This window comes from Citrobacter sp. Cm046 (assembly GCF_030333065.1).
GTDB classification, from domain to species: Bacteria; Pseudomonadota; Gammaproteobacteria; order Enterobacterales; family Enterobacteriaceae; genus Citrobacter; species Citrobacter murliniae.
This window is the reverse complement of the sequence record NZ_JAOWGP010000032.1, coordinates 57,672-114,403: the sequence shown is the minus strand read 5'-3', so window position 1 is coordinate 114,403 and position 56,732 is coordinate 57,672. Positions and strand designations below refer to the sequence as shown.

60 protein-coding genes, 1 pseudogene, 1 riboswitch and 1 other annotated feature (2 of these 63 cut by a window edge) are annotated in these 56,732 nt (G+C 49.8%); of the genes and pseudogenes, 32 read left to right on the top strand and 29 right to left on the bottom strand.

Annotated features, from left to right (window positions below; translation table 11 throughout):
• From OGX98_RS04350 to pduF, 11 genes are all read right to left on the bottom strand, one after another.
• A protein-coding gene (locus OGX98_RS04350) for a precorrin-3B C(17)-methyltransferase (protein WP_045444439.1) crosses the window boundary here: on the bottom strand, positions 1-186 show its 5' end (the start). It extends 540 nt beyond the left edge of the window; 186 of the gene's 726 nt are visible here — the first part of the coding sequence; it begins with the start codon at positions 184-186; the stop codon falls past the left edge of the window.
• Positions 186-1,241: a cobalt-precorrin 5A hydrolase gene (cbiG, locus tag OGX98_RS04345; RefSeq protein WP_045444441.1), complete on the bottom strand. Its 1,056-nt coding sequence runs from the start codon at positions 1,239-1,241 to the stop codon at positions 186-188. The genes OGX98_RS04350 and cbiG overlap by 1 nt, the downstream gene beginning before the upstream one ends.
• Positions 1,222-1,995, bottom strand: coding sequence for a cobalt-precorrin-4 methyltransferase (locus OGX98_RS04340; protein WP_045444449.1), 774 nt, complete (start codon positions 1,993-1,995; stop codon positions 1,222-1,224). The genes cbiG and OGX98_RS04340 overlap by 20 nt, the downstream gene beginning before the upstream one ends.
• Complete coding sequence (locus OGX98_RS04335) at positions 1,988-2,557, bottom strand: decarboxylating cobalt-precorrin-6B (C(15))-methyltransferase (protein ID WP_045444452.1); 570 nt, start codon at positions 2,555-2,557, stop codon at positions 1,988-1,990. Before OGX98_RS04335 ends, OGX98_RS04340 begins: the two co-directional genes overlap by 8 nt.
• Positions 2,547-3,152, bottom strand: coding sequence for a cobalt-precorrin-7 (C(5))-methyltransferase (locus tag OGX98_RS04330; RefSeq protein ID WP_048221155.1), 606 nt, complete (start codon positions 3,150-3,152; stop codon positions 2,547-2,549). The genes OGX98_RS04335 and OGX98_RS04330 overlap by 11 nt, the downstream gene beginning before the upstream one ends.
• Entirely contained in the window at positions 3,146-4,285 is a 1,140-nt protein-coding gene (gene cbiD / locus OGX98_RS04325; RefSeq protein WP_286594881.1) for a cobalt-precorrin-5B (C(1))-methyltransferase CbiD, read from the bottom strand. The genes OGX98_RS04330 and cbiD overlap by 7 nt, the downstream gene beginning before the upstream one ends.
• Positions 4,282-4,914 carry a cobalt-precorrin-8 methylmutase gene (locus OGX98_RS04320; protein WP_045444470.1) on the bottom strand — a complete coding sequence of 211 codons (633 nt, stop codon included), beginning with the start codon at positions 4,912-4,914 and terminating at the stop codon, positions 4,282-4,284. The genes cbiD and OGX98_RS04320 overlap by 4 nt, the downstream gene beginning before the upstream one ends.
• Positions 4,915-4,924: 10 nt before the next feature.
• Entirely contained in the window at positions 4,925-5,884 is a 960-nt protein-coding gene (gene cbiB / locus OGX98_RS04315) for an adenosylcobinamide-phosphate synthase CbiB (protein WP_284096981.1), read from the bottom strand.
• Positions 5,881-7,260: a cobyrinic acid a,c-diamide synthase CobB gene (locus OGX98_RS04310; RefSeq protein WP_286594879.1), complete on the bottom strand. Its 1,380-nt coding sequence runs from the start codon at positions 7,258-7,260 to the stop codon at positions 5,881-5,883. Before OGX98_RS04310 ends, cbiB begins: the two co-directional genes overlap by 4 nt.
• Positions 7,261-7,348: 88 nt before the next feature.
• Positions 7,349-7,523, bottom strand: a riboswitch (cobalamin riboswitch).
• 335 nt (positions 7,524-7,858) lie between these two features.
• On the bottom strand, positions 7,859-8,770 hold the full coding sequence (gene pocR / locus OGX98_RS04305) for a transcriptional regulator PocR (protein ID WP_045444480.1): 912 nt from the start codon (positions 8,768-8,770) through the stop codon (positions 7,859-7,861).
• Positions 8,771-8,974: 204 nt separating this feature from the next.
• A complete protein-coding gene (gene pduF, locus OGX98_RS04300; protein WP_045444483.1) occupies positions 8,975-9,784 on the bottom strand; it encodes a propanediol diffusion facilitator PduF in 810 nt (269 codons plus the stop codon).
• A gap of 524 nt (positions 9,785-10,308) precedes the next feature.
• Here pduF and pduA point away from each other — a divergent pair.
• The 21 genes from pduA to OGX98_RS04195 all read left to right on the top strand — a co-directional run bounded on the left by pduA (position 10,309) and on the right by OGX98_RS04195 (position 27,064).
• Positions 10,309-10,590 carry a propanediol utilization microcompartment protein PduA gene (pduA, locus tag OGX98_RS04295; protein ID WP_003030255.1) on the top strand — a complete coding sequence of 94 codons (282 nt, stop codon included), beginning with the start codon at positions 10,309-10,311 and terminating at the stop codon, positions 10,588-10,590.
• Positions 10,590-11,402 (top strand): propanediol utilization microcompartment protein PduB, encoded by an 813-nt coding sequence (gene pduB / locus OGX98_RS04290; protein WP_045444488.1) that lies wholly within the window; start codon positions 10,590-10,592, stop codon positions 11,400-11,402. Before pduA ends, pduB begins: the two co-directional genes overlap by 1 nt.
• An 18-nt stretch (positions 11,403-11,420) precedes the next feature.
• The gene (gene pduC / locus OGX98_RS04285) at positions 11,421-13,085 is read left to right on the top strand and encodes a propanediol dehydratase large subunit PduC (RefSeq protein ID WP_048221149.1); all 1,665 of its coding nucleotides are present in this window, start codon (positions 11,421-11,423) and stop codon (positions 13,083-13,085) included.
• A gap of 10 nt (positions 13,086-13,095) precedes the next feature.
• Positions 13,096-13,767: a propanediol dehydratase medium subunit PduD gene (gene pduD / locus OGX98_RS04280; RefSeq protein ID WP_045444495.1), complete on the top strand. Its 672-nt coding sequence runs from the start codon at positions 13,096-13,098 to the stop codon at positions 13,765-13,767.
• 14 nt (positions 13,768-13,781) lie between these two features.
• Positions 13,782-14,300: a propanediol dehydratase small subunit PduE gene (gene pduE / locus OGX98_RS04275; RefSeq protein ID WP_045444498.1), complete on the top strand. Its 519-nt coding sequence runs from the start codon at positions 13,782-13,784 to the stop codon at positions 14,298-14,300.
• Positions 14,301-14,315: 15 nt separating this feature from the next.
• Positions 14,316-16,148, top strand: coding sequence for a diol dehydratase reactivase subunit alpha (locus OGX98_RS04270; protein ID WP_045444501.1), 1,833 nt, complete (start codon positions 14,316-14,318; stop codon positions 16,146-16,148).
• Positions 16,138-16,488, top strand: a complete 351-nt coding sequence (locus tag OGX98_RS04265) for a glycerol dehydratase reactivase beta/small subunit family protein (RefSeq protein WP_200013251.1) — start codon at positions 16,138-16,140, stop codon at positions 16,486-16,488. Before OGX98_RS04270 ends, OGX98_RS04265 begins: the two co-directional genes overlap by 11 nt.
• Before the next feature lie 19 nt (positions 16,489-16,507).
• Positions 16,508-16,783 carry a propanediol utilization microcompartment protein PduJ gene (pduJ, locus tag OGX98_RS04260; protein ID WP_001057752.1) on the top strand — a complete coding sequence of 92 codons (276 nt, stop codon included), beginning with the start codon at positions 16,508-16,510 and terminating at the stop codon, positions 16,781-16,783.
• Between the two features lie 22 nt (positions 16,784-16,805).
• Complete coding sequence (locus OGX98_RS04255) at positions 16,806-17,270, top strand: BMC domain-containing protein (protein ID WP_045444509.1); 465 nt, start codon at positions 16,806-16,808, stop codon at positions 17,268-17,270.
• Positions 17,270-17,902 (top strand): phosphate propanoyltransferase, encoded by a 633-nt coding sequence (locus tag OGX98_RS04250; RefSeq protein ID WP_045444512.1) that lies wholly within the window; start codon positions 17,270-17,272, stop codon positions 17,900-17,902. Before OGX98_RS04255 ends, OGX98_RS04250 begins: the two co-directional genes overlap by 1 nt.
• Complete coding sequence (gene pduM / locus OGX98_RS04245; protein ID WP_284096987.1) at positions 17,899-18,390, top strand: microcompartment protein PduM; 492 nt, start codon at positions 17,899-17,901, stop codon at positions 18,388-18,390. Before OGX98_RS04250 ends, pduM begins: the two co-directional genes overlap by 4 nt.
• Before the next feature lie 3 nt (positions 18,391-18,393).
• On the top strand, positions 18,394-18,669 hold the full coding sequence (locus tag OGX98_RS04240) for a EutN/CcmL family microcompartment protein (protein WP_045444518.1): 276 nt from the start codon (positions 18,394-18,396) through the stop codon (positions 18,667-18,669).
• Positions 18,670-18,677: 8 nt separating this feature from the next.
• Positions 18,678-19,685 (top strand): two-domain cob(I)yrinic acid a,c-diamide adenosyltransferase PduO, encoded by a 1,008-nt coding sequence (gene pduO, locus OGX98_RS04235; RefSeq protein ID WP_045444522.1) that lies wholly within the window; start codon positions 18,678-18,680, stop codon positions 19,683-19,685.
• Positions 19,682-21,067: a CoA-acylating propionaldehyde dehydrogenase PduP gene (gene pduP / locus OGX98_RS04230; RefSeq protein ID WP_200013253.1), complete on the top strand. Its 1,386-nt coding sequence runs from the start codon at positions 19,682-19,684 to the stop codon at positions 21,065-21,067. The genes pduO and pduP overlap by 4 nt, the downstream gene beginning before the upstream one ends.
• A 10-nt stretch (positions 21,068-21,077) precedes the next feature.
• Complete coding sequence (locus OGX98_RS04225; protein ID WP_045444536.1) at positions 21,078-22,190, top strand: 1-propanol dehydrogenase PduQ; 1,113 nt, start codon at positions 21,078-21,080, stop codon at positions 22,188-22,190.
• On the top strand, positions 22,187-23,542 hold the full coding sequence (pduS, locus tag OGX98_RS04220) for a cobalamin reductase PduS (RefSeq protein WP_286594875.1): 1,356 nt from the start codon (positions 22,187-22,189) through the stop codon (positions 23,540-23,542). Before OGX98_RS04225 ends, pduS begins: the two co-directional genes overlap by 4 nt.
• A 2-nt stretch (positions 23,543-23,544) precedes the next feature.
• Positions 23,545-24,099, top strand: a complete 555-nt coding sequence (gene pduT, locus OGX98_RS04215) for a propanediol utilization microcompartment protein PduT (RefSeq protein WP_003030201.1) — start codon at positions 23,545-23,547, stop codon at positions 24,097-24,099.
• Entirely contained in the window at positions 24,099-24,449 is a 351-nt protein-coding gene (gene pduU / locus OGX98_RS04210) for a propanediol utilization microcompartment protein PduU (protein ID WP_032939586.1), read from the top strand. The genes pduT and pduU overlap by 1 nt, the downstream gene beginning before the upstream one ends.
• 4 nt (positions 24,450-24,453) lie before the next feature.
• Complete coding sequence (pduV, locus tag OGX98_RS04205; protein ID WP_045444543.1) at positions 24,454-24,906, top strand: propanediol utilization protein PduV; 453 nt, start codon at positions 24,454-24,456, stop codon at positions 24,904-24,906.
• Positions 24,891-26,105, top strand: coding sequence for an acetate/propionate family kinase (locus OGX98_RS04200; RefSeq protein WP_045444545.1), 1,215 nt, complete (start codon positions 24,891-24,893; stop codon positions 26,103-26,105). Before pduV ends, OGX98_RS04200 begins: the two co-directional genes overlap by 16 nt.
• Before the next feature lie 92 nt (positions 26,106-26,197).
• Entirely contained in the window at positions 26,198-27,064 is an 867-nt protein-coding gene (locus OGX98_RS04195) for a GHMP family kinase ATP-binding protein (RefSeq protein ID WP_200013255.1), read from the top strand.
• Positions 27,065-27,145: 81 nt separating this feature from the next.
• Here OGX98_RS04195 and OGX98_RS04190 read toward each other — a convergent pair whose 3' ends face one another.
• From OGX98_RS04190 to phsA, 7 genes are all read right to left on the bottom strand, one after another.
• Positions 27,146-27,481 carry a DUF496 family protein gene (locus OGX98_RS04190; RefSeq protein ID WP_003834176.1) on the bottom strand — a complete coding sequence of 112 codons (336 nt, stop codon included), beginning with the start codon at positions 27,479-27,481 and terminating at the stop codon, positions 27,146-27,148.
• Positions 27,482-27,719: 238 nt separating this feature from the next.
• Entirely contained in the window at positions 27,720-28,778 is a 1,059-nt protein-coding gene (locus OGX98_RS04185) for an FUSC family protein (RefSeq protein ID WP_045444553.1), read from the bottom strand.
• A gap of 108 nt (positions 28,779-28,886) precedes the next feature.
• Positions 28,887-29,354 (bottom strand): DNA gyrase inhibitor SbmC, encoded by a 468-nt coding sequence (gene sbmC / locus OGX98_RS04180; protein WP_048221134.1) that lies wholly within the window; start codon positions 29,352-29,354, stop codon positions 28,887-28,889.
• A gap of 124 nt (positions 29,355-29,478) precedes the next feature.
• Positions 29,479-30,651: a serine-type D-Ala-D-Ala carboxypeptidase DacD gene (dacD, locus tag OGX98_RS04175; RefSeq protein WP_045444560.1), complete on the bottom strand. Its 1,173-nt coding sequence runs from the start codon at positions 30,649-30,651 to the stop codon at positions 29,479-29,481.
• A 154-nt stretch (positions 30,652-30,805) separates the two neighbouring features.
• Complete coding sequence (gene phsC / locus OGX98_RS04170) at positions 30,806-31,573, bottom strand: thiosulfate reductase cytochrome B subunit (protein ID WP_045444563.1); 768 nt, start codon at positions 31,571-31,573, stop codon at positions 30,806-30,808.
• Positions 31,570-32,148: a thiosulfate reductase electron transport protein PhsB gene (gene phsB, locus OGX98_RS04165; RefSeq protein ID WP_045444566.1), complete on the bottom strand. Its 579-nt coding sequence runs from the start codon at positions 32,146-32,148 to the stop codon at positions 31,570-31,572. Before phsB ends, phsC begins: the two co-directional genes overlap by 4 nt.
• Before the next feature lie 14 nt (positions 32,149-32,162).
• Positions 32,163-34,436: a thiosulfate reductase PhsA gene (gene phsA / locus OGX98_RS04160; RefSeq protein WP_045444569.1), complete on the bottom strand. Its 2,274-nt coding sequence runs from the start codon at positions 34,434-34,436 to the stop codon at positions 32,163-32,165.
• A 398-nt stretch (positions 34,437-34,834) separates the two neighbouring features.
• Here phsA and sbcB point away from each other — a divergent pair, with 398 nt between their 5' ends.
• The gene (gene sbcB / locus OGX98_RS04155; RefSeq protein WP_200013259.1) at positions 34,835-36,259 is read left to right on the top strand and encodes an exodeoxyribonuclease I; all 1,425 of its coding nucleotides are present in this window, start codon (positions 34,835-34,837) and stop codon (positions 36,257-36,259) included.
• 79 nt (positions 36,260-36,338) lie between these two features.
• Here the strand turns inward: sbcB and plaP are convergent, their stop codons facing one another.
• From plaP to OGX98_RS04135, 4 genes and pseudogenes are all read right to left on the bottom strand, one after another.
• A complete protein-coding gene (gene plaP / locus OGX98_RS04150) occupies positions 36,339-37,697 on the bottom strand; it encodes a putrescine/proton symporter PlaP (protein WP_045444576.1) in 1,359 nt (452 codons plus the stop codon).
• Positions 37,687-37,749 carry a membrane protein YoeI gene (gene yoeI, locus OGX98_RS04145; RefSeq protein ID WP_101706264.1) on the bottom strand — a complete coding sequence of 21 codons (63 nt, stop codon included), beginning with the start codon at positions 37,747-37,749 and terminating at the stop codon, positions 37,687-37,689. Before yoeI ends, plaP begins: the two co-directional genes overlap by 11 nt.
• Positions 37,750-37,910: 161 nt before the next feature.
• Positions 37,911-38,901: pseudogene (locus OGX98_RS04140) on the bottom strand (LysR substrate-binding domain-containing protein).
• Between the two features lie 41 nt (positions 38,902-38,942).
• The gene (locus OGX98_RS04135; protein WP_045444581.1) at positions 38,943-39,767 is read right to left on the bottom strand and encodes an SDR family oxidoreductase; all 825 of its coding nucleotides are present in this window, start codon (positions 39,765-39,767) and stop codon (positions 38,943-38,945) included.
• A gap of 174 nt (positions 39,768-39,941) precedes the next feature.
• Here OGX98_RS04135 and hisL point away from each other — a divergent pair, with 174 nt between their 5' ends.
• The 9 genes from hisL (at position 39,942) to hisIE (ending at position 47,174) form a co-directional block, all read left to right on the top strand.
• Positions 39,942-39,989, top strand: a complete 48-nt coding sequence (hisL, locus tag OGX98_RS04130) for a his operon leader peptide (RefSeq protein WP_100250077.1) — start codon at positions 39,942-39,944, stop codon at positions 39,987-39,989.
• Positions 39,965-40,087 (top strand) — a sequence feature (His leader region). (Overlaps the previous gene by 25 nt.)
• A gap of 47 nt (positions 40,088-40,134) precedes the next feature.
• Entirely contained in the window at positions 40,135-41,034 is a 900-nt protein-coding gene (hisG, locus tag OGX98_RS04125) for an ATP phosphoribosyltransferase (RefSeq protein ID WP_045444584.1), read from the top strand.
• Between the two features lie 5 nt (positions 41,035-41,039).
• Positions 41,040-42,344: a histidinol dehydrogenase gene (hisD, locus tag OGX98_RS04120; RefSeq protein ID WP_286594872.1), complete on the top strand. Its 1,305-nt coding sequence runs from the start codon at positions 41,040-41,042 to the stop codon at positions 42,342-42,344.
• Positions 42,341-43,420: a histidinol-phosphate transaminase gene (gene hisC, locus OGX98_RS04115; RefSeq protein WP_286594871.1), complete on the top strand. Its 1,080-nt coding sequence runs from the start codon at positions 42,341-42,343 to the stop codon at positions 43,418-43,420. The genes hisD and hisC overlap by 4 nt, the downstream gene beginning before the upstream one ends.
• On the top strand, positions 43,417-44,484 hold the full coding sequence (gene hisB / locus OGX98_RS04110; RefSeq protein WP_286594870.1) for a bifunctional histidinol-phosphatase/imidazoleglycerol-phosphate dehydratase HisB: 1,068 nt from the start codon (positions 43,417-43,419) through the stop codon (positions 44,482-44,484). Before hisC ends, hisB begins: the two co-directional genes overlap by 4 nt.
• On the top strand, positions 44,484-45,074 hold the full coding sequence (gene hisH / locus OGX98_RS04105; RefSeq protein WP_048221125.1) for an imidazole glycerol phosphate synthase subunit HisH: 591 nt from the start codon (positions 44,484-44,486) through the stop codon (positions 45,072-45,074). Before hisB ends, hisH begins: the two co-directional genes overlap by 1 nt.
• The gene (hisA, locus tag OGX98_RS04100; protein ID WP_286594869.1) at positions 45,074-45,811 is read left to right on the top strand and encodes a 1-(5-phosphoribosyl)-5-[(5-phosphoribosylamino)methylideneamino]imidazole-4-carboxamide isomerase; all 738 of its coding nucleotides are present in this window, start codon (positions 45,074-45,076) and stop codon (positions 45,809-45,811) included. The genes hisH and hisA overlap by 1 nt, the downstream gene beginning before the upstream one ends.
• A complete protein-coding gene (gene hisF, locus OGX98_RS04095; RefSeq protein ID WP_045444599.1) occupies positions 45,793-46,569 on the top strand; it encodes an imidazole glycerol phosphate synthase subunit HisF in 777 nt (258 codons plus the stop codon). Before hisA ends, hisF begins: the two co-directional genes overlap by 19 nt.
• Complete coding sequence (gene hisIE, locus OGX98_RS04090) at positions 46,563-47,174, top strand: bifunctional phosphoribosyl-AMP cyclohydrolase/phosphoribosyl-ATP diphosphatase HisIE (protein WP_048221123.1); 612 nt, start codon at positions 46,563-46,565, stop codon at positions 47,172-47,174. The genes hisF and hisIE overlap by 7 nt, the downstream gene beginning before the upstream one ends.
• A gap of 62 nt (positions 47,175-47,236) precedes the next feature.
• Here hisIE and wzzB read toward each other — a convergent pair whose 3' ends face one another.
• Positions 47,237-48,220, bottom strand: coding sequence for an LPS O-antigen chain length determinant protein WzzB (gene wzzB, locus OGX98_RS04085; protein ID WP_045444604.1), 984 nt, complete (start codon positions 48,218-48,220; stop codon positions 47,237-47,239).
• Positions 48,221-48,574: 354 nt separating this feature from the next.
• Here wzzB and OGX98_RS04080 point away from each other — a divergent pair, with 354 nt between their 5' ends.
• Complete coding sequence (locus OGX98_RS04080; RefSeq protein ID WP_045444607.1) at positions 48,575-49,579, top strand: NAD-dependent epimerase; 1,005 nt, start codon at positions 48,575-48,577, stop codon at positions 49,577-49,579.
• A 61-nt stretch (positions 49,580-49,640) separates the two neighbouring features.
• Here the strand turns inward: OGX98_RS04080 and ugd are convergent, their stop codons facing one another.
• The 6 genes from ugd to rfbB form a co-directional block, all read right to left on the bottom strand.
• Positions 49,641-50,807 carry a UDP-glucose 6-dehydrogenase gene (gene ugd / locus OGX98_RS04075; RefSeq protein ID WP_045444610.1) on the bottom strand — a complete coding sequence of 389 codons (1,167 nt, stop codon included), beginning with the start codon at positions 50,805-50,807 and terminating at the stop codon, positions 49,641-49,643.
• A gap of 208 nt (positions 50,808-51,015) precedes the next feature.
• Positions 51,016-52,422, bottom strand: coding sequence for an NADP-dependent phosphogluconate dehydrogenase (gene gnd / locus OGX98_RS04070; RefSeq protein WP_045444613.1), 1,407 nt, complete (start codon positions 52,420-52,422; stop codon positions 51,016-51,018).
• 240 nt (positions 52,423-52,662) lie between these two features.
• On the bottom strand, positions 52,663-53,820 hold the full coding sequence (locus OGX98_RS04065) for a hypothetical protein (protein WP_286594867.1): 1,158 nt from the start codon (positions 53,818-53,820) through the stop codon (positions 52,663-52,665).
• A gap of 186 nt (positions 53,821-54,006) precedes the next feature.
• Positions 54,007-54,879: a glucose-1-phosphate thymidylyltransferase RfbA gene (rfbA, locus tag OGX98_RS04060; RefSeq protein ID WP_286594866.1), complete on the bottom strand. Its 873-nt coding sequence runs from the start codon at positions 54,877-54,879 to the stop codon at positions 54,007-54,009.
• A 39-nt stretch (positions 54,880-54,918) separates the two neighbouring features.
• Entirely contained in the window at positions 54,919-55,818 is a 900-nt protein-coding gene (gene rfbD / locus OGX98_RS04055) for a dTDP-4-dehydrorhamnose reductase (RefSeq protein ID WP_286594865.1), read from the bottom strand.
• Positions 55,818-56,732, bottom strand: partial view of a dTDP-glucose 4,6-dehydratase gene (gene rfbB, locus OGX98_RS04050; RefSeq protein ID WP_286594864.1) — the 3' portion only. 171 nt of this gene lie beyond the right edge of the window; the window shows 915 of its 1,086 coding nt (coding positions 172-1,086); its start codon lies off the right edge, out of view — the gene reads right to left on this strand; the stop codon is at positions 55,818-55,820. Before rfbB ends, rfbD begins: the two co-directional genes overlap by 1 nt.

Here is a 56,732-nt window from a genome sequence, read left to right as displayed (position 1 = left end):
CGCCTGGCAGCGTTCAATCTCTTTGCACATACCGGTTTTGATCACCTGCTTATCACCAGTGAAGGCTTTTACCAGATGGGTGTATGTTTTATAGCCAACAATGATTTCTGCCGCCTGCAGTGCTTCAACGGCTTCCATGGTCATCATTGCCTGCGAGCCAGGGCCAATTCCAATTACGGTTAACATCAGTGTGAAACTCCCAAAGTAATAGTGACGCCCTGTTCACGCAGGGTCTCGCCTAACAGTTGTCCATGACTCAGTAGCCAGGCTGCAGGACCGGAAACACTTCCCGTGCCGACCGTTTTGCGTACAAACGACGAAGCAGGAAAACGGTGTTCATGCTCACGCAGCGCGTCAGCAGTAAAGGTTTCGAAAGGTACGCGACAGCAGGAGGCCAGTTGGATAAGTCCCTGTTCATCTTTTTTCAGCGTGATGCTGCCAATCGCTTTTAACGCCAGCGGATCGAGCCGCTGGGCTTCAAGTTGACGGGCAAGCAACTCGGCTAACAACGGAAATGGCGTATCACGGCGACAACCAATTCCAGCCACCACCCGCTGTGGCACCAGCTTCCAGTGCGGGATGGGCATTTCTGGTAAATCGGTGCGCAGAGTGATGCAAATTAACGCATCCAGTTCCGGTAATTGCGTGAGATCGGTTACGGTGATAAAACCACGGCGATCGCAATGGCTGACGTCCTGTGCCAGTTCATCATCCCACCACAGCCCCACCCGTTTGTTGCTAACCAGCATCTGGTTGACAATTTTTACCACTGAGCGGAAATCGGTCATTCGCGCATTCAACTGGAACGCAAGCGTGTCCAGAGCCGCCATATCATTCACATCCGTCGCGGTCGTAATCACCGGATCAGCCCCCAGCATTCCCGCCAGATAACGCGCAAGGGCATTAGCGCCCCCCGCATGACCTGAGAGCAGGCTGATAACATGCTGGGCACGCTCATCAATCACCACAACCGCCGGATCGCAGAACTTGTCGTTTACCAGCGGGGCCAGTACGCGTACCGCAATACCGGTCGCACCAATAAAAATCAGCGCTGAGTAGTTCGCAAAAGCGTCGCGCGCAGCATTGGCAAAACCGTTTTCGAACGGAAGAAATCCCTCCTCCAGCAACTTTTCACTGGTGAAACAGGTTACCGGCAGCATCGCCGCCAGACGCTTCGCAAGCGTCACGCCGCCCGGTGTCAGGCAAAACAGTGCAATAGATTCAGGCTTTACGGTATTCATGGCTAAAGTCCGCCGCATAGAGTTTGGAGTAGTGGTACTCCGAGCCCAGGAAATTACCGACCAGAATGAGCGCCGTTTTGCGGATCCCTGCATCGCGTACTTTGTCGCCGATATCAGCCAGGGTGCCGCGCACGGTCTGGCTTTCTGGCCAGGTCGCTTTGTAGATGACTGCCACTGGTGTGGTCGCCGGGTAACCGCCTTCAACCAGACGTTCAGCAACCCGGTGAATACGCTGGACAGAAAGATAAATCGCCATGGACGTCTGGTGGCTGGCAAACGACTCCAGCTGTTCACGTTCTGGTACCGGTGTGCGGCCCTCCAGGCGGGTAATAATCAGACTCTGTGAAACTTCAGGTACGGTGTACTCGACACCAAGTTCGGCCGCTGCACCGAGGAATGCGCTGACACCCGGTACAACCTGCCAGTCAATCCCACGTTTGGTCAGCTCTTCGCCCTGCTCACGCACAGAGCCATACAACGAGACATCACCAGTTTGCAGGCGTACTACGGTTTTTCCTGCCTTCACTCCGGCTTCCATCAGGTCGAGGATCTGCTCCAGATGCAGTTCCGCGCTGTCATGGCACTCAGCACCTGCCGGGCAATAATCCAGCAGTTCAGTGTTAATCAGCGACCCGGCGTAGATAACCACCTGCGCCTGTTGCAGCAAGCGGTAACCTTTAAGGGTGATCAGCTCACGATCGCCAGGACCAGCGCCAACAAACCACACACTACGGGGATCAAAAATCTCAGACATGGTTTCCTTCCTTCTGACAGGCGATAACAAAAACGGGATTATTCGGTTTGAAATAGTGACCACTACCGAGCACAGTCAGAGATGAAACCTGCATTTGCAGGCAATCCACCCTCTGTACGCCGAGATGGTCCAGATGAGCCAGGGCGGTATTCAGGTTTTCCTGAAGGATGAACGTCATCACCAACCGTCCTGCCGGATGCAGTTGACGCATCGACCAGTCAATCAGATCGGTCAGATGGCCACCGCTGCCGCCCATAAAGATGGCATCGGCTTTTTCGGTGATGGTCATCGGCGCGATACCGGGAAAAATGTCGATATTCCCGCAGGCAAAATGCTGGCGATTTTCGTCCAGAAGCCTTAACGCATCAGGGTTACGCTCGATAGCCGTGACGCGCAGCGACGGATATTGCAACGCCGCTTCGATTGATACACTGCCGGTTCCTGCACCAATATCAATCAGGTGACTGGCACGGTGTAATTCAAGTTTTGAGAGGGCAAGTGCGCGTACCGCTTCTTTGGTCATCGGCACTTTCCCTCCACGCAGAAAAAGCTCATCTTTCATCGAGGATCACCACTGCATTCATGTCATAGTCGGCATTAATTTCACTGAGAGGCAGGCAGTGGATACGCTCATTTTCCATCGCCAGGTTTTCGCCAATCACCATCCAGCGATGTCCCTTACCCCGTGCAATCAGTTGATGGGCGATTTCACGCGGGCCGCACAGGGCATCCGTGACCATGGCCACTTTGTTATGTCGAGCCAGCTCATCGAAACAAACGTTGCGACCGTGGCTACTGGTGAGCCACATGTCGTTCATATCAATGCCGGACTGCGCACAAAGGTACTGCACCGCACTAATACCGGGAATAATGCGCACATTTTCGATGCCAAAGTGCGCCACCATCCGGGTACCGATTCCGTAAAATAGAGGATCACCAGACGCCAGTACCACCACGTGTCGGTCCTGATGAGCGCTAATCCAGCCCAATAACTCCGGGATGTTGGCCCCGAGGACAAACTGTTCACCGGTAAAATTCGGGAACTGCTGCAGATGCCGCTTGCCACCGACAAGAACATCCGCTATTGCGACCGCATCGCGCGCCGCCGGCGTCATCAGATGCAACCCCGCGGGCCCCATCCCTACAACAGTTAACATTGCATCTCCTCCGCAATCTCGGCGACAGGACGGTTGCTACCAAGGATCTGGTTATCAAAAGAGAACATAATGGCGTCGCAGGTCGGGGGATTTTTCGTAAAGCGCAAAGTTTGCAGAACGCGCATGCAGATACGCTTAGCCAGATGGTTATAGATATGCTGAAAGCCGTATGCGTCGATGTGCTCCATCGCGGCTTCAGTAGTATCGCAGTCACTGACCAGCGTCAGTAACTCCAGCGGGGCACCAAGCAATGCCAGATGGGCAACAAGTGTCTCCATACGGGCATCGGCAATATGGCTATGGGTATGGAAAATTCCTGCTGCTATTTTAATGAGCTTACCAGGATGGCCAACCAGGACGATTTGTCGGAACCCAAGGCGTACCGCCTCTTCAATCATGTAACCCACGAAGTTACTCATGGTGACGACAACCTGCGTATCGATCCCCATCTGTTCGCGGACGAAACGTTCACCGTGGTTGCCCGGCACCAGCACGACGCGATCCAGCCCGGCGGCACGTTTGATTTCGAGTTCCAGCGACAGTGAACGCTTCCAGCTTTCTTCCGACATCGGTGTAACGATACCGGTGGTACCAATGATGGAAATACCGCCCAGAATACCAAGACGCGAGTTGTAGGTTTTTTGCGCCCGTTCTTCACCTTCTGGAGCGAAGATTTCAATTTGCGCTCCGCGATTTGGTCCGATAGCCTCACGTACGGCAGATTCAATCGTCTGGCGAGGCGTTCGGTTAATCGCCGAACTCCCCACCGGCAGGCCAATACCTTTGCGGGTCACCGTACCGACGCCTTCACCACCCTGTAAGCGGATTTCTCCGCTATCGTCTAACGTTACACGGGCGAAAATCAGCATGCCATGCGTGGCGTCCACGTCATCGCCACCATCTTTGCGGATGGCGGCAATAGCCTGCAGTCCTTCAATGTGCGGCGACTCAACATTCAGACATAGCGTCACACCGGAAGGCGTCACAATTGAAACCTGATGGATCAAATGCTGACGCAATACCATCAGCGCAGCCACTTTCGCTGCCGCCGTCGCACAAGATCCTGTGGTGTATCCTTTGCGCAGTGCTTTTCCGTTATGCCATACCGGAGCATCGAAGGGTTGGTCGCTCATCGCTCCCCCTGCATGTGGTAGAGCATAGCGTTGACGATAGCGGCGGCGACATTGCTCCCCCCTTTGCGGCCTAAGGCGGCAATAGCTGGCAAGTTACTTTGCGTCAGTGCATCTTTCGACTCTTCCGCGCCGACAAAACCTACCGGTACGCCGACCACGCCACTGACGGCAACATCGTGCTCAAGCAGGCGGAACAGCGCCGTCGGTGCGTTACCGAAGACAAACAGCTTTTCGCCTTCTTCCTTCACTGCAATATCGACGGCCGCCATTGAACGGGTGATCCCCTGTTCTTTTGCCGCACGCACCACGCGCGGGTCGCTGATATAGCAGCGGCACTCACCGCCAAATTTTGCCAGCAGTGTTTTATTGATCCCGGAAAGCGCCATCGTGGTATCAGTGTAAATCACGCTCGGACGACGTAGCGCGGCGCAAAACTGCTCCAGCACATCACTGGAAAACCAGAGAATGTCCAGCCAGTCAAAGTCTGCCGTGGTGTGGATAACCCGCTTAATGATGGCCTCATGTAACGGACTGGCAAACTGATAGTCCGGACGGGTTTCACTGATGATCTCACCAATAATGTCGAAACTTTTGGCCTCAATCGCCTGGGGTTGCTGGATATATTGCATAGTATTGTCCTCAGGCTACACCGACCAGCAGCCACCGCAGCGCGATAAATAGCGCCAGTGCCAGCGTCGATGCTACCCACATCAATCGAATCGTTTGGGAAATGTCGTCTACCGAAATATCTCGTTGTGCATCACCAATCCACGGTTTCTCAACACGCTCGCCAAAGTAGTCATTAGGACCACCCAGACGAATACCTAATGCTCCGGCAACAGTTGCTTCCGACCATGCACAGTTTGGGCTGCTGTGGTTGTAGCGATCGCGCCAGCCAATATGCAATGCGCGTGAGCCGTCTTTACGGCATAAGAATGCCGCCACACCCAGCAGCAGCCAGCTTAGTCTTGCAGGAATGAAGTTTGCGACATCGTCCAGACGCGCGCTGACCATACCGATTGCACGGTATTTTTCATGTTTGTAACCGACCATGGAGTCCAGGGTATTCACCGCCTTGTAGGCCATCGCCAGCGGGGCGCCACCAAGAAAAAGGAAGAACAGCGGTGCGATGATGCCGTCAACAGTGTTTTCAGCAACGGTTTCCACCACTGCGCGATTGATCTGTTGCGGTTGTAATTGCGAGGTGTCACGGCCCACAATCCATGAGAGTTTCTCACGGCTTTCAGCAAGATTATTGGCACGCAGTGGACGCTCAACATCCCGTGCGGCGTCAGCGAGGCAACGCCCCGCCAGCACGGTAAAGATCATCCAAACTTCAATACCCCAGCCAAGCCAGGGGTGAATTGACTGAGCCAGTGTCAGTACGCCCCAGCACACGCCCCAGGTCAGCCCAACAACGACTATCCACATTACTGCGCCACCAATACGCAGCATCATGTCGCTATGACAGTAACGTCGAATCATTCGCTGAACGGCTGAAATAAGATTACCAATCCAGCGTACCGGGTGCGGCCAGTTCGGCGGGTCACCAATGAAAAAATCAAGAAGCCAGGCAATACACCATGCGAGCAGTGTCATAGCACACTCCTTGCCGCCGCCAGCCAGTGATTAAGCATTTCAGGACGCTGAGCAAAATGAACGTGCAGATAGCTGGCGAAAGTATTGCCCATTTGCCAGCCACCAGACCATGATTGCAATGTTTTACCATCACGAACCTTACGGCAGGCCATCACAGCTGGAATTTCAGGGGTAAAGTCGGAATAATGGAATTCATGTCCGCGCAGCACTTCGCCTGGTGCCGCCAGCAATGTTTGCTCAACAGCCCGCGCTTCACAGTAGCCAAAGCGGGTCAGACGCTTACCCATTTTGCTGTGACCTGGAATAATATCCGCCATCGGCCAGATATCGCCGTTGCTATCCTCCAGCGAGCTTCCAAGATACATAAGACCGCCGCACTCTGCGTAAATCGCCACGCCGCGTTGATGAGCTGAACGCAGTTGCGCCAGCATGCTGGTATTGCCTGAAAGTGTCGCAGCGTGCAATTCAGGATATCCGCCGCCCAACCAAATCATCTGGCAATCAGGTAGATTGCTGTCGTGTAACGGACTAAAACGCACGATGTTGATACCCGCACGTTCCAGTAGCGTAATGTTGTCCGGGTAGTAGAAGTTGAATGCTTCATCATCTGCGATGGCAAGCGTTAACCCGGCGCCTGCATCAGCGGCAGGAAGTGCGGGCCACTCGCCAACAGGTTGGGTATCTATTTGGCTTAGCGTCAGGAGGGCGTCGATATCCAGCGTTTGCTCAAGCGTTGCGGCAAATTCCTGCCATGGCTGCTGATTAACAACCGACTCACGCGCGGTGACTAATCCAAGATGACGTTCCGGGAGAGCCACGCCTTCCACTCGGGGAACATAGCCTAAAACAGGCACTGAACAGTAGCGCTCAATCGCCACTTTAAGTAACCGGTAATGGGTTTCGCTGTTAACCCGATTAACGATTACACCGGCAATATTTAAGGAGGGGTCAAAATGCTGAAAACCCATCACCGTCGCGGCAATAGAGGTTGAAACGGCTTTACCATCAACCAACAAGATGACCGGACAACCCAACTGTTTTGCCATTGCGGCGGTACTACAGTAGTCAGGATCTGTTCCATAGCCGTCATACAATCCCATAACGCCTTCGATAACCGCGATATCCGCATGCTGCATCTGATCGCAAAATAAGGCGTTGAGTGTAGGAATGGGGAGCATAAAGCTATCAAGATTACGGGAAGCCGTACCGCATACAGCGGTATGCCAGGCGGTATCAAGGTAGTCAGGACCAACTTTGCAAGGCTGAACACGCAAACCACGTTTTTTCATCAGGCTTAGCAAACCCAGCGTCACCGTAGTTTTACCACAGCCGCTTCCGGTACCTGCAAGAACAAACGCGTGAAAATTGGCCGCCATACCCTGATCCTGTTCAGGGTGGTAGGGGTGTATAGATACCCAGTCTCTCGACTGTATGCATCTGCGCAACCCACTTCCCACCGAAGTTGTTGGTAGTCACTGACAGGCAGGTCTTCTGGCTTAGCGTCAATCTCACCCGTCCTTCCCAATCTTGCGATCAGTGGTCTATACGGGGTCGTCAGCATCACAGCAGCGGGGGCTGCGGGGGATTCTCACCCCCTTCCCTACCACAAACGTGGCAAACCTGTCAGCTCAGGAGCCTGTTCTAATTAAGCTCCGGACCATGAGATGAAATATCACACCTCATGACAAAATTTCATTTTAAATATTTTCTTGCGTTTACTTAGCCAATGTTATCTCTTCATTAAGCTTATTCTTATGCTTACATTCCAAATGAAAGCATCAATAAATAATAAAGAAAGTCATTCACCCAGACACTGTATCTCATCACAAAAATAAAAACTGGTGCAGTTTATCCTTCCAACGCTATTACTTTGTTGCGCTATGACAATTTATTGACTGCTATCCCTAATTTTCATTTTATAATGACGGACATACAATACGATATCAAAAATCGGCAATAGCAAATTATTGCTATTTATGCCGACTCGCCAGATGAAGCAACATTAATTTGTTGACGAAAAGCCTGTGGCGTAACCTGATAGGTCTGGCGGAATACTTTGCAAAAATAACTGGTTTGTGAAAAGCCTAAATTACGCGCAATGCTGGCGATGCTCCAGTCACTATGGCATAGCAACTCTTTAGCACTGGCCATTCGCTGTTGGTTTACCCAGGCATTAAATCCAATACCCTGATATTTTTTGAACAGCTTACTGAAATAGTACGGGCTCAGGTAAACATGAGAAGCCACATCCTCAAGGCGCAGCTCATCCGATAAATGAGCATCAATGTAGCGCAGCGCCTTTTTCATTTTGCTGTCATGAGGCGTCGGGCTACGACTCGTTTTTGCCGGCTCTGATTGCTGTGGGTTGTCTTTGATAACAACAAAATTCAGTTGTTTCTTAAGACAATTTTCGACGATAAGCTTCAGAAGATCCGCAGAAGCGATGACTCTTGAGTAATCCATTTCAGGAACATTGCGAAATTCACTGACCAGTTCCGGATCGGCTTGCCAGCGATCGTCGACGTTCAAAATATCAACTAATCCAACATCATTGCTTAGACGAACCTGCCCGCACAAAACAAACCCAACCAGGTGGCCCGCGATCACTAAAGGAATCGAGAAATCGGTGAGTCCGGCATGGCAGCGGTAAATACAGGGTTGATCGGATTTTGATGCTTCGAGTCCTCCACAGCGATCGCTCATTCGGCAACGTGTGCTGTGCTGAGGATGCTGGCGCATCAACTGACAAAATGGGGTGAAATTAAATAACTCAGAAATTTCATCACCGTGAATATTGACAACCACAACAGCCAGACTGGTGGCTTGTGCAAAATCCTGTGCGATTTTATTAATGAGTTCTGAGTTCAGGGCGCTCGCAGAAATCATGATAAAACCTCTCAGTTAATTTATTGTTATAAATAAAACATATTATTTACATCCACTTTTCATCTTTCTACCCGGAGCAAGATGAAAAAAGGTGTAATGGACCATAACAAAAGTCTCCCATTCTTGGGAGACTTTTTAACCGGTTCAGGAAACCGGATCACGAAATCAGTTTTTACATTTCATAAATAGGCATTTTCCGTGAAGCTAACCCTCATTATCCTCCAGCTTACACGTATTACAGGGTAAATTTTTGCCAATGAAATAACGATAAATTGCTGCCCCGGCGCAGGCACCGATAATGGGAGCTACAATCGGTACGATGAAGTAGGGAATGTCACGTCCCCCCGTCATCGCAATATCGCCCCATCCGGCAAACCATGCGAAAAGTTTAGGGCCGAAATCACGAGCAGGGTTCATTGCGAATCCAGTGAGCGGACCGGTAGATGCGCCGATAACGGCAACCAGAATACCAATTAGCAGAGGTGCCAGTGGCCCTTTGGGAACACCGTTGCCATCATCGGTAAGCGCCATGATCATGCCCATCAGAATAGACGTAATCACCACCTCTACCAGTGCGGCCTGCCAGACACTCAGTGCAGCAGCGGGATACGTACTAAAAATACTGGCAAGCTGCAGGCTTTCCAGGCTGCCACGAACCATATGATTAGCCGTTTCAAACTCTACAAATAAACTTCCATACAACAAATAGGCCAGTAACGCACCACCAAAGGCACCTGCCACCTGCGCTATGCTGTAGGGCAAAACTTTACGTCCTGGGAAACAAGCAAACAGCCATAAAGCAATAGTAATGGCAGGGTTGAGATGCGCACCAGAAATCCCGGCGGTCAGGTAGACAGCAAGCGAGATCCCCAGACCCCATATGATGCATATCTCCCATAACCCCAAACTTGCACCGGCGACTTTCAGGGCGCTAAGACATCCAATACCAAAAAACAAAAACAGTCCGGTACCCAAAAACTCGGCAATGCATTGCGCTTTTAGAGAATCGTTCATTATGACACCTTCTAAGCAGAGTGCGTGTCTGTACCAGCAAACTCCTTGCTGGCAGTAGAATACATCGAGGCTTACTATAAAAAGCGTTGCCTACAAATTGTTGGCAACATCAGAACGATATGCTCTTAAAAATCGTGTTGCGATAACAAATTATTGCAATCACGTTTATTAAAACAGGCACGAAAGCGGGTTGAAATCCTAATAAAGTGACATTTTAAGAATGACAAAATATTGTTCAGGGCAGATTTCCGTTTTCAAACAAACATCACAATTCCATTTTTAGCGCATAGCAAAGGATATTTAATCTGTCACCACTAAAAATGTAAATCTGGAATTGACATAACCAAATTATCACATTAACAAAATCATTAATATTCAATAAAAACAAGACCATATAATAAAAAACAGCAATTTTATATCACCCGAACCTCACTATTTTTTCACTCTCACTTTCAAGTCAGCCATTCTTTTTCCTCGCTTCTTTTTATAGTCATGAAAATCGGGACAACCCAGGCGAGGTCTTTATGCAACAAGAAGCGTTAGGAATGGTAGAAACCAAAGGCTTGACTGCGGCCATAGAGGCTGCAGACGCAATGGTGAAGTCAGCCAATGTGATGCTGGTCGGCTACGAAAAAATTGGTTCAGGGCTGGTAACCGTTATTGTTCGCGGCGATGTAGGCGCTGTAAAAGCTGCAACAGATGCTGGTGCAGCAGCCGCACGTAACGTGGGTGAAGTGAAAGCCGTACACGTGATCCCACGCCCTCATACCGATGTAGAAAAAATCTTACCGAAGGGAATTAGCTAATGAGCAGCAATGAACTGGTTGAACAGATCATGGCGCAGGTGATTGCTCGTGTGGCAACACCGGAGCAAAAGGCTACCCCTGAAAATAATCATCCAACACGAGAAACGGCTATGGCAGAAAAGAGCTGCAGTTTAACGGAATTTGTCGGCACTGCGATTGGCGATACCGTCGGTCTGGTGATCGCAAACGTAGACAGCGCCTTACTGGACGCGATGAAGCTTGAAAAACGCTATCGCTCCATTGGCATCCTTGGCGCACGAACAGGTGCTGGTCCACACATCATGGCCGCAGATGAAGCGGTAAAAGCAACAAATACTGAAGTCGTCAGTATTGAGCTTCCCCGTGATACCAAAGGCGGTGCGGGTCACGGCTCGCTGATTATCTTAGGCGGCAACGATGTTTCCGATGTGAAACGCGGAATCGAAGTCGCTCTGAAAGAGCTTGATCGCACATTTGGTGATGTCTACGGCAATGAAGCCGGGCACCTCGAGTTGCAATACACCGCGCGAGCCAGTTACGCGCTGGAAAAAGCCTTTGGGGCGCCAATTGGCCGTGCCTGTGGCGTTATCGTCGGCGCACCGGCATCCGTTGGTGTGCTGATGGCTGACACCGCACTGAAATCCGCCAACGTTGAAGTGGTGGCCTATAGCTCCCCTGCACATGGCACCAGTTTTAGTAACGAAGCCATTCTGGTCATTTCCGGTGACTCCGGCGCCGTGCGTCAGGCCGTCATCTCCGCCCGTGAAATCGGTAAAACCGTGCTGGCGACCCTCGGTTCTGAACCGAAAAACGATCGTCCGTCCTACATCTGATATCAGTGAGGCTGATTCATGAGATCGAAAAGATTTGAAGCACTGGCGAAGCGCCCTGTGAATCAGGACGGCTTTGTTAAGGAGTGGATCGAAGAAGGCTTCATTGCGATGGAAAGCCCGAACGACCCTAAACCGTCTATTAAAATCGTTAACGGCATGGTCACTGAACTGGATGGTAAAGCCGCCGGCGAATTTGACTTAATTGACCATTTTATTGCTCGCTACGGTATTAATCTGGCGCGCGCAGAAGAAGTGATGGCGATGGACTCAGTCAAACTCGCCAATATGCTTTGCGATCCCAATGTGAAGCGCAGGGACATAGTTCCGCTGACAACTGCGATGACTCCGGCAAAAATTGTCGAAGTGGTTTCACACATGAATGTCGTTGAGATGATGATGGCAATGCAGAAAATGCGTGCCCGTCGTACCCCTTCTCAGCAAGCGCATGTTACTAACGTAAAAGACAACCCAGTGCAGATTGCAGCGGATGCTGCAGAAGGCGCATGGCGTGGATTTGACGAACAGGAAACAACCGTTGCCGTAGCACGTTACGCTCCATTTAACGCTATTGCTCTGCTGGTAGGTTCGCAGGTTGGGCGTCCTGGCGTATTAACCCAGTGTTCACTGGAAGAAGCTACCGAACTGAAACTGGGCATGCTAGGCCACACCTGCTACGCAGAAACCATTTCTGTGTACGGTACTGAACCGGTATTTACCGACGGCGACGACACCCCATGGTCAAAAGGCTTCCTGGCCTCTTCTTACGCTTCTCGCGGTCTGAAAATGCGCTTTACCTCCGGTTCCGGCTCAGAAGTTCAGATGGGTTACGCCGAAGGCAAATCGATGCTTTACCTGGAAGCCCGCTGCATTTACATCACCAAAGCCGCTGGCGTGCAAGGGTTACAGAATGGCTCCGTCAGCTGCATCGGCGTCCCTTCCGCTGTACCGTCAGGTATCCGCGCGGTACTGGCCGAAAACCTGATCTGTTCTTCTCTGGATCTGGAGTGCGCTTCCAGTAACGACCAAACCTTTACTCACTCGGATATGCGTCGTACTGCTCGTCTGCTGATGCAATTCCTGCCAGGTACTGACTTCATCTCTTCCGGTTATTCTGCCGTTCCGAACTACGACAACATGTTTGCCGGTTCTAACGAAGATGCTGAGGACTTTGACGACTATAACGTTCTCCAGCGTGACCTGAAAGTGGACGGTGGACTGCGCCCTGTTCGTGAAGAAGACGTCATCGCCATTCGTAACAAAGCCGCCCGCGCACTACAGGCCGTGTTTGCCGGAATGGGATTACCACCGATCACCGATGAAGAAGTTGAAGCAGCTACTTACGCCCACGGTTCGAAAGATATGCCGGAGCGTAACATTGTTGAAGACATCAAATTTGCACAAGAGATCATCAATAAAAACCGTAACGGCCTGGAAGTGGTGAAAGCCCTTGCCCAGGGAGGGTTTACTGATGTTGCTCAGGACATGCTCAACATCCAGAAAGCCAAGTTAACCGGAGATTATCTGCATACCTCCGCCATTATCGTCGGCGACGGACAAGTGCTATCCGCAGTCAATGACGTCAACGATTATGCCGGTCCGGCAACAGGTTATCGCCTGCAAGGCGAACGCTGGGAAGAAATTAAGAACATCCCCGGCGCACTTGATCCCAACGAGCTTGGCTAAGGGGTGAACAATGGAAATCAATGAAAAGCTGCTGCGCCAGATAATTGAAGATGTGCTGTCTGAAATGCAGACCAGCGATAAACCCGTCTCTTTTCGCGCGTCCACAACAGCAGTTGCACCACAAACAACGGCTCAAGGTGACAGCTTTCTGACCGAGATTGGCGAAGCCAAACAGGGCCAGCAACAAGATGAAGTGATTATTGCTGTTGGTCCGGCATTCGGTCTGTCCCAAACCGTCAATATCGTCGGCATACCACACAAGAATATCTTGCGTGAAGTGATCGCCGGTATTGAAGAGGAAGGCATTAAAGCACGTGTCATTCGCTGTTTTAAATCCTCCGACGTGGCGTTTGTCGCAGTAGAGGGTAACCGTCTGAGTGGTTCCGGTATTTCAATCGGTATCCAGTCAAAAGGCACTACGGTTATCCACCAGCAGGGATTACCGCCGCTTTCTAACCTGGAGTTATTCCCCCAGGCTCCGCTTCTGACACTGGAAACCTATCGTCAGATCGGTAAGAACGCTGCGCGATATGCCAAGCGTGAATCTCCGCAGCCGGTCCCTACGCTGAATGATCAGATGGCGCGTCCGAAATACCAGGCGAAATCGGCCATTCTGCACATTAAAGAGACCAAATACGTCGTGACGGGCAAAAACCCGCAGGAACTGCGCGTTGCGCTTTGATAAAGGATAACTCCATGAATACCGACGCAATTGAATCGATGGTTCGGGATGTGTTGAGCCGAATGAACAGCCTGCAGGGAGAGACGACCACTCCTGCCACGGCCAGTTCATCAACTCATACCGCAAAAGTCACGGATTACCCTCTCGCGAATAAACATCCGGAGTGGGTAAAAACCGCCACAAACAAAACCCTGGATGACTTTACGCTCGAAAATGTGTTGAGCAACAAAGTCACGGCACAGGATATGCGTATCACACCTGAAACGCTGCGCATTCAGGCTGATATTGCCAAAGATGCCGGACGTGACCGGTTGGCGATGAACTTTGAGCGAGCTGCAGAACTAACCGCTGTACCTGACGACCGCATCCTTGAAATTTACAACGCGCTACGTCCATACCGCTCAACGAAAGACGAGCTAATGGCCATCGCAGACGATCTCGAAAACCGTTATCAGGCAAAGATCTGTGCAGCTTTCGTTCGTGAAGCGGCAGCACTGTATGTTGAGCGTAAAAAACTCAAAGGCGACGATTAATATCAGGAAAATACGATGCGATATATAGCTGGCATTGATATAGGCAACTCATCAACAGAAGTCGCTCTCGCCACTCTGGATGAGGCTGGCACGCTGAGCATTACCGGCAGCGCACTGGCAGAAACTACCGGAATTAAGGGCACATTGCGTAATGTGTTTGGTATTCAGGAGGCGCTTACGCTTGCGGCAAAAAATGCAGGCATCAATGTCAGCGATATTTCGCTCATCCGTATTAACGAAGCCACTCCAGTCATAGGTGATGTGGCGATGGAAACGATCACCGAAACCATCATCACCGAATCGACCATGATCGGCCACAACCCCAAAACGCCTGGCGGCGTGGGGTTAGGTGTTGGCGTCACGATTACACCGGAAGAGCTGTTAACCCGTTCGGCTGATATTCCTTACATCCTGGTGGTGTCATCAGCATTCGATTTCGCCGATGTCGCCACCATGATTAATGCCTCTGTTGGCGCAGGATATCAATTATCGGGCGTTATTTTGCAGCAGGACGATGGCGTTCTGGTCAGTAATCGCCTGAACAAACCGTTACCTATTGTTGATGAAGTGCTCTATATCGACCGTATCCCATTAGGGATGCTGGCCGCCATTGAGGTCGCCGTTCCAGGCAAGGTTATTGAGACACTTTCCAACCCATACGGCATTGCGACAGTTTTTAACCTCGACGCGAACGAGACCAAAAATATTGTCCCCATGGCACGCGCGCTGATTGGCAACCGCTCTGCTGTTGTGGTGAAAACACCTTCAGGTGATGTGAAAGCACGTGCAATTCCGGCCGGGAATATTGAACTCCAGTCACAGGGACGTACCGTTCGCGTCGACGTCGCCGCTGGTGCCGAAGCGATTATGAAAGCAGTTGGTGAATGTCCAAAGCTTGATAACGTTACCGGTGAAGCTGGAACCAATATTGGCGGCATGCTGGAGCACGTACGCCAGACCATGGCTGAATTAACCAACAAACCTAGCCATGAAATCTTCATTCAGGATTTGTTGGCTGTTGATACCTCAGTTCCCGTCAGCGTGACGGGCGGACTGGCCGGAGAGTTTTCGCTGGAGCAGGCAGTTGGAATTGCCTCAATGGTGAAATCAGATCGCCTGCAAATGGCGATGATTGCCCAGGAGATCACACAAAAGCTCAATATTGACGTCCAGGTTGGCGGTGCTGAAGCCGAAGCAGCTATTTTAGGTGCTCTCACTACGCCAGGCACCACCCGTCCGTTGGCCATTCTGGATCTCGGCGCGGGTTCTACAGACGCCTCCATTATTAATCCCAAAGGCGAAATTATTGCCACACATCTGGCGGGGGCAGGCGATATGGTCACGATGATTATTGCCCGCGAACTGGGGTTGGATGATCGATATCTCGCAGAAGAGATCAAAAAATACCCGCTGGCAAAAGTTGAGAGCTTATTCCACCTTCGCCACGAAGATGGCAGTGTTCAGTTTTTCCCTACCCCCTTGCCACCAACAGTATTTGCACGCGTTTGTGTGGTGAAACCTGATGAACTGGTGCCATTACCAGGGGATCTGGCACTGGAAAAAGTCAGAGCCATTCGCCGCAGCGCGAAGGAGCGAGTCTTTGTCACTAATGCGCTGAGAGCGTTACGTCAGGTCAGCCCAACCGGCAACATTCGCGACATCCCCTTTGTGGTTCTGGTCGGAGGATCCTCTCTGGATTTTGAAGTACCACAACTGGTTACGGATGCGTTGGCGCACTATCGACTGGTAGCGGGTCGAGGCAACATCCGGGGTACTGAAGGTCCCCGCAATGCGGTCGCGACAGGGTTGATCCTCTCCTGGTACAAGGCGTTCGCTCATGGAAAGTAATCTCACCACACCAGCTATCGTGATCTGCACCGTAGGGGACTGCACCTCACGCTGGAATGACGTATTGCTGGGTATTGAAGAGGAAGGGATCCCCTTTGTTATACGGGAAACCCATTCTACCGACATTATCCACAACGCATGGCTAGCTGCGTGCCAATCGCCGTTGCTCGTCGGCATTGGGTGCGATCAGGAAAAACTGGTTGTGCACTACAAAAACCTACCTACATCAGCACCACTTTTTACGCTGATGTATCAACAAAATAGCCACGATCGTCGGAGCATTGGTAACAACGCTGCGCGGCTGGTTAAAGGCATCCCTTTCAGGGAATGCCACTCATAACCCACAGGAGAAAAGCAGTATGAATAACGCACTGGGACTGGTTGAAACAAAAGGGCTTGTCGGCGCTATTGAAGCCGCTGATGCCATGGTGAAATCCGCAAACGTGCAGTTGGTTGGCTATGAAAAAATCGGCTCTGGCCTGATTACGGTCATGGTTCGTGGCGATGTTGGCGCGGTTAAAGCTGCAGTTGATGCAGGGAGTGCTGCAGCCAGTGCTGTTGGCGAGGTGAAATCCTGCCACGTTATCCCGCGTCCACACAGCGACGTTGAAGCTATTTTACCTAAGTCCGCGTAAGCCGTAGCAAAAGGAGCACAGCGTGAAGCAATCACTGGGATTACTTGAAGTTAGTGGTCTGGCGTTAGCCATCAGTTGCGCGGACGTCATGGCGAAAGCCGCATCCATCACGCTGGTGGGTCTCGAAAAAACCAACGGCTCAGGCTGGATGATGCTCAAAATCATCGGTGATGTGGCCTCCGTTCAGGCGGCCATTTCCACCGGTGCCAGCTTTGCAGAACTTCGGGATGGCCTGGTCGCTCACAGAGTCATTTCCAGACCTGGGGAAGGCATCCTTTCCCACAGTGTCATGACAGAGCCTGAGCCAGCCCCCGAGCCAACACCAGCCGTGGCGGAAGAAGAAGTAACTGTGGAAAACGTAATCTCCGAAGCCCCCCAAAATGCAGAGTTAATTAGCTGCAATCTGTGTCTTGACCCTGCCTGTTCGCGTCAAAAGGGAGAGCCTCGCTCACTTTGCCTGCACTCCGGCAAACGAGGTGAAGAATAATGGATAAACAGCTACTGGAAACAACCGTCAGCAAAGTACTGGATGAAATGCGCGAACGCCCTATTCCGCTGGGGATCTCTAATCGCCATATCCATCTTTGTGCTGCAGATTATGACCGCCTGTTCCCAAATCAGCCTATTAGCGAGAAAAAAGGGTTGTTACAGCCAGGGCAATACGCGGCAGACCAGACCGTAACGCTTGTGGGACCCAAAGGTCAGTTAAAAAATGTGCGTTTACTTGGACCACTGCGTAGCACCAGCCAGGTCGAAATTTCACGCACTGACGCGCGCACGCTGGGTATAGCTGCGCCGCTACGCATGTCAGGCAATATCCAGGGTACGCCAGGCATTCGTCTTGTCAGCCCTTTTGCCGAACTGGACTTAGCATTCGGGGTAATTGTCGCCCAGCGCCATATTCATATGTCACCACTTGATGCGCTGATCCTGCGTGTCTCACATGGCGATAAAGTCTCCGTGGCCATCAATGGCGACGAACGCAGACTTATTTTCGATAACGTCGCCGTTCGTGTTTCACCCGACATGCGTCTTGAGATGCATATCGATACTGATGAAGCCAATGCCGCGGGTGCTGATAATCCACAGGCATTTGCCACACTGGTGGCCTCACGATGAACAACGAACTGCTGCAACGCATCATTGAGGAGGTTGTTTCCCGATTAAAAAAACGCGCGGAAAGCACACTCTGCGTGAGCGTCGCGCAGTTACGGGAAGTTGATACCCGGACGGTATGTTGTCAGTACTCAACGCTGCACATCCTGCAGGTAGATCTGTCTTTGCTGGCACAAATTGCTGAACACGACGCGTCCTGCGAGTCAGTAGTAACGATCCACGAAGCACTGGCCTGCGGAGTCCGCGTGAAGATATCACTGCAACATCGACTGTTACCGGCGATCCCCGTGAGGAAACTCGCCCGACTGCCGGTGGAATTCAGCGATGAGCACGGACAAAACATCATTCTGCATCCCGAAACACTTTTAAGTTATGCCGACGTAGCCCGGTTGAAGGATGGATTTCTGGTAATACGCCGTCGATGTGTCGTTACCGCATTGGCTCAGGAAGCAGTCAATACGCGGAATGTCCAATTAATTAAGCAGGAGTGAACCATGCATCTGGCACGAGTTACAGGCGTCGTGGTTTCCACGCAAAAGTCGCCATCACTGGTCGGAAAAAAACTTTTGCTGGTACGTCGGGTATGCGCCGATGGGGAACTTCCCGCCTCCCCTGTGAGCGGGGATGAAGTCGCGGTTGATTCTGTAGGTGCAGGAACCGGCGAACTGGTATTACTCAGCAGTGGTTCCAGTGCCAGACACGTTTTTTCCGGCCCAAATGAAGCTATCGATCTGGCCATTGTCGGCATTGTCGACACGCTTTCTCGATAGGAGGAACTATGGCGATTTATACCCGAACTGGCGATGCCGGTACCACAGCACTCTTTACCGGGCAGCGCGTCAGTAAAACGCATCCACGCGTTGAAGCATACGGTACGTTGGATGAACTCAATGCTGCGCTGAGTCTGTGCGTCTGCGCAGTGAAAAGCCAACAACACCGACTCTTACTTGAACAAATTCAAGTGCAGCTCTTTTGGTTTAGTGCGGAGCTTGCCAGCGAAAGCGAACAGCCGACGCCAGAACAGCGTTACATCAGCTCGGAAGAAATTGCGGCCCTGGAAGCCGCTATCGATACCGCTATGGGGCGAATCCCCCCCCTGCATAGTTTTATTTTACCGGGCCGCTGCGAAGCTGCGAGCCGTCTGCACCTTGCTCGTACGCTTGCCCGCCGCGCAGAAAGACGGCTTGTCGAACTCTCAGCAGATGTCTCTATCAGACATGTGCTGATGCGGTATATCAATCGCCTGTCCGACTGCTTATATGCACTCGCTCGTGCCGAAGATCATGACGCCCATCAGGCAGACATCATTCGGAAAGTGACTGAACGCTATCTGGCTACAACGCAAACAATAACCACAAATGAGTCTGCGATGTCTTTATCTTTCCAGGAACTTCATCAACTGACTCGAGCCGCGGTAACACGGGCGGATGAACTCAAAGTCCCTGTCGTTATCAGCATAGTTGATCCTAACGGAACACAAACGGTGACCTGGCGCATGCCCGATGCATTGCTCGTGAGTAGCGAACTTGCACCGAAAAAAGCCTGGACCGCTGTTGCGATGAAAACCGCCACTCATGAACTGAGTTCTGCGGTACAACCGGGAGCCGCACTTTACGGTCTGGAAAGCCATATGCAGGGAAAAGTCGTCACTTTTGGTGGCGGCTACGCACTATGGCGTGAAGGTTTACTACTTGGGGGTCTTGGCATCAGCGGAGGAAGCGTTGAGCAGGATATGGACATTGCAGAAACTGCCATTGCGGCGATTAACGTGAGAACACATCAATGAATACGTCAGAACTTGAAATCCTTATCCGCAACATTCTGAGTGAGCAACTCGCACCGGCAAAAACAGAAATAAAAGGAAACGGTATTTTCCCATCCGTCGGTGAAGCGATAGATGCTGCTCATCAGGCCTTTTTGCGTTATCAGCAATGCCCACTGAAAACCCGTAGCGCCATCATTAATGCACTACGGGAAGAACTGACACCTCATCTTGGTTCGCTGGCGGCAGAGAGCGCGGCAGAAACGGGGATGGGCAACAAAGAGGATAAATTCCTCAAAAACAAGGCGGCGCTGGACAACACCCCAGGCATCGAAGATCTAACGACAACGGCCCTGACCGGTGACGGTGGCATGGTGTTATTTGAATATTCCCCGTTTGGCGTAATTGGCTCAGTCGCCCCCAGCACCAACCCAACGGAAACCATTATTAACAACAGCATCAGTATGCTGGCCGCAGGAAACAGCGTTTATTTCAGTCCGCACCCGGGCGCTAAAATGGTCTCACTTAAGCTGATTGCCATGATTGAGGATATTGCGTTTCGCTGTTGCGGGATTCGGAATCTTGTCGTCACGGTCACAGAACCTACTTTTGAAGCTACCCAGCAGATGATGGCCCATCCTAAAATCGCAGTGCTGGCGATCACCGGTGGCCCTGGCATTGTTGCTATGGGCATGAAAAGTGGGAAAAAAGTTATTGGTGCAGGTGCGGGTAATCCTCCATGTATCGTTGATGAAACCGCCGATCTGGTGAAAGCAGCGGAAGATATCATCAACGGCGCATCCTTTGATTACAACCTGCCCTGCATTGCAGAGAAAAGCCTGATTGTTGTTGATGCTGTTGCCGAACGGCTGGTTCAGCAAATGCAGTCTTTTGGTGCGTTGCTTCTGAACTGCGAAGAGATCGACAAATTACGCGCCGCCTGTCTGCCTGAAGGGATAGCCAATAAGAAACTCGTAGGGAAAAGTCCCGCAACATTACTGGAAGCTGCGGGTATACCGGTTCCGGCAAAAGCACCCCGCCTGTTGATTGGTATCGTCAGCGCTGACGATCCGTGGGTCACCAGCGAGCAATTGATGCCAATGCTGCCAATCGTGACGGTAAATGATTTTGACAGTGCGTTAACGTTAGCCCTGAAAGTTGAAGAGGGACTGCATCACACTGCCATTATGCACTCACAGAATGTTTCACGTTTGAATCTTGCCGCCCGCACGCTTCAGACATCTATTTTTGTGAAAAATGGCCCCTCTTACGCCGGAATTGGCGTGGGTGGTGAAGGCTTCACGACCTTCACTATCGCCACACCGACCGGTGAAGGAACAACGTCTGCGCGAACTTTCGCACGCTCTCGTCGTTGTGTGCTGACAAACGGTTTTTCAATCCGCTAACGAGGCCGTAATGAATAGCTTTTCACTACAAACCCGATTGTACAGCGGCCAGGGAAGTCTGGAAGTGCTCAAGCGCTTCACAAATAAGCATATCTGGATTATCTGCGACGGTTTTCTGGCGCGCTCACCTTTGATTGACAAGCTGAGGAGTGCCCTGCCAGCGGATAATCGCATCAGCGTTTTCAGCGACATCACTCCCGATCCAACCATCGGTACGGTAGTTCAGGGGATTGCGCAAATGCACTCCCTGCAACCGGATGTTGTTATCGGCTTTGGTGGAGGCTCAGCGCTTGATGCTGCAAAAGCTATCGTCTGGTTCAGCCGACAGTTTGGCATCGAAATAGAAACCTGTGTGGCTATTCCAACCACCAGCGGCACAGGTTCTGAAGTGACCAGCGCTTGTGTGATTAGCGATCCGGATAAAGGTATTAAATATCCATTATTTAATAATGCTCTGTATCCAGATATGGCGGTACTTGATCCGACCCTGGTCGTCAGCGTGCCGCCAGCCATCACTGCAAATACCGGGATGGACGTACTGACGCACGCGCTGGAAGCTTATGTTTCAACGAAGGCCAGCGACTTCACCGATGCTCTCGCAGAAAAGGCGGCACAAATCGTCTTCCAGTATCTGCCCGTCGCGGTCAGTAAAGGCGATTGTCTGGCAACACGAGGAAAAATGCACAACGCCTCGACGCTTGCCGGAATGGCTTTTAGCCAGGCAGGACTCGGGATTAATCATGCGATAGCCCATCAGTTAGGCGGTCAGTTTCATCTGCCTCACGGCCTTGCCAATGCGCTAATACTGACTCCGGTCATTCAGTTTAACGCTCGTGATCCACGGGCAGCAAAGCGATACGCCCGATTTGCGAAAGCCTGTCACCTGTGCCCGGATAATGCTAACGATACAGCGGCACTCAATGCGCTAATTCATCATATTGAGCTGCTCAAAAAACAGTGTGCGTTACCCTCTTTTATTGACGCGCTTAAAGACGGAAAGCAAACCTGGTCACAGCGAATACCGTTGATGGTTCAGGCCGCGCTGGCTGATGTCACGCTGCAAACTAATCCTCGCGTAGCCAACGCCAGTGCCATCCAGGAACTGCTTGAGGAATTATTATGAATACAGCCATGACGGCAGAACCCACTCTTTATGATGTGCAAACGATACGCGATCGCGTTCGTGCTGCGGGTGTGGTGGGAGCAGGAGGCGCAGGGTTTCCTGCGCACGTCAAACTCCAGGCTCAGGTTGATACGTTTCTGGTGAATGCAGCAGAGTGCGAGCCAATGCTGAAAGTTGATCAGCAATTAATGGCTCTGCAGGCGGCCCGACTGGTCCGTGGCGTGCAGTATGCAATGAAAGCCACAGGGGCCAGTGCAGGCATAATTGCTCTTAAAGAAAAGTATCAGAAAGCTATCAAAGCCTTAACACCTCTCCTGCCTGCTGATATCCGGTTACACATGTTGCCTGATGTTTATCCGGCTGGTGACGAAGTCCTGACGATATGGATGGCAACCGGACGACGAGTCCCCCCTGCCGCATTGCCGGTCAGCGTCGGTGTAGTCGTCAATAACGTCCAGACCGTACTTAACATCGCCAGAGCCGTCGAGCAACAGTATCCCGTTACGCGTCGTACGCTGACCGTCAACGGTGCTGTAGCCAGGCCCGTAACCATGACGGTCCCTATCGGAATGTCTTTACGTGAAGTACTGGCCCTGGCTGGCGGATCCACCGTCGATGACCCTGGATTCATCAACGGTGGCCCCATGATGGGTAGCCTGATTACCTCCCTGGATACGCCGGTGAGCAAAACGACAGGCGGCCTGTTGGTTCTGCCAAAATCCCATGCGCTTATTCAACGGCGAATGCAGGATGAACGTACCGTACTTTCGGTGGCAAAAACCGTTTGTGAACAGTGCCGTTTGTGTACGGATCTGTGCCCAAGACATTTGATCGGCCATGAACTATCGCCTCATCTACTGGTCCGCGCGGTTAACTATCAGCAGGCCGCTACACCGCAATTGCTGCTCACTGCCCTGACCTGCTCAGAATGCAACGTCTGTGAAAGCGTTGCATGTCCGGTAGGCATCTCACCGATGCGTATTAATCGCATGCTTAAACGTGAGCTGCGTGCGCTAAACCATCGTTATGAAGGGCCACTCAACCCTGCTGATGAAATGGCGAAGTATCGCCTCATCCCGGTTACACGACTCATTACCAAACTGGGTCTAAGTGACTGGTACCACGACGCACCGATAGCACCGACAGATTATTCAACAGATACAACGACGTTGCTGCTACGCCAACATATTGGTGCCAGCGCCATCCCTTGTGTGCAAAAAGGGGAACGAGTTGTTCGTGGCCAGTGTGTTGCCGATGTGCCAGCAGACGCATTAGGCGCCCCTGTTCACGCCAGTATTGACGGTATTGTCAGCGAGATAACTGATCAATCCATCACGGTAATTAGAGGTTAACCATGTCTCAGGCTATAGGTATTTTAGAACTCACCAGCATTGCCAAAGGGATGGAAGCCGGCGATGCCATGCTCAAAAGCGCGAATGTGAATTTACTGGTCAGCAAAACCATCTGTCCGGGCAAATTTTTACTCATGCTCGGCGGCGATGTTGGCGCTGTGCAACAGGCTATCGCCACTGGCACATCGCTTGCAGGTGATATGCTCGTTGACAGTCTGGTATTGCCAAATATTCATGCCAGCGTTCTGCCAGCAATCAGCGGTCTTAACAGCGTTGATAAACGTCAGGCGGTTGGGATTGTAGAAACCTGGAGCGTAGCCGCGTGTATCTGTGCCGCCGATCGCGCAGTTAAAGCCTCAAATGTCACGCTGGTACGGGTACATATGGCATTTGGCATTGGAGGCAAATGCTACATGGTGGTCGCGGGTGATGTTTCCGATGTGAATAACGCCGTGACGGTAGCCAGCGAAAGCGCAGGTGAAAAAGGACTGCTGGTCTATCGCTCTGTCATCCCGCGTCCGCATGAAAGCATGTGGCGACAAATGGTGGAGGGATAATGGAGAGGCAACCGACGACGGATCGCATGATCCAGGAATACGTACCGGGAAAACAGGTCACTCTGGCACATCTCATCGCCAATCCGGGTAAAGATTTATTCAAGAAGCTGGGATTACAGGACTCGGTTTCAGCTATTGGGATTTTAACCATTACACCAAGTGAAGCCTCAATTATTGCCTGTGACATCGCCACCAAATCCGGTGCAGTTGAGATAGGTTTTCTTGACCGTTTTACCGGCGCAGTCGTCCTGACAGGTGATGTTTCAGCGGTTGAATATGCGCTAAAACAGGTTACCCGCACGCTGGGCGAAATGATGCGTTTTACCGCGTGTCCCATTACACGGACTTAACACCATGAAACGCATAATGCTAATTGGACCCAGCCAGTGCGGTAAGACATCACTTACTCAATGTATGCGTGGTGAAGCACTTCATTACCAGAAAACTCAGGCCATTGTCTGGTCTCCTGCAGCAATAGACACACCGGGTGAATATATTGAGAACCGGTGCCTGTATAGCGCACTGCTGGCCAGTTCCTGTGAAGCCGACATTATCGCTCTGGTACTTAATGCTGATGCACCCTGGTCACCTTTTTCGCCTGGTTTTACTGGCCCGATGAACAGACCTGTTATCGGTCTGGTGACCAAAGCTGATTTAGCTAATCCGCAGCGTATTTCCCTCGTCGAAAACTGGTTGGTGCAGGCTGGAGCGCAAAAAGTCTTTATCACCAGCGCAGTGAACAATACCGGAGTGGATGAGATGTTCATTTTTCTGAATGCAAAGGAACCTTCATGTCTCACAAGATAATGGCTATTAACGCCGGCAGCTCTTCGCTGAAGTTTCAGTTACTGGCCATGCCGCAGGGTGAAATGCTGTGTCAGGGGTTGATCGAGCGTATCGGCATGACTGACGCACAGGTCACCATCAAAACACCAGTAGAAAAATGGCAGGAGATTTTGCCCGTTGCCGACCATCGGGATGCGGTAACCCTGTTACTGGAAAAACTGCTCAGCCATAAAATTATCAACAGTCTGGATGACATTGACGGTACGGGACATCGCGTTGCGCACGGCGGGGAATCTTTTAAAGATTCTGCCCTGGTGACCGAGGAAACACTGGCAGAAATCGAGCGTCTTGCAGAACTGGCACCGTTACATAACCCGGTTAATGCGCTCGGCATTGCTGTATTTCGCCAATTGCTGCCAAAAACGCCTGCTGTTGCCGTTTTTGACACCGCTTTCCATCAGACACTCGATGAGCCTTCTTTTATTTATCCCCTGCCCTGGCGGTATTACTCTGAGCTGGGAATTCGTCGCTACGGTTTTCATGGCACCAGCCATAAATATGTCAGCGCCGCACTGGCTGAAAAACTGGGTGTTCCTCTCAGCGCCCTGCGCGTTGTGTGCTGTCATCTGGGTAACGGGAGCAGTATCTGCGCCATCAAGGGCGGGCTGTCGGTTAATACATCAATGGGCTTTACCCCACAATCGGGCGTGATGATGGGCACTCGTAGTGGTGATATCGATCCGTCTATTCTGCCGTGGATTGCGATGCGTGAAGGCAAAACACCTCAGCAGCTCAATCAGTTACTCAATAATGAGTCAGGTTTGCTGGGTATTTCTGGCATTTCACCTGATTACCGTGACGTTGAACATGCTGCTGATAATGGAAACCATCAGGCAGCACTTGCGCTAACGCTGTTTGCCGAACGTATTCGGGCCACGATTGGTAGCTACATTATGCAAATGGGCGGTCTGGATGCACTGGTATTTACTGGTGGTATTGGCGAGAACTCTGCACGTGCCAGGGCCGCCATTTGTCGCAATCTGAATTTCTTAGGTCTGGCCGTTGATGAAGAAAAAAATCAGCGTAACGCGACCTTCATTCAGACAGAAAACGCGATGGTCAAAGTGGCCGTGATTAACACTAATGAAGAGCTAATGATAGCGCAGGACGTGATGCGAATAGCGATAGCAGAAACTGTGACATTGGACATCCCGGCCTAGTATTGCCGCACTGCAAATTGCGGCAAATCATGGTAATAGCGCGATCGCCATGACACTATGCGCCGAGGATTGCTGATCACAAAGGTGAAGACGTGGCTGTTGCGCAATGTCCCGCATCATGCGGAGAACTTATCCAGGGCTGGATTTTGGGCAGTGAGAAATTGGTCTCCTGCCCGGTTGAATGGTATAGCACCGTTGAGATCAGTTCAGGTTCACCGTTGACAGATGAGCGTCCCCTCTCTCGGGCGATGGTTGACCGGTTGTTGCAGCACTGGCAATACCCGGCACATGTCAGCCAGGATATCCGGATAGACATCCATTCAACAATCCCCATCGCCAAAGGTATGGCCAGCAGCACGGCGGATATTGCCGCCACGGCAATTGCTACGGCGCATCATCTGGGCCATCCGTTAGATGAATCGACACTGGCACAGCTTTGCGTTTCACTTGAGCCTACTGACAGTACCGTTTTTCGCCAGTTAACCCTTTTCGATCATAACGACGCCTCCACACAAATTGCCTGTGAAGCGCAGCCGCAACTCGACCTGTTAGTTCTCGAAAGCCCGGAAACGTTACGTACAGCAGACTATCATCGTATTCCTCGTCAGTCAGGATTACAGGCTGGCGCCCCTGCACTTAAGCGAGCATGGGAAAAAGTTCAGGAAGCCTGTATTTATCAAAACCCATACAGGATGGGCGAAGCGGCAACACTAAGCGCAATCGCCAGTCAGTTGTTGTTGCCAAAACCCGATTTCGACTCACTATTGGCGCTGGTAGAAGAATGTGATTTATACGGAGTGAATGTCGCGCACAGCGGCAGCGTTGTCGGCCTGATGCTGGACAGAAAACGTCACGATGTTGATTATATCAAATGGATGCTGGGGCAGAAGAAGCTGACAAGGCACTGGCCGGAACAGCATTTGCTAAGGATGGTAACTGGCGGGGTCGAGTTACAATAAGGGCCGCACCGCAGCCCTTATCATTATATACCTGTCATACTTCAATTTTGCCTGAAACCTGAAGGTTCAGGGTATAAAACGTTACTCTGCTTTCGCTTCGCCGTTTTTCACTTCGCCCATGGCTTTCAGCTTTTTAGAGATATCGCGACGCTCTTTTGAGATCTCAGCGTTTTTGATGATGTAATCATCCACGCGATCTTCGTAGTCACTTTTCATGCTGGCAATAATGCCCTGGATCGCTTCGACGCTCATGCCCGGCTTGATGTAGTCACTCAGGTTGTCCAGCAGCAGAACGCGTTTCTGGTTGTCACGGATCTTTTTCTCAACGTCCTGGATTTCACGTTGCAGTTTGTTCTTACGACGGAACAGACGAACAAATTCCAGCACGTCCTGGAAAGAAGGCTTGGTAGTTTCCATTTTTACACCCCTGATAATGTGAGATTCGGATTCGTTTAAACAACGGCTAAAGTGGGTCAACATTACTTTCATGCCCGCCATACTTCAAGTTGCATATGCATTGACAATACATGGTTGAAACCTGAATTATCGAGGGTAAAGCCATTGCAGTTAACAATGGTTTTAGCCTTTTTCAGTATCATACCCTTAATCCTTGCTGAATCGAAGCAGCAGGATAATCAATCCCCTCATCTGCTCTTTATTTGCGCAAAGCGCGACAGATTAAATGTGAGAGCAACTCCAGTTGTCGTGCCATTTCCATGTTCAGCCAGACATAGCCGTGAATGGGAGTCTCAGCGACATTATCGCCTTTATGCTCATCAATGAGCTTACGCAGCTCCGCTACGGTATCGTTGAGTTTTTCCGTATTGGCAAGCACTGGCTGCGGATTACCTTCATACAGAGCATGAGTTATCGTCAGTAATGCCTGTTGAGTTCTGAGCTGTGTTTCACGCAGTGTATGCGCATTCAGCATCACAAAGTGGCTGGTACGCGTTGCCCAAAGCGCATTAATTTGCAACTCGAGCATGCAAACCAGATTACGGTTAACAGTTTGAATAGCCTCAAATATAGACTTTTGGATATGCGTTTCTTTGCTGGCAGGGACGATGAGCCCGCGCATTTTGACAACGTCACTCAACAACTGCTGTAAATGTTTCTCCAGACGGGGTTGTTCGAGCAGGTTAGGCGACAGAGCAGCCTGGTACACACGATTATACCCTGTAACACAATGCGCAAGTTGAATACGCCAGTGTATAAAAGCGCGTTGTGGCCAGATGCCGGTAAACAGCATCGCCAGTAGCGACCCCAGGATAACGTCACCACCACGCCAGAGTGCCGTATTCATATCGCCAGCAGGAGCTCCCACGACAACGGCAAGCGTAATGCCAATCAGCAGAGCCTGATAGGGCTTTTTGCCTAGAGCCAACCAGCCGCAGAGAAACATCGCCACCGCACACCATATCAACATTAACGGTAGTGAAAAGAGTTCCAGCCGCAGAGCCACCAGCCCCAGCACAGAGCCCAGAATCGTCCCACCAATGCGCTCAAAAGCCCTGGGAACCACATTACCCCAAAATGAAATAGGCCCCATGATCACGACCAGCGTGATTAGAGGCCATGTACCTTCAGGGATGTTCAGCAGCCGGACCAGCAGAAAAGTGAGAAGAAACGCCAGCGCAATGCGAATACCATGCACAACACGATAATGACGATACAAACGAATTTCAAAAGGACTCAGCGACTTATCTGCACGCACTCATGCACTCCGTCAGGGAATAGCAAAGAACGGAATTGTACCTGCTTTTTCAGTGAAAATATCACTGTAATGGTCAGGACTTTCATCCTGATTTACACAAAAAAACAGTTACTTCGACTGCACTGGCACATACATTTCAATGTCCCAGTAACCATCTTCCGTACCATTGTTCATATAAATTTCAAAACAAGGTCTGGCCGATATCTGATACGTTGAGTCCTGCAACAGGAGATTAAAAAACTGATACCACGGTGTCGCAAAATCATGATTCTCAACGCGTGCAACGGCAACTGCATATTCACCACCCGCCAGTTCAGTCAGAGTCACTCCTTCACTGTTTTGTGGGATCACGAAACTATCAGGGACGGAAACTACAGTATCACAGCGGAGTTTATCTGCCGGAACAACGTCCGGGTTGTCGTAATAGACGGCAATCCATTCCAGCGGTGCGATATTCTTACTATCGACCCACATCATTAACTGCTCAAATCCCTGCTTTACCGTTTGTTCCCACGGTCCCACCATGTGAAAGCCGGCAATCCTGCGTTTTTCTACCTGCCTGATCTCATACTTCATATAGCCTCCATAATTACACTGTATTTATATACAGTATAATTATTGCTTATTACGACAACAAGGAAACAGTGTTCATTATGTGAGCAGATTCGCACTCTTGCCAGTCAGAACCACAAGCAATTAATTACACTTTATGGTGAAAATAATCGCTCAGACGAGAAAACATGCCGCCTTCGCCAACTGACTCCAGCGTCATCAGCGGCCAGTGTGCCACGAGCTGATCTCGGTCATAGAGTTCAATCTCACCCACGCGTTGATGCGCAGCAATAGGGGCAACCAGTTCTTTCTTATCAAGCACATACTTTGCTTTAATGTTTTGAACTTCCGTTTTCGGCAGTGCCATCCAGAAATCCTGCTCAGTACCCAGGCTAATTTTTTCTTTATCGCCATACCAAATCCGCTCAACACCTACCTGCTTACCGCTACGCAAAATCTGCACTGTGTCGAAGTTTTGCTGTCCCCATAGCAACAGTTTGCGCGCCTGATCTTCGCGCCCTTTCGCACTCTCAGCGCCCATGACAACAGCAATCAAACGGCGCTGTCCATCAACAGCAGATGCGATTAGATTAAATCCGGCACCAGACGTGTGCCCCGTTTTCAACCCATCGACATTCATCGTCTTATCCCACAACAATCCGTTACGGTTCTGCTGCGTGATGCCATTCCATGTAAGGCTTTTCTCACTATACATATGGTAAAAATCAGGCTCTCCATGAATGATTGCCCGGGATAGCACGGCCAGATCGTAAGCAGAACTGTGCTGACCTGGCGCATCCAGTCCGTGTACCGTTTCGAAATGCGTGTCCTGAAGCTTTAGCTTTTTCACATAGCTGTTCATCATGTCGACAAACTGTGGCTGTCCACCGGCAATGTAATCAGCCAACGCGACACAGGCATCATTACCAGAATCGACAATTAAGCCGCGGCTTAAATCACGCACTGAAACACGATCGCCTTCTTTCAGGAACATTAATGATGAGCCCACGAATACCGGATTATCTTTTGCCCAGGCATCTCGTCCAACGGTAACAATATCGGTCGGGCTGATGCGGTGGCTGTCGATTGCGCGATCAACAACATAACCTGTCATCAGTTTGGTGAGGCTGGCGGGATTGCGCTGCTGGTGTTCATTACCTGCGGTAAGAATTTGGCCCGTGGTGTAATCCATAAGCACCCACGCCCCGGCATTTATGGCTGGAGGCTGGGGAGCAAAACTGGTGACATCCGCCGCAAAGGCGGACGAAAAACTCATCGCGAACAGAGAAGCGGCAACAAACAAACGGCATTTCAACAGCATGTCCTCAGGAATAGGAGAAATAGCCGTTCTTTTTACGGAAGTTTAGTCGAATAAACAGGGATAAATTGCAAGAAAATGTGACATAAAGCACATTTTCTTGCAAGGTGATATGGGTGTTAAATGTACGTATCGTGCGCGATGCGTACTAGATTAATTACCCTTTACGTGGCTGCGCTTCTGTGTGATGACTACGATGACGATGATAGCCATCAATCATGCTACGAAATATTTGTGTCGGCGTGTCGCCTAATGTGCACAGGTAAATATGTGCACAAATAAACAGAATGCCAACAATCGCTAACGCCATATGCAGCACTAACATTACCGGACCTGCTCCGATAACCTGCGGGTAAAGACACAGCAAACCGGTGATGATTAATAACGGAACCAGCGCATACATAATGGCCAGATATGCCAGTTGTTGCAGAGGGTTAAATTTATTATCCGCCGTAGCCGCAAAGGGATGCGCTTCGCCTTTCATGATCCCATACAGATAAAAGCGCGTTTGCAGCAAGCAGCGCGAAATCAGCCCGTTAAATTTCACACGGTAGTGACAGCCATTACCGCTGGTTGCGTTTATCAGCACAAAGCCAACCCAGAAGGCGAGCAATGCAAAGCCACACCAGGTATGCACCTGCACCATTAAGGCCACAGGGCCGACAGAAAAGTGACCAAATAAGCCGCTCAGCAGAAGCAGGATGAATAACAGTGCATTCCCCCAGTGCCAACGACGGACTGCTAACGAATAGAGGTAGTCACGATGCTCTTCTCCGCCTGCCGTTTTGGGTGCCAGCATCCGACGCAACAGTGCATGTGCGATCAGGCCAATAATCATCATCAGAATGATAACACCTGCATAAATGAGCCACAGCGGCCAGTAATCCGGCGCATAATTAAGCTCTGCTCCCCAGATAGCATTCATACTTTCCCCTCCTGATGGATCTCTTTACGTCGATAAAGACTCACCTCGCCACTTCGTTTTTCCTGCTGGCGATAAACCGCTTTTTGATTAATCCAGTGCTGAATTTCCGGGTCATCGCGGCGGCCAAATTTCAGCGCATCCGTCGGACAAACAGAAACACATGCTGGTGATTGTCCGGCATCCAGGCGGGTATCCGAGCAGAAGTTACATTTGTCAGCGATTCCTGTTTGCGGGTTAAGGTAGCGCACATGGAACGGACAAGCGGCGACACAATAGTCGCAGCCAATACAACGCGATTTGTCGACTTGTACAATGCCATTCTCATCACGGTAAGACGCGCCGGTCGGGCAGACGCTGACACAAGGCGCATCTTCACAATGCTGGCAGGAGACTCGCACAAACTGAAAATGAGACAGAACCTGAGGCTCATTTTCCGGTGAACGGATCTGCACCTGCAGCCGGCTGTAACCCTCGGGTACATCATTAAGTACTTTGCAGGCAACCGTACACGCCTGACAGCCAATACAGCGTTTCTCGTCATGCAGCATGACATAGGGGTTTGTTGAATGATTCATGATGTTCTCCTTTCTCATGCCCGACTCAGCGTAACGCCAGCAGTGTGAACCACCGTCCCGGAAACCGGACTGGTCACATGCGGAAGTAAATTACCGCAGTGAATACCATGCGTTGTCGCAGCCGTCCTGGCCCCGGCCTTGGCGCCAAATCCCATATAGACGAACAGCGTATCGGGTCGAATACCAGCTGTTACCAGCGCCTTACCTTTCTCTTTACCCGTCGCGTTTTCCAGCCAGATGTCGTCCCCGCTTTTGATCCCTTTTTCTTGTGCTGTTTTCGGGTGTATCCATACTGCGTTATCCCACATCAGCTCACTAAGCAGAGGAACATATTGCGTCGCACCGTTTGTGTGAACCGCCACTTTGCCCTGGATAAAATAGAGTTCGTTATCCCCCTTAAGCGCAAAATTACGGGCTCGCGGGCTACCGTAGCCGGGTAGTAATGTCTCCAGCTCTTCGGAATAAAGTTCGATTTTTCCTGACGGGGATTTGAATCGGAGTTGCTCGCCGTAAGTGCCGTCGCTGTCAACTGCTACCGCAGCGGGATACTGTGCCGTAAACTGGCGTACCATTTCAGGTTCGCGCAATAACAATGGGATGCCCCATTCGCGGTATCCCTTCTGGCGCAGTTCAGCAGATAAAGCATGGTCGCCATTCAGTTGATATAACTGCCGTGTTTGCATATCTTGCCACGGATAAAATTGTCCCAGCCCTAACTGTTCTCCCAGCTCTTTCCAGATCTGCCAGCTCGGACGCGCATCGCCAACAGGCTCAACAACCTGCTGACGCAGCGCATAGGCCGGATTTAGCCCGGACATATCAGAAACCTCTTCATCGCGCTCGAGGTAGGTACACTCCGGAAGCAGATAATCGGCATACGCCGCACTTTCGCTTAAATAAACATCACAGCTGACCACAAGATCCAGTTGTTCAACGGTTTTGACCAAATCGGGTCGGCAGGTTACGGTTTGAAAAGGATTATGTCGGGACATAATCCATCCCTTCACCGGATACGGTGTCTGATTTAACACGGCATCGATAATACTCTGCACAACCCCACCGCCCGCCGCGATGTACTTAAACTGCGGCGCGACCATATCAATACGTTGTGCTGCAGGTTTCGCCAACTTGGCATCAGGTTTCGCCAGCACCGGGGCGACTTTTTCACCAGCCAGTTTGTTGTAGGTGGCGGCATTTTTTTTCTGGTACATACCACCTTCACGTTCAATATTCCCCATCAACACATTGAGGGTGAAAATCATCCGCCGCATGTCGATCTCTTCCTGAGAAAACGTCGCACGGTGGCCCGGACTAACGATGGCGTGAGGCGCACAAGCTGCCATTTCCCGGGTAACGCGGGTAATGACATCCGCAGGCACATCGGCCAGTTTTTGCGCCCATTCAGGGGTAGTCTCTTGTACTGCCTCGACCAGTTGCGCAAATCCCGTGGTGTAGCGTTCAACAAACTGTGCGTCATAGAGCTTTTCTTTAATCATGACGTGGCACATGGCCATAAGCACCGGTAAATCACCACCAGGTTTGATCGCATGCCATTCATCCGCTTTACTGGAAAACACGGACAAACGAGGATCGAAGCTGACCATCTTCGCCCCCTTCTCCTGCGCGGTCATCAGTTCATGCGTGTCGGCAACCTCAATGCCTTCATACAAGTTATGACCAAAGGAAACCATATAGCGGGTATTGGCAATATCCATTGCTAAATCGCCCCCCATCATCACCTTAGCGGCAATAGATTTTCCTGCGGGACATGTTGAGGCGTGAGTGAAGGTATTAGGCGAACCAAAGGCCGTCGCCAGGTGAAATAAATGGCCGGAAAGCGAACCTGATTTAGAAGAGAACACAATGCCCTGGGGACCATACTGCTCTTTTATGGCACCCATTTTTTCAGCAATTTCTTTATAAGCCTGTTGCCAGCTAATGACCTGCCATTCACCGCTACCGCGGGGGCCGGTACGCTTCATCGGTTTAACGATACGATGTGGGTCGTTGACCAGGCTGACGCCACTTCCCCCTCGCGCGCAAACTCGCGTACCTTGTTGAGGCGCATTGGGATTACCCTGGATAAAAACGGTTTTATTATTAATGACCTGCGCTTGAATTGGGCAACGAAATGAACACATTTCGCACAGACTTGGCGTGAGCGCTGTTTTGCCTTTAATGCTCTCAGGCGAATTCCGCGCCAGTGCACCAGGTGGGAAACTTCCTATTGCACAAGCAGAGCAACCAATCCCCACTCCTCGCAAAAAATTACGCCGACTAATGCTCATATAACCTCCTGTTATTAGATATATCCAATGATTATATGGCGTTTAAATTATTAGTTTTTAACATCACTCACATTTCATTACACTAAACCACCATTAATCATTAGAAATAAAAGCCTTTGTTTATAAAAGACTTTTAAAATTTCCAAAACACAACAATTAACCGTAAAAATAACAATAATTGTTCGCAATCAGATTTTTCTAAACACCAGCCTTCAGGAAAATTTATTCCGGTAATTTCCTTTAAAACTAAAAAAATAATTTATCTCATTTAATCAGCTCTTGTTTATCTCAATTTTAATGCGGCCAGTACCCAGGAATGATAATCACTTTGCTGATTACCGCGCTCATTTTTGGTATTCTTAGAAAAGCGCTAAATTGATCCCGGACATAACTGAACAATGAATGACGGCAAGCAGCACCCGACTTTTCTCTTCCACGATTACGAAACCTTTGGCACCCATCCGGCGCTGGACAGACCCGCACAGTTCGCAGCTATCCGCACAGATAGCGAGTTCAACATTATTGGTGAACCTGAAGTCTTTTATTGCAAGCCTGCAGACGATTATCTGCCACAACCAGAGGCGGTACTGATCACCGGTATTACGCCGCAGGAAGCGCGTGAAAAGGGAGAGAATGAGGCTGCTTTTGCTGCACGTATTCACTCGCTGTTTACCGTGCCGAAAACCTGTATCCTGGGCTATAACAATGTCCGCTTCGATGATGAAGTGACACGCAATATTCTGTATCGCAATTTTTACGATCCTTATGCCTGGAGCTGGCAACACGATAATTCACGCTGGGATTTACTGGATGTGATGCGCGCATGTTATGCACTGCGTCCAGAAGGGATTAACTGGCCAGAAAACGACGACGGTTTGCCCAGCTTCCGGCTTGAACATTTGACCAAAGCCAACGGCATTGAACATGCCAATGCCCACGATGCGATGGCAGACGTCTACGCGACTATTGCAATGGCACAACTGGTTAAGTCACGTCAGCCGCGCCTGTTTGACTATCTTTATAGCCATCGTAATAAGCACAAACTGACCGCCCTGATTGACGTTCCACAAATGAAACCCCTGGTGCATGTCTCCGGCATGTTCGGCGCATGGCGAGGTAACACCAGTTGGGTCGCTCCGCTCGCCTGGCATCCGGACAATCGCAACGCGGTTATCATGGTCGATTTAGCCGGTGATATTTCTCCTCTGCTTGAGCTGGACAGCGACACTCTGCGCGAGCGCCTGTACACGGCTAAAGCCGACTTGGGCGATAACGTGGCGGTACCGGTAAAACTGGTGCACATCAACAAATGTCCGGTGCTGGCGCAAGCCAATACACTCCGCCCGGAAGATGCCGATCGCCTCGGGATTAACCGTCAGCATTGTCTGGATAATCTTAAAGTCCTGCGCGAAAACCCGCAGGTCCGCGATAAAGTAGTGGCCATTTTTGCCGAAGCCGAGCCTTTCGCCCCATCAGATAACGTGGATGCCCAACTGTATAACGGTTTTTTCAGTGATGCCGACCGCGCCGCGATGAAAATCGTTCTGGAGACCGACCCGCGTAATTTACCGGCGCTGGACATCACCTTCGTCGATAAACGCATTGAAAAACTGCTGTTTAATTACCGCGCCCGCAACTTCCCCGGCACGCTGGATGAAACCGAACAACAGCGCTGGCTGGAACATCGCCGCCAGGTGTTCACTCCAGAGTTTTTGCAAAATTACGCCAATGAACTGCAGACACTGAGTCAGCAGTACGCTGATAACAAAGAGAAACTGATGCTGCTGAAATCGCTCTGGCAATACGCTGAAGAGATTGTGTAAAACGCAGACATAAAAAAACCGGAGAAATTCTCCGGTTTTTAATTATGCGCCGGGCAAACCGGCGCAGAAAAGTCAGTTGTTATGCAACATCTTCGTACTGCGGTACCGGGTTGCGGAAACTTTTGGTCACGCAAGCCAGGTAAATCAGACCAATACCAGCCCAGATCAGACCCAGAACCATAGAGCTCTCTTCCAGGTTCACCCACAGCGCACCAACGGTCAGCGCACCGCACATCGGCAGGAACAGGTACTGGAAGTGGTCTTTCAGCGTCTTGTTGCGCTTCTCACGGATCCAGAACTGGGAGATCACCGACAGGTTAACGAAGGTAAACGCCACCAGCGCACCAAAGTTAATCAGCGCCGTTGCCATCACCAGGTCGAAGTTGATTGCCAGCAGGGCAATCGCCCCAACCAGAATGATGTTCATGGACGGAGTACGCCATTTCGGGTGCACATAACCGAAGAAACTTTTCGGGAAGACACCGTCACGCCCCATCACATACATCAGACGCGCTACGCCTGCATGCGCCGCCATACCGGATGCCAGTACGGTAATGGTGGAGAAAATCAGTGCGCCAACCTGGAAGAACTTACCAGCTACATACAGCATAATTTCTGGCTGCGAAGCATCCGGGTCCTTGAAGCGCGAGATATCCGGGAAGTACAGCTGCAACAGATAGGTGGAGACAATAAAGATCAGGCCACCAATCAGCGCGGTCAGGAAGATAGCACGTGGAATTACGCGCTCGGCATCTTTAGTTTCTTCCGACAAGTTGCTGATGCCGTCAAATCCTGTAAAGGAGAAGCACAGAATCGTCGCACCGGTGATCATCGGAATAACGTGCGCATCGCCTGACCAGAATGGACGGGAACTCACCAGCGTACCGGCACCTTCGCCTTCAAATACACCGTAAACCACCATGCCCAAAATGACCGCAATCAGCACAACCTGCAACACCACAATCACGGTATTGAAGTTAGCGACGGATTTGAGACTACGCAGGTTGAATGCCGTCATAAACGCCACCAGGGCGATAACAAATACCCACGACGGAATCGAAGGCACGAGGGCTTCAAAGTAAATTTTTGCCAGCAGAATGTTGATCATCGGCGCGAACAGGTAATCGAGCAGAGAAGACCAACCCACCATAAAACCTACAGTAGGACTAATAGATTTCTGGGCATAGGTGTACGCAGAGCCAGCAGAAGGGTAACGACGTACCAGCTTCCCGTAGCTCAGCGCTGTAAACAGAATGGCGACCAGCGCGAAGGCATATGCCGTCGGCACGTGACCGTCTGTGAGGCCCGAAACGATACCAAATGTATCGAACAGCGTCATCGGCTGCATATAGGCAAGGCCCATCATAACAACCGGAACCAACGTAAGCGTTTTACGTAATTCCACGCGAGAGGTGTTTGGAGTAACGTTATGCGACATGGTCATTCCCCTTTACGGTGAACACCGTCGCGTAAGCAAAAAATTGCCCCATTTTTATGGATTCCTCAGCGACAACAACTGTCGGTTTTTAGTAAGTATCTATCCGGTACGAAGCCCGGCCTCTTTTATGAATGATTGGTTTGATGCAAAAAAATAACCGACGCGTATTAAAACGTCGGTTAATGTCATTTTTTGCAAGCGGCGTATTTTGCACTAAAGTGGGGAGAAATAACAAGAGAATGAGGCTACTGTATAATAATATTTTTTCTTAACTGTTTGATTTATCGGCAACCGTTTTTACATAGACACCCGCAATAGCACTATTTGCTAAAATCTCATCCCGCCACCAGACGCTTGCTAATCCAGAGGTCTGTTCATTCCAGCCAATCCACACCGGCTCAAACATAATTTGCGCGACCACTTTCTTCTCAATAAGCGCGCCACTGTCCAAAAATCGCTGTGCCAGATAACGCGGCATATAGCCACACCCCAGGCCACTAATTTGCAATTCCAGCTTGGTCTTAAAATCGAAAACAGTAATAGCTTCCTGATCATCAAATAACTGAGTTCCGGACGAATTCGCAGAATGCGCATTATCATTATCTCCCACAACGATAGCGCGATACCGTTTGATGGTTCGGCGATTCAATGGTTCTTCTTCCTGCGCCAACGGATGATGGGGAGCGACCACAAAAACCTGCTCAAGATCGCCTAAACGCGCAAAACCGAATTCGCTTGCCGAGGGCGGTTCGTGCATCGCACCGACAATAATATCTGCCCGTCCCTGGGTAAGAGCATCCCAGGAGCCTCCCAGCACGCCGTTAATAAATTTAAGGCGAGTCACACTGTGATGTTGGTAAAAAGATTCGATGAGCGGGGCAAGAAGCGAAAAGGGAAACGTATCATCCACACCGATAACCAGTTGGTTTTCCCAACCCTCATGCAGTTTGATCGCCTGTTTTTCAAGTTCGCGGACGGTGTGCAGTACCTCCCTCCCCTTTTCCAGCAGCATCTGACCGGTACGGGTAAATTTCGCCCGATGTCCGCTGCGATCCAGCAACTGAATATTGAGGTCGCTCTCCAGCTTATGGACGGTATAGCTCAGCGCCGACGGCGTCTTAAACAATTTTGCCGACGCCGCCGCGAAGCTTCCCTCTTTCTCTAACGCATCAAGGATGATCAGAACGTCCAGCAGTGGTTTCATACTCGCCCCCTGGCGGTATACAGCGGCACTCTGCTGGTCTGTCACTCCATCGGCATCACCAGCGGATCAGGATACTGGTACTCGAACCCAAGCTCATTACAAATGCGGTTGCCATCAATGACTTTACCTTTACCGTTATCCACACTGTCCCGGAAAGTTGGCGGCTCCATACCCAACAAACGAGCCATCTGGGGATAGAACACATTACGCGCAGGATGCATAGGCGCACATATATTATAGATGTGTCCCCCTTTAGGTGCCTGTAACAACAAGGTGATTGCCGAAACAACATCATCCAGATGCACCAGATTAACCCCGTGTTGTCCGTCAGGAGCCGTTTTACCCGCAAAAAAACGGCCAGGGTGTCTTCCCGGTCCAACTAACCCGGCCAGACGCAGAATATCGACCGAGGTCCCCGGCAGGTTGTGCAGCCAGTCTTCCAGTTCTTTCAGAACGCGACCGCTTGCCGTAACCGGATTACGCGGCGAGCCCTCTTTTACCATCCCCTGTACATCGCCATAGACCGACGTAGAGCTGGTAAAAATAATCCGAGGAATACGATACGCCAGCGCACTGTCGACCAGTTCCTGCATCGCCTGCAGATAAAAATCCTCACCAGGACCGCTCCGGCGTGCGGGCAGCGTGATCACCAGCGCATCGGCGTCCATTAACGCATCAAGATCATCTGGCTCACAGACCAGTTCAGGCTCCAGGCGTAACGAGTAGCTCTCAATACCGCTCATTCGGGCCGCTTCTACACCATCCAAAGTGGTTTTGCTGCCGGTGACCTGCCAGCCTCTCGCCGCCAGTGACATGGCTAACGGCATGCCTAACCAACCTAACCCGACAATTGCGACCTTTTTCATGCCTTCTCTCCTGACTTTTGGCCTATAACTCAAGGCTACGCCAGCCCACGGTGGCTGACAATTCATAGTATCAATATGAAATGAATTAATGATCAAAAAAAGCCCTTGCTTTCCGTGGCTGAAGTGGTTTAGGTTAAAAGACATCAAATGAATAAGCATTCATCGAGAAATTTTATGACACGCGCTCAATTTAAACACCATCACCACCATCATCCTGACTAGTCTTTCAGGCGATGTGTGCTGGGAGACATTTAAATCTTCCAGTGGTGCATGAGCGTATGAGAGAGCCCCCGGAAGAATTCTTCCGGGGGCTTTTTTTTTGGCGCGCAACCCAGACCAATTCAGACAGGATAACGAGGAACAGAGAATGTTAGACAACACCCGTTTACGCATAGCTATGCAGAAATCAGGCCGTTTAAGCGATGATTCACGCGAATTACTGGCCCGCTGTGGCATTAAAATTAATCTTCACACCCAGCGCCTGATTGCGATGGCAGAGAATATGCCGATTGATATTCTCCGCGTGCGTGATGACGATATCCCGGGTCTGGTAATGGATGGCGTCGTGGATCTTGGCATCATTGGTGAAAACGTTCTGGAAGAGGAACTGCTCAACCGACGGGCACAGGGCGAAGATCCACGCTACTTTACACTGCGTCGACTGGACTTCGGCGGCTGCCGTCTCTCGCTGGCTACCCCCGTTGACGAAGCATGGGACGGCCCGTCAGCGCTGGACGGCAAACGTATCGCGACCTCTTATCCGCACCTGCTCAAACGCTACCTCGATCAAAAAGGCGTCTCGTTTAAATCCTGTCTGTTAAACGGTTCTGTTGAAGTCGCGCCGCGTGCCGGACTGGCCGATGCTATCTGTGATCTGGTTTCAACTGGCGCCACACTGGAAGCCAACGGCCTGCGTGAAGTGGAGGTCATTTACCGTTCCAAAGCCTGCCTGATTCAACGCGATGGCGAGATGGCTGAAGCCAAGCAACAGCTGATTGATAAATTACTGACCCGCATTCAGGGTGTTATCCAGGCCCGCGAATCCAAGTACATCATGATGCACGCTCCAAGCGAACGTCTGGAAGATGTCATCGCCCTGCTTCCGGGTGCTGAACGCCCAACCATTCTGCCGCTGGCGGGCGATCAGCAGCGAGTGGCAATGCACATGGTCAGCAGCGAAACCCTGTTCTGGGAAACCATGGAAAAACTGAAAGCGCTCGGTGCCAGCTCGATTCTGGTACTGCCGATTGAGAAGATGATGGAGTAATCGCCATGAGCTTTAGCACAATCATTGACTGGAATAGCTGTAGCCCCGAGCAGCAACGCGAATTACTGATGCGCCCGGCAATTTCCGCCTCAGACAGCATCACCCGTACCGTCAGCGACATTCTGGATAACGTCAAATCACGTGGTGATACGGCGCTGCGCGAATACAGCGCAAAGTTTGATAAAACCACAGTCAGTGCGCTGAAAGTCAGCGCCGAAGACATTGCCGCCGCCAGCGCACGCCTGAGTGATGACCTCAAGCAGGCCATGGCTGTGGCGGTAAACAACATCGAAACTTTCCATAACGCGCAAAAACTGCCACCAGTAGATATCGAAACGCAGCCCGGCGTGCGCTGCCAGCAGGTGACCCGTCCGGTGAACTCTGTTGGCCTGTATATTCCCGGAGGGTCTGCACCGCTCTTCTCTACGGTATTAATGCTTGCCACTCCAGCTCGTATAGCGGGATGCAAAAAAGTAGTGCTGTGTTCCCCGCCGCCTATTGCCGATGAAATTTTGTATGCGGCGCAGTTATGCGGGGTACAGGACGTGTTTAACGTCGGAGGCGCGCAGGCCATCGCCGCGCTGGCCTTTGGTAGCGAATCTGTACCGAAAGTGGACAAAATTTTCGGACCCGGTAATGCCTTTGTGACCGAGGCCAAACGCCAGATCAGCCAGCGTCTGGACGGTGCGGCAATCGATATGCCTGCGGGCCCGTCAGAAGTGCTGGTGATTGCCGACAGCGGCGCAACACCGGATTTCGTCGCCTCTGACTTACTTTCTCAGGCCGAACACGGACCGGACTCTCAGGTGATCCTGCTGACGCCGGATGCTGATATCGCACGCCGTGTCGCTGAAGCGGTAGAACGCCAGCTTGCTGAACTGCCTCGCGCGGAAACCGCTCGTCAGGCGTTAAGCGCCAGTCGCCTGATTGTGACTAAAGATTTGCAGCAATGCATCGCCATCTCTAATCAGTACGGTCCGGAACATTTGATTATTCAGACCCGTAACGCGCGGGAACTGGTTGATGACATCACCAGTGCCGGTTCGGTATTTCTCGGTGACTGGTCGCCGGAATCGGCGGGTGATTACGCTTCAGGTACCAACCACGTCCTGCCAACCTATGGCTATACGGCAACCTGCTCAAGTCTTGGGCTGGCTGATTTCCAGAAACGGATGACCGTACAGGAATTATCACCGCAAGGTTTCTCAGCCCTGGCCTCTACGATTGAAACGCTGGCCGCCGCTGAGCGACTGACCGCCCACAAAAATGCCGTCACCCTGCGTGTTAACGCCCTGAAGGAGCAAGCATGAGTACTGATAACATTCTCAGCGTTACCGATTTAGCCCGTAAAAATGTTCGTGAGCTGACGCCCTATCAGTCCGCCCGCCGTCTGGGCGGTAATGGCGATGTCTGGCTGAATGCTAATGAGTTTCCGACCGCTGTTGAATTCCAGTTAAGCCAGCAGACGCTAAACCGCTATCCGGAATGTCAGCCGAAAGCGGTGATCGAGAACTACGCACAGTACGCAGACGTGAAACCACAGCAGGTACTGGTCAGTCGTGGGGCAGACGAAGGTATTGAGCTGTTGATCCGCGCATTTTGTGAACCCGGCAAAGATGCGATTCTCTACTGCCCGCCAACCTATGGCATGTACAGCGTCAGCGCCGAAACCATCGGCGTTGAATGCCGCACCGTCCCTACTCTTGACGACTGGCAACTGGATTTACAGGGCATAGCTGAGAAGCTTGATGGTGTAAAGGTTGTCTACGTTTGCAGCCCGAATAATCCAACAGGTCAGTTGATCAACCCACAGGACCTGCGCTCACTGCTCGACATGACGCAGGGGAAAGCCATCGTGGTCGCCGATGAAGCCTATATTGAGTTTTGTCCGCAGGCAACGCTGGCAGGCTGGCTTTCTGAATATCCGAACCTGGTGGTCCTGCGCACGCTTTCCAAAGCGTTTGCCCTTGCAGGCTTGCGCTGCGGATTTACGCTGGCTAATGAAGAAATTATCAACCTGCTGCTGAAAGTGATTGCACCCTACCCGCTTTCTACCCCAGTGGCAGACATCGCCGCCCATGCACTGACGCCACAAGGGATTTCAGCCATGCGTAAACGGGTGACGCAGATCCTGCAAGAGCGCCAGTATCTGGTCGATAACCTGAAAACAATCCCCTGCGTGGAGCAGGTTTTCACCTCTGAAACCAACTATATTCTGGCCCGCTTTACCGCCTCCAGTTCTGTGTTTAAATCTCTGTGGGATCAGGGCATTATCTTACGAGACCAGAACAAACAACCTTCGTTAAGCGGCTGCCTGCGTATTACTGTCGGAACCCGTGAAGAGAGCCAGCGCGTCATTGACGCCTTACGTGCGGAGCAAGTATGAGCCAGAAGTATCTTTTTATTGACCGTGATGGAACCCTGATTTCTGAACCGCCAAGTGACTTTCAGGTTGATCGCTTTGACAAGCTCGCTTTTGAGCCGGAGGTTGTCCCTGCGCTACTGAAACTGCAAAAGGCAGGTTATAAGCTGGTGATGATAACCAACCAGGATGGCCTGGGAACGCAAAGTTTCCCGCAGGTAGATTTTGACGGCCCGCACAACCTGATGATGCAGATATTCACCTCTCAGGGGGTGGAATTTGATGAAGTATTGATCTGTCCGCATCTGCCAACGGATGAATGCGATTGCCGTAAGCCAAAAGTGAAGCTGGTCGAACAGTACCTGGTTGAGCAAGCGCTGGACGCCGCGAACAGCTACGTCATTGGCGATCGGGCGACCGATATTCAGCTTGCTGAAAACATGGGAATTACCGGATTACGCTATAACCGTGAAACCCTGAACTGGTCGATAATTGCCGAACAGCTAACCCGACGCGATCGTTACGCTCACGTTGAGCGTAATACCAAAGAAACACAGATTGACGTCAAAGTCTGGCTGGACCGCGAGGGTCGCAGCAAAATCAATACCGGCGTTGGTTTCTTTGACCACATGCTGGATCAAATTTCGACCCACGGCGGTTTTTGCATGGAAATTACCGTCAAAGGCGATCTGTATATCGACGATCACCACACGGTGGAAGATACCGGTCTGGCGCTGGGCGAAGCCTTAAAGCTGGCTCTGGGCGATAAACGCGGAATCAACCGTTTTGGTTTTGTACTGCCGATGGACGAGTGTCTGGCACGCTGCGCACTGGATATTTCCGGGCGCCCTCACCTGGAATACCGGGCTGAATTTACCTATCAGCGCGTCGGCGATCTGAGCACGGAAATGATTGAACACTTTTTCCGTTCACTCTCTTACACCATGGGTGTAACGCTGCATCTGAAAACCAAAGGCAAAAATGACCACCACCGCGTGGAAAGCTTGTTCAAAGCATTTGGTCGCACGCTGCGTCAGGCAATTCGCGTGGAAGGCGACACGCTTCCCTCCTCAAAAGGAGTGCTGTGATGAATGTGGTGATCCTCGATACCGGCTGCGCCAACCTGAACTCGGTGAAATCCGCCGTGGCGCGTCATGGATACGATCCTATTGTCAGTCGTGACGCCGATGTTGTACTGCGCGCCGATAAACTCTTTCTGCCCGGTGTTGGCACCGCGCAGTCGGCAATGGATCAGTTACAAGAACGAGAACTGATAGAGCTGATCAAAGCCTGTACACAACCTGTGTTAGGGATTTGTCTGGGCATGCAACTTCTCGGTCGCCGCAGCGAAGAAAGTAACGGTGTCGACCTGTTGGGCATTATTGAGCAGGACGTGCCCAAAATGACCGATTTTGGCCTGCCACTACCGCATATGGGCTGGAACCGCGTATATCCGCAGGCCGGGAACCGTCTGTTTCAGGGCATTGAGGACGGCGCATATTTTTATTTTGTGCACAGCTACGCCATGCCGGTGAATCCGTGGACCATCGCTCAGTGCAACTATGGCGAACCGTTTACCGCTGCAGTACAAAAAGACAATTTCTTCGGCGTGCAGTTTCACCCTGAACGTTCGGGTTCCGCAGGGGCGCAGTTGCTGAAAAACTTTCTGGAGATGTGATGATTATTCCGGCATTAGATTTAATCGACGGCACGGTTGTACGCCTCCATCAGGGCGATTACGCGCAACAGCGCGATTACGGCAACGATCCCTTACCGCGTCTACAAGACTACGCCGCGCAAGGTGCGCAGGTTTTGCACCTGGTGGATTTGACCGGTGCAAAGGATCCGTTGAAACGACAAATACCGCTGATTAAAACGCTGGTCGCTGGCGTAAACGTTCCGGTACAGGTTGGCGGCGGCGTGCGCACTGAAGAGGACGTTGCAGCCCTGCTGGACGCGGGTGTTGCGCGTGTGGTTATCGGATCCACAGCGGTAAAATCACCAGAGACGGTTAAAGGCTGGTTCACCCGCTTTGGCGCCGATGCGCTGGTACTGGCACTCGATGTGCGTATTGATGCCCAGGGCAACAAACAGGTAGCGGTCAGCGGCTGGCAGGAAGACTCCGGCGTTTCGCTGGAAGAACTGGTTGAGACCTATTTACCCGTTGGCCTGAAGCATGTGCTGTGTACAGATATCTCCCGCGATGGCACGCTGGCTGGCTCAAACGTCTCGCTTTATGAAGAGGTCTGCACCAGATACCCGCAGGTGGCATTTCAGTCCTCTGGCGGTATTGGTGATATTGAAGATGTGGCCGCTCTGCGCGGGACAGGCGTTCGCGGCGTGATCGTCGGCCGTGCTCTGCTGGAAGGTAAATTCACCGTTGAGGAGGCCATCCAATGCTGGCAAAACGCATAATTCCATGTCTGGACGTTCGCGATGGACAGGTTGTCAAAGGCGTCCAGTTTCGCAATCACGAAATCATTGGCGACATCGTGCCGCTGGCAAAACGTTATGCCGATGAAGGTGCGGATGAACTGGTGTTCTACGATATCACTGCTTCCAGCGATGGCCGTGTGGTTGATAAGAGCTGGGTTTCACGTGTGGCAGAAGTGATAGACATTCCGTTCTGTGTTGCTGGCGGCATTAAGTCGGCGGAAGACGCAGCCAAAATACTCACCTTTGGTGCAGACAAAATCTCAATCAATTCCCCTGCGCTGGCCGACCCGACGCTGATTACCCGCCTGGCTGACCGTTTTGGTGTGCAGTGCATTGTGGTAGGTATTGATACCTGGCATGACACAGAAACCGGAAAATATCACGTCAATCAATATACCGGTGATGAAAACCGTACCCGCGTCACCCAGTGGGAAACTCTCGACTGGGTAAAAGAAGTGCAAAAACTCGGGGCAGGCGAAATCGTCCTCAATATGATGAACCAGGACGGTGTTCGTAACGGCTACGATCTGGAGCAGCTAAAAAAAGTGCGCGAGGTTTGCCATGTTCCACTGATCGCCTCTGGTGGTGCAGGAACGATGGAACACTTCCTCGAGGCATTCAGAGATGCAGATGTCGACGGCGCACTCGCAGCTTCAGTCTTCCACAAACAGATAATTAATATTGGTGAATTAAAAACGTACCTGGCGACACAGGGCGTGGAGATCAGGATATGCTAACGAAGCAACAAAGCCGGGAACTTGACTGGGAAAAAACCGACGGACTGATTCCGGTCATTGTGCAACATGCGGTATCCGGGGAAGTATTGATGCTCGGCTATATGAACCTGGAGGCGCTGGAGAAAACCCTCGAAAGCGGGAAAGTGACTTTTTTCTCGCGCACCAAACAGCGTTTGTGGACCAAAGGTGAAACCTCTGGCAACTTTCTCAATGTTGTCAGCATTACACCCGATTGCGATAACGACACCCTGTTGGTGCTGGTCAATCCAGTTGGACCAACCTGCCATAAAGGCACCAGCAGTTGTTTTGGTGAAGCAAGCCATCAGTGGCTTTTCCTGTATCAACTTGAACAACTGCTTGCTGAACGTAAAACGGCGGATCCTGCCAGCTCTTACACCGCGAAGCTTTATGCAAGTGGCACTAAACGAATTGCCCAGAAGGTCGGTGAAGAAGGTGTCGAGACCGCATTGGCCGCGACGGTGCATGATCGTTTCGAACTGACCAATGAAGCATCAGACCTGATGTATCACCTGTTGGTTCTGTTGCAGGACCAGGATCTCGATCTGACCACGGTGATTGAGAATTTACGTAAACGTCATCAGTAATCTGCAGACACAAAAAAACCGGGCAACGCCCGGTTTTTCTTTTGCAGTAAATAAATGATGACTTACTGCGCTTTTGCGTTGTAACTACGCAGAGCGTTGCGACCAAGAACCACACCCGCACCAATCATCCCACCCAGCAGTACTGCCAGAACCAGAGTAATTGCTTTTTTCGGACTATCACGACGCACAGGTAAGCTTGGTTTCATCACATAACGGTAGGAGTGCATCTCTGCCCCCTCAAGCTTCAGATTCTCGATATCCAAGAGCTTTTGTTTGGTCTGAAAGTAGCTGTCAGAGAACACCAGGGGACGTGTAGACTCATGCTCAATCATCGATTTCAGGGCTTCACTACCCAGAAGGAACATACTGTCCTGAGTAACATCCTGAGTTTGCTGGAGCTGCGGCTTGGTTACATTCGCCTGTTCGGCATAGCGCAATGCTTCCTGGATTTGCTTAATTCGCAATTCTTTTTGCTCCTGAGCAACCACTTCCTGAGTTTTCAAAGAGTCTTCAAGCGTAGTCGTTTGCAACTTGATGTTATCAGCCAAGTCGAGTTCAAGCTCTTTAGCAACTTTTTCATCAGTTTGTTGAATGTATTCAGACAGCTGACGCTGCGCATTTTCTGCTGAATTACCTACATAAGAAACCGCCAGCGGCAGCTGCTGACCTTTAACCGACGGCTCAATGGTCAATTTTTCTGGTTTTTCCTGGTTATCGAGTGTTTCGGCTAACGCAGAGAAAGACGTACTAAAACGACCAACCACATCCATCTGAAGATCTGTTACTTTTGGCGCACTGTTACCATATATAACGTTAAATGCGTTATTGTAGGTCGCAATTTGACCAACATCCGGCTGGGTAATAATTGCTGTGGAAGTCCATTTTTCTTTAGCAATCATCAGATAGCCTGCCGCCAGCGCAACCGCAACAATCACACAAACAATAATCGTCACTTTGCCACGCCACAACTGCACTACTAAATCAATCAAATCAATCTGTTCCGGATCGTTACTGCGCCCGGATGTGTTGTTATCGCCCACAGACATAAATACCCTAAATGAGGAAAAACCGAAACTGGAAATAGTGTAGTCATATATACGGGTAATGCCATAGGATTATTGATAAAAATCGCAGATTGTTTACAGGATTTTGATTGGTATTTTAATCATCACAGAAAAAGTTACTCAGGAAATCATTAACATCAACGTTCAGATGCCCGTTATTGAGGAATAATCTGATTAATCAACAAATTCACGTCATGAATATGTTTTTCATCACCAAAACAGAGGTTGGCGTAATGACACTTAACGATTATCTTTCTTGCCATCTAACGGTATCATTCTTGTTTTGTGGTGCCTGCTGGCACCTGGCTATAATTTAGCCTGAAAGAGGAACAAAAAATGAAATTTCTGGTTACGGGAGCCGCTGGTTTTATCGGCTTCCACGTTAGCAAGCGCCTCCTGAAGGCAGGCCACCAAGTCGTCGGTACTGATAATCTTAACGACTATTACGACGTGAACCTTAAACAAGCTCGTCTGGATTTACTGGCGCAACCCGGTTTCAATTTTCATAAAATTGATTTAGCCGATCGGGACACGATGGCTGAGCTTTTTTCAAGCGAGCATTTTGACCGTGTAATACATCTTGCCGCACAGGCTGGCGTACGTTATTCGCTCGAAAACCCGCACGCCTATGCTGACTCTAACCTTACTGGCTTTCTGAACGTGCTTGAAGGTTGTCGGCATAATAAAGTACAACATTTGCTCTATGCCTCCTCCAGTTCAGTATACGGCCTGAACCGCAAAATGCCTTTTTCTACGGATGATTCGGTCGACCATCCCGTTTCTCTGTATGCCGCGACCAAAAAAGCTAATGAACTAATGGCACACACGTATTCGCACCTGTACGGACTACCTACAACAGGCCTGCGCTTCTTTACTGTATACGGTCCATGGGGTCGCCCTGATATGGCGCTCTTTAAGTTCACCAAAGCAATGCTCGAAGGTAAAAGTATTGACGTGTATAACTTCGGAAAAATGAAGCGTGATTTTACCTATATTGATGATATCGCAGAGGCAATTATTCGCTTGCAGGACATCATTCCGCAGGTTGACGCACAATGGACCGTTGAGACCGGAACCCCGGCAACAAGCATTGCGCCCTACCGCGTATACAATATTGGAAATAGTTCACCAGTTGAACTGATGGATTACATCAAGGCATTGGAAGATGCCCTTGGTATTGAAGCCGCTAAAAATATGCTGCCACTACAGCCTGGCGACGTACTGGAAACCAGCGCAGATACTAAAGCACTGTATGAGATTATTGGTTTTAAACCCGAAACAACAGTTAAAAATGGCGTGAAAAACTTTGTTGACTGGTATCGTGATTTCTACAAAGTATAATTGCAGTCTGGTTTAATGTAATAAAAGGCCTTTCAAAAGGCCTTTTTTACAGAAACGATATTTAATCATTGCCAAACAGATCTCGCGTGTACACCTTTTCGGCGACATCATCCAGTTCCGGCGTCATACGGTTAGAAATAATAATATCTGCTTCATTCTTAAAGGCGTCTAAGTCACGTATCACTCGAGAACGGAAGAACTCATCCTCTTTCATGACGGGTTCATAAATAATAACGGGCACACCCTTAGCTTTAATCCGTTTCATTATTCCCTGAATGGAAGATGCACGGAAGTTATCAGAACCACTCTTCATAATCAGGCGATACACCCCCACCACCTTCGGCTTACGGGCGAGGATAGAGTCAGCAATAAAATCTTTACGCGTACGGTTAGCATCAACAATCGCGCCAATAATATTATTCGGTACTGAAGCATAGTTAGCCAACAACTGCTTAGTATCTTTCGGCAGGCAGTAGCCACCGTAACCGAATGATGGGTTGTTGTAATGGTTGCCGATACGCGGATCCAGGCATACTCCTTCAATAATCTGACGCGAATTCAGCCCCAGACTCTCTGCATAGCTGTCCAGCTCGTTAAAATAGGCTACGCGCAGCGCAAGATAAGTGTTGGCGAAAAGCTTAATAGCTTCGGCTTCGGTAGAGTCGGTAAACAGGGTCGGAATATCTTTCTTCACGGCCCCTTCCTGTAGCAGTGCAGCAAAACGCTCGGCGCGCTCGGAACGCTCACCAATTACGATACGAGACGGATGCAGGTTGTCGTATAGCGCACGGCCTTCACGCAAAAACTCCGGCGAAAAAAAGATATTGTCGATACCCAACTGCTCCTTAATGGAATTCGTAAAGCCCACCGGAATGGTGGATTTTATGACCATCACTGCATTTGGATTAATTTCAACAACATCGCGGATTACTGATTCCACACTGGAGGTGTTGAAGTAGTTGGTTTTCGGGTCGTAATCAGTCGGGGTGGCGATAATAACGTAGTCAGCATCGCGGTAAGCATCATTCTTATCGGTTGTCGCACGGAAATTCAGCGGTTTCGTGGCCAGATACTCTTCGATCTCTTTATCAACAATCGGCGATTTTTTCTGATTCAGCATGTCGACTTTAGACTGAACGATATCCAGGGCAACCACTTCATGGTGCTGGGCGATCAGAATGCCGTTCGACAGGCCTACGTAACCTGTTCCTGAGATAGTTATCTTCATTCGCTCTGCAACTTCTTCCGGTTAAACATTTAAGGGTGAACGTGTCACCATCGTTAGACCCAACTTTGTCGTATCGGATCAGCATGCAATCATTATATCGTGATTTATAACTGTAAGGCCTATCAGACCAAGCCGAATGCCGTTTTTTGCCCATAAAAAAGCCCGGAGGAGCGCTCCGGGCCTGCATTTACGATTGGGTTAAATCAGATTAATCCAGCCATTCGGTGTGGAACACACCTTCTTTATCAGTGCGTTTATAGGTGTGTGCACCGAAGTAGTCACGCTGAGCCTGAATCAGGTTCGCCGGCAATACCGCAGAACGGTAGCTGTCATAGTATGCTACGGCGGCAGAGAACGTCGGTACCGGGATACCATTCTGCACAGCATAAGCCACTACATCACGCAGCGCCTGCTGATATTCGTCAGCGATGTTTTTGAAGTAAGGAGCCAACAGCAGATTTGCGATGCCTTTGTTTTCAGCATAAGCATCGGTGATCTTCTGCAGGAACTGAGCGCGAATGATACAGCCTGCGCGGAAGATCTTCGCGATTTCACCGTAATTCAGATCCCAGTTGTACTCGTCAGACGCAGCGCGCAGTTGAGAGAAACCCTGCGCATAGGAGACGATTTTGCCCAGGTACAGAGCGCGACGTACTTTCTCAACGAACTCTGCTTTATCACCAGCCAGTTTAGCCTGCGGACCAGACAGCACTTTAGATGCAGCAACACGCTGGTCTTTAAGGGAGGAGATGTAACGAGCGAATACAGATTCAGTGATCAGAGACAGGGGTTCCCCAAGATCCAGAGAACTTTGGCTGGTCCATTTACCGGTACCTTTGTTCGCAGCTTCATCCAGGATCACATCAACCAAATATTTACCGTCTTCATCCTTTTTAGTGAAGATATCTTTGGTGATGTCAATCAGGTAGCTGCTTAATTCACCTTCGTTCCACTCGGTGAAGGTGGTCGCCAGCTCTTCGTTAGACAGGTTCAAACCACCTTTCAGCAGAGAGTAGGCTTCAGCAATCAACTGCATGTCACCGTATTCAATACCGTTGTGGACCATCTTCACATAGTGGCCCGCACCATCGGCGCCAATATAGGTTACACATGGCTCACCATCTTCGGCAACAGCTGCGATTTTGGTCAGAATTGGCGCGACCAGTTCGTAAGCCTCTTTCTGGCCACCAGGCATGATAGAAGGCCCTTTCAGTGCGCCCTCTTCACCACCGGACACGCCGGTACCGATGAAGTTAAAGCCTTCGGCCGACAGTTCACGATTGCGACGAATGGTGTCCTGGAAGAAGGTGTTACCGCCATCAATAATGATATCGCCTTTGTCCAGATACGGCTTCAGGGAATCAATGGCAGCGTCTGTACCTGCTCCCGCTTTCACCATTAACAGGATACGACGAGGCGTTTCAAGGGATTCAACAAACTCTTTTACCGTGTAGTAAGGCACCAGTTTCTTGCCAGGGTTCTCGGCAATCACTTCTTCGGTCTTTTCACGGGAGCGGTTGAAAACGGAGACGGTATAACCACGGCTTTCGATGTTGAGCGCCAGGTTGCGCCCCATCACTGCCATACCGACGACGCCGATCTGTTGCTTGGACATTACATACTCCTGTCAGGTGTGGTCGCCGCGACATGCGCGGCTTGAATGTGACCTAAATATTAACTCAATATTAGCAATTTTGGATAGCATTTAAACTTGCCAAGGTATCATTACTATAATTTTCTTAGCAAAGTAAAGATATTCAAATATGTATATCATGAAACCACGCAGTATTCAGCCAAGGTATTCTTTAAATCAATTAATCTAATGCAATAAAAAATAACTCATCGCCAATCAGACTTAATCACACGCTCTTTTCCTTGTTACAGGCCTGGTTAAAAAACCAACAATCAATATCACAACAAAACCGAAAAAGAACTCTCCCTTAATAAACAAATTATCGAAAAGCATAAAGAAAGATAACGTCGAGAAATAAACAACAAAAACGTCTTTGATATGTTTAGGTGTAATGACATAGCCGATCAAAAATAATAACAGCTGAAAAATAAGTTGTATTACCACCCCCCAAACCCCCATTATCCTTGCAGCTGCCGCATATCCAGTACCCACGTTTAGATGTTTGACTACAAGGTCAATTTCAAATGATTCAAGGTTAAGATATTTTGTAAATGTATTCGGTAAAATAACGTTACTTATATAACCACCCTGGCATGTACCAAAATTCACAGCAGTATTACAGGCATGGCCATAATTATCATAACTGCTGAAGTTAAGTAGTAGATTATAAATTGGACTGGCAATATACAACCAAACCCAATAAAACGACTCCCATAGCAAAGCACCTCGTCTATTAGCCCCACCAACCATATAAATATAGCCATCTACATAATCACCAGATAGTTGCTGCCGTAAATTACCCAGAACACCAAAAATCATGATTAGCAGAGCACCATAACAGACAAATTTTATTACCGACTTAGATGAGACTTTATATCGCAGCGACAATGCTATTACCGTCATAATACTCGACATCATTATCATCTGTCGGGATAACAATAAGATAGCCACGATAAAAATGCAACCCAAACATATTATCAATTCTTTGGCACTAGAATATAAAGCGGAAAAAATAGCAGAGCATAATAGCAATGAATAAAATACAACATGTAATACTGGTAATGAGATATAATTATCACGCCCACCATCAAATAACAAGGGTATACCCATTAATACGAACTCAACAAAAAAACCGCCCAAGCTTATGTACAACATATAGCGATAGGTATTTTTATTAACCCCATAGTTTTTTAACTCTGGCTTTGGCAACCAATAGCTAACTGTACTCAAAAGCAGATGAAAAAAAATTATAACCAATAGATATAATATTCCTGTTTCATCTGGTTCTGCATAAAACCAAGATAGATTTAACAGCGAAAACAATAAACTCAATGTTAGAATTAACGCTGTATTGAGAGGGTAGGTTAAAAATTTAAACATCGGTCCTCCAGATATTGTTGAAAGACAATATCAGGAAAAAATACAATATTACAACAATTAAAAACACGTCACTTCATACAAATGAAGCGACGTCCTGTATTTGCTACATATCTATATTATGATATAAAAACAAAAAATAAGTCATTCCCTTACATGGAACATAGTCGAATAATTAATAAGTTGTGATTATTTAACTAACTTATTCAAATACTTTCCATAGTTATTTTTTGCCATCGGTTTCGCAAGTTTGCGGACCTGGTCAGCAGAAATAAATCCTTTCCGAAATGCAATTTCCTCAGGGCAAGCGACCTTTAATCCCTGACGCTCTTCAATAGTCGCAATAAAATTACTGGCTTCGATGAGACTCTGGTGGGTACCAGTATCAAGCCACGCATAACCACGCCCCATCATCTCAACGGAGAGATTTCCTTGCTCCAGATAAAGTTGATTAATATCTGTAATTTCTAGCTCACCACGCGCCGAAGGCTTCAGGGTCTTAGCTAGGGAAACTACACTATTATCATAAAAATACAGTCCAGTCACTGCATAGTTACTTTTGGGTTTTACGGGCTTCTCTTCTAAGGAAATAGCTTTGCCTGTCTCATCAAACTCAGCTACGCCATATCGCTCTGGATCATTGACATGATAAGCAAAAACAGTCGCACCCGATTCTTTTTTTACTGCGTTTGATAGTAATTTTGGTAAATCATGACCGTAGAAAATATTATCGCCTAACACTAGCGCACAACTATCATCACCAATGAACTCTTCACCAATAATGAAAGCCTGCGCCAGACCATCAGGGCTATCTTGTATTTTATACTTTAAGTTCAGTCCCCACTGACTCCCATCACCTAGCAGTTGTTCAAATCGAGGCGTATCTTGGGGGGTACTGATAATAAGTATATCTCGAATCCCAGCCAGCATTAATGTGGTCAGTGGATAGTAAATCATCGGTTTATCATAAATCGGTAATAATTGCTTGCTCACCGCCATTGTAACTGGATAAAGTCGTGTTCCTGAACCACCAGCTAAAATAATACCTTTACGAGTTGTCATTTTTTATCTCAAATAGTGCTTATGCCAAAGAGTAGGGGGTCAAAGTGACGATGCGTTAAATAGTTCAGCCAACATCCGCTCCACACCAACCTGCCATTGTGGTAACTGCAGATTGAAAGTCGTCTGAAATTTTTCCGTTGAAAGACGAGAGTTTCCTGGACGGCAAGCTGGAGTCAGATATTCACTCGTTGGTATTTTTCTGACATCCTTAACAGCTAATTCTATCCCTGCTTTACGTGCTTGAGTAAAAACTAATTCAGCGTAATCAGCCCAAGTCGTAACCCCTGATGCAACCAAATGATATAAGCCAGTTACCTCTGGCCTAGCTTGTGCGGTGATAATAGCGTGAGCAGTGCAATCAGCAAGCAACTCAGCACCAGTCGGTGCACCAAATTGGTCACAGATAACCGACAAAGTCACATTTTTTTTGGCCAATCTTAGCATAGTCTTGGCAAAATTATTCCCTTTACCAGCATAGACCCAGCTAGTACGAAATATAAGATATTTTTCACAATGTTGCTGCAATAATTGCTCACCAGCTAGTTTGGTTTCACCATAAACATTGAGTGGATTGGTCGGGTCAGTTTCTTTCTTTGCAATGTCACCATCACCTGGGAAAACGTAATCAGTGGAGTAGTGGATAACCCAAGCATCAATCTTTTGGGCTTCAGATGCAATAGCCCCAACACTCTCGGCATTCACTATATACGCCAATCCAGGTTCGGACTCTGCTTTGTCAACAGCGGTATATGCAGCAGCATTAACAATAACGTCAGGTTTGATTCGGCGTATAGTTTCAGCAATCCCTTCGGGATTAGTAAAATCACCGCAATACTCACTAGAATTAAAATCTAGCGCAGTCAATTTACCCAAAGGGGCCAATGCCCGTTGGAGCTCCCAACCAACCTGTCCGCCCTTACCAAACAATAGTATATTCATTACACTCGATCCTTATAGTTATGCTCAATCCAGTTAGCATACTCCCCGCTTCTCACATTATTTATCCACTCTGTATTGTCGAGATACCACTGGACAGTCTTGCGAATCCCAGACTCGAAGCTTTCCAGAGGGGACCAATTTAGTTCATTTTTGATTTTATCCGCATCAATAGCATAACGGCGATCATGGCCCGGTCGATCTGCAACCCAGCTAATTAGTTCACGGTATGAGGTTGAAGATGGCGCAAGTTCATCGAGTAAATCGCAAATTGCATGAACCACTTCTATATTTTTTTTCTCATTATGTCCACCAATGTTATATGTTTCGCCTGGTGTGCCTTTAGTCAATACACAATAGAGCGCACGTGCATGATCCTCTACATATAGCCAGTCTCGAATCTGATCGCCTTTACCATAGATTGGCAATGGTTTCCCTTCAAGGGCGTTCAGTATCACCAGAGGTATAAGTTTTTCTGGGAAGTGATATGGACCATAGTTATTAGAGCAATTAGTTACAATTGTCGGTAAACCGTAAGTCCGCTTCCACGCACGCACCAAATGATCACTGGATGCCTTTGAAGCTGAATATGGACTGCTTGGTGCATAAGCTGTTTCTTCGGTGAACAACGGTAATAAATCATCGCCTTCCCATTGATCCGGGTGCGGTAAATCACCGTAAACCTCATCAGTTGAAATATGATGAAATCGGAACGCTTCTTTACGTGATCTTTCTAAGTTATTCCAGTAAGCTCTACTCACCTCTAACAATGTGTATGTACCTACAATATTCGTTTCAATAAAATCTGCCGGACCAGAAATTGAGCGATCTACATGGCTTTCTGCAGCCAAATGCATAATTAAATCAGGTTGATGATGTTCGAAAATGCGTTCAATGTCAGCTTTATCGCAAATATC

What these genes read in the sequence shown, in the direction of transcription:
- cbiG (WP_045444441.1), bottom strand. Translation starts at nt 1,241, where the DNA reads ATGAATACCGTAAAGCCTGAATCTATTGCACTGTTTTGCCTGACACCG.
- OGX98_RS04340 (WP_045444449.1), bottom strand. Translation starts at nt 1,995, where the DNA reads ATGTCTGAGATTTTTGATCCCCGTAGTGTGTGGTTTGTTGGCGCTGGT.
- OGX98_RS04335 (WP_045444452.1), bottom strand. Translation starts at nt 2,557, where the DNA reads ATGAAAGATGAGCTTTTTCTGCGTGGAGGGAAAGTGCCGATGACCAAA.
- OGX98_RS04330 (WP_048221155.1), bottom strand. Translation starts at nt 3,152, where the DNA reads ATGTTAACTGTTGTAGGGATGGGGCCCGCGGGGTTGCATCTGATGACG.
- cbiD (WP_286594881.1), bottom strand. Translation starts at nt 4,285, where the DNA reads ATGAGCGACCAACCCTTCGATGCTCCGGTATGGCATAACGGAAAAGCA.
- OGX98_RS04320 (WP_045444470.1), bottom strand. Translation starts at nt 4,914, where the DNA reads ATGCAATATATCCAGCAACCCCAGGCGATTGAGGCCAAAAGTTTCGAC.
- cbiB (WP_284096981.1), bottom strand. Translation starts at nt 5,884, where the DNA reads ATGACACTGCTCGCATGGTGTATTGCCTGGCTTCTTGATTTTTTCATT.
- OGX98_RS04310 (WP_286594879.1), bottom strand. Translation starts at nt 7,260, where the DNA reads ATGGCGGCCAATTTTCACGCGTTTGTTCTTGCAGGTACCGGAAGCGGC.
- pocR (WP_045444480.1), bottom strand. Translation starts at nt 8,770, where the DNA reads ATGATTTCTGCGAGCGCCCTGAACTCAGAACTCATTAATAAAATCGCA.
- pduF (WP_045444483.1), bottom strand. Translation starts at nt 9,784, where the DNA reads ATGAACGATTCTCTAAAAGCGCAATGCATTGCCGAGTTTTTGGGTACC.
- pduA (WP_003030255.1), top strand. Translation starts at nt 10,309, where the DNA reads ATGCAACAAGAAGCGTTAGGAATGGTAGAAACCAAAGGCTTGACTGCG.
- pduB (WP_045444488.1), top strand. Translation starts at nt 10,590, where the DNA reads ATGAGCAGCAATGAACTGGTTGAACAGATCATGGCGCAGGTGATTGCT.
- pduC (WP_048221149.1), top strand. Translation starts at nt 11,421, where the DNA reads ATGAGATCGAAAAGATTTGAAGCACTGGCGAAGCGCCCTGTGAATCAG.
- pduD (WP_045444495.1), top strand. Translation starts at nt 13,096, where the DNA reads ATGGAAATCAATGAAAAGCTGCTGCGCCAGATAATTGAAGATGTGCTG.
- pduE (WP_045444498.1), top strand. Translation starts at nt 13,782, where the DNA reads ATGAATACCGACGCAATTGAATCGATGGTTCGGGATGTGTTGAGCCGA.
- OGX98_RS04270 (WP_045444501.1), top strand. Translation starts at nt 14,316, where the DNA reads ATGCGATATATAGCTGGCATTGATATAGGCAACTCATCAACAGAAGTC.
- OGX98_RS04265 (WP_200013251.1), top strand. Translation starts at nt 16,138, where the DNA reads ATGGAAAGTAATCTCACCACACCAGCTATCGTGATCTGCACCGTAGGG.
- pduJ (WP_001057752.1), top strand. Translation starts at nt 16,508, where the DNA reads ATGAATAACGCACTGGGACTGGTTGAAACAAAAGGGCTTGTCGGCGCT.
- OGX98_RS04250 (WP_045444512.1), top strand. Translation starts at nt 17,270, where the DNA reads ATGGATAAACAGCTACTGGAAACAACCGTCAGCAAAGTACTGGATGAA.
- pduM (WP_284096987.1), top strand. Translation starts at nt 17,899, where the DNA reads ATGAACAACGAACTGCTGCAACGCATCATTGAGGAGGTTGTTTCCCGA.
- OGX98_RS04240 (WP_045444518.1), top strand. Translation starts at nt 18,394, where the DNA reads ATGCATCTGGCACGAGTTACAGGCGTCGTGGTTTCCACGCAAAAGTCG.
- pduO (WP_045444522.1), top strand. Translation starts at nt 18,678, where the DNA reads ATGGCGATTTATACCCGAACTGGCGATGCCGGTACCACAGCACTCTTT.
- pduP (WP_200013253.1), top strand. Translation starts at nt 19,682, where the DNA reads ATGAATACGTCAGAACTTGAAATCCTTATCCGCAACATTCTGAGTGAG.
- OGX98_RS04225 (WP_045444536.1), top strand. Translation starts at nt 21,078, where the DNA reads ATGAATAGCTTTTCACTACAAACCCGATTGTACAGCGGCCAGGGAAGT.
- pduS (WP_286594875.1), top strand. Translation starts at nt 22,187, where the DNA reads ATGAATACAGCCATGACGGCAGAACCCACTCTTTATGATGTGCAAACG.
- pduT (WP_003030201.1), top strand. Translation starts at nt 23,545, where the DNA reads ATGTCTCAGGCTATAGGTATTTTAGAACTCACCAGCATTGCCAAAGGG.
- pduU (WP_032939586.1), top strand. Translation starts at nt 24,099, where the DNA reads ATGGAGAGGCAACCGACGACGGATCGCATGATCCAGGAATACGTACCG.
- pduV (WP_045444543.1), top strand. Translation starts at nt 24,454, where the DNA reads ATGAAACGCATAATGCTAATTGGACCCAGCCAGTGCGGTAAGACATCA.
- OGX98_RS04200 (WP_045444545.1), top strand. Translation starts at nt 24,891, where the DNA reads ATGTCTCACAAGATAATGGCTATTAACGCCGGCAGCTCTTCGCTGAAG.
- OGX98_RS04190 (WP_003834176.1), bottom strand. Translation starts at nt 27,481, where the DNA reads ATGGAAACTACCAAGCCTTCTTTCCAGGACGTGCTGGAATTTGTTCGT.
- sbmC (WP_048221134.1), bottom strand. Translation starts at nt 29,354, where the DNA reads ATGAAGTATGAGATCAGGCAGGTAGAAAAACGCAGGATTGCCGGCTTT.
- dacD (WP_045444560.1), bottom strand. Translation starts at nt 30,651, where the DNA reads ATGCTGTTGAAATGCCGTTTGTTTGTTGCCGCTTCTCTGTTCGCGATG.
- phsC (WP_045444563.1), bottom strand. Translation starts at nt 31,573, where the DNA reads ATGAATGCTATCTGGGGAGCAGAGCTTAATTATGCGCCGGATTACTGG.
- phsB (WP_045444566.1), bottom strand. Translation starts at nt 32,148, where the DNA reads ATGAATCATTCAACAAACCCCTATGTCATGCTGCATGACGAGAAACGC.
- phsA (WP_045444569.1), bottom strand. Translation starts at nt 34,436, where the DNA reads ATGAGCATTAGTCGGCGTAATTTTTTGCGAGGAGTGGGGATTGGTTGC.
- sbcB (WP_200013259.1), top strand. Translation starts at nt 34,835, where the DNA reads ATGAATGACGGCAAGCAGCACCCGACTTTTCTCTTCCACGATTACGAA.
- plaP (WP_045444576.1), bottom strand. Translation starts at nt 37,697, where the DNA reads ATGTCGCATAACGTTACTCCAAACACCTCTCGCGTGGAATTACGTAAA.
- OGX98_RS04135 (WP_045444581.1), bottom strand. Translation starts at nt 39,767, where the DNA reads ATGAAAAAGGTCGCAATTGTCGGGTTAGGTTGGTTAGGCATGCCGTTA.
- hisG (WP_045444584.1), top strand. Translation starts at nt 40,135, where the DNA reads ATGTTAGACAACACCCGTTTACGCATAGCTATGCAGAAATCAGGCCGT.
- hisD (WP_286594872.1), top strand. Translation starts at nt 41,040, where the DNA reads ATGAGCTTTAGCACAATCATTGACTGGAATAGCTGTAGCCCCGAGCAG.
- hisC (WP_286594871.1), top strand. Translation starts at nt 42,341, where the DNA reads ATGAGTACTGATAACATTCTCAGCGTTACCGATTTAGCCCGTAAAAAT.
- hisB (WP_286594870.1), top strand. Translation starts at nt 43,417, where the DNA reads ATGAGCCAGAAGTATCTTTTTATTGACCGTGATGGAACCCTGATTTCT.
- hisH (WP_048221125.1), top strand. Translation starts at nt 44,484, where the DNA reads ATGAATGTGGTGATCCTCGATACCGGCTGCGCCAACCTGAACTCGGTG.
- hisA (WP_286594869.1), top strand. Translation starts at nt 45,074, where the DNA reads ATGATTATTCCGGCATTAGATTTAATCGACGGCACGGTTGTACGCCTC.
- hisF (WP_045444599.1), top strand. Translation starts at nt 45,793, where the DNA reads ATGCTGGCAAAACGCATAATTCCATGTCTGGACGTTCGCGATGGACAG.
- hisIE (WP_048221123.1), top strand. Translation starts at nt 46,563, where the DNA reads ATGCTAACGAAGCAACAAAGCCGGGAACTTGACTGGGAAAAAACCGAC.
- wzzB (WP_045444604.1), bottom strand. Translation starts at nt 48,220, where the DNA reads ATGTCTGTGGGCGATAACAACACATCCGGGCGCAGTAACGATCCGGAA.
- OGX98_RS04080 (WP_045444607.1), top strand. Translation starts at nt 48,575, where the DNA reads ATGAAATTTCTGGTTACGGGAGCCGCTGGTTTTATCGGCTTCCACGTT.
- ugd (WP_045444610.1), bottom strand. Translation starts at nt 50,807, where the DNA reads ATGAAGATAACTATCTCAGGAACAGGTTACGTAGGCCTGTCGAACGGC.
- gnd (WP_045444613.1), bottom strand. Translation starts at nt 52,422, where the DNA reads ATGTCCAAGCAACAGATCGGCGTCGTCGGTATGGCAGTGATGGGGCGC.
- OGX98_RS04065 (WP_286594867.1), bottom strand. Translation starts at nt 53,820, where the DNA reads ATGTTTAAATTTTTAACCTACCCTCTCAATACAGCGTTAATTCTAACA.
- rfbA (WP_286594866.1), bottom strand. Translation starts at nt 54,879, where the DNA reads ATGACAACTCGTAAAGGTATTATTTTAGCTGGTGGTTCAGGAACACGA.
- rfbD (WP_286594865.1), bottom strand. Translation starts at nt 55,818, where the DNA reads ATGAATATACTATTGTTTGGTAAGGGCGGACAGGTTGGTTGGGAGCTC.